Here is a 57,671-nt window from a genome sequence, read left to right as displayed (position 1 = left end):
TGGGTCGGCCCTTTTGTGGATCTTCCATCACGTTTCGCCGACCAACCAAGGGTTCGAATGGGTGGGCGCCTGGTTACGCCCGCCTTGATCGATTGCCACACCCATGTGGTTTACGGTGGCCATCGCGCCGCAGAGTTCGAAATGCGCCTGAACGGCGCGAGCTATGAAGAGGTCGCCCGCGCCGGGGGTGGGATCATCTCGACGGTAAAGGCCACGCGTGCAGCCGGAGTGGAGGAGTTGGTCGCACAGGCATTGCCGCGAGTTGATGCGATGCTGGCCGAAGGGGTATCGGTCATCGAAGTGAAGTCCGGTTACGGATTGGATGACGATACCGAATTGAACATGTTGCGCGCGGCTCGGGCGTTGTCGGATCATCGTCCCGTCCGCGTTCTGACCAGCTTTTTGGGGGCTCATGCGGTGCCTCGGCACTATGAGGGCAGGGCGTCGGACTACATTCATCAGGTCTGCGTTCCCACGCTTCGCGCCGCTCATGCCGAGGGATTGGTCGATGCGGTCGATGCCTTCTGCGAAGGCATTGCCTTTCAACCCGAAGAGCTGATCCCGCTTTTTGATGTCGCGACAGAGCTTGGCCTGCCGATCAAGATCCACGCCGAACAATTGTCGAATTTGGGCGGCGCAAAACTGGCTGCCGGATACGGCGCGCTGTCGGCAGATCATATAGAATATCTTGACGAAGTAGGTGTTCTGGGCATGGCGCAGGCCGGTACCGTCGGCGTTATTCTGCCGGGGGCGTTCTACACCTTGCGCGAGACACAGGCGCCACCGATTGACCTGTTGCGTCGGCATGCTGTGCCCATGGCGCTTGCCACGGATTGCAATCCCGGTTCGGCACCGATGACCTCGCTGTTGCTGGCGATGAACATGGGATGCACCCTGTTTCGCATGACGCCAGAAGAGGCCCTGCAAGGCGTGACGGTTCACGCGGCCCGTGCTCTCGGGGTGGCTGACTGCGGTCAGATCTCAGTCGGGCGGCGCGCTGATCTGGCGGTTTGGAATGTCGAACACCCCGCGGAATTGGCCTATCGCATCGGCTTCAACCCTCTTCATACCCGCATATTCGGAGGTATATTTTGACGACCCTCACCCTAACCCCGGGTACCGTTACCCTGTCGCAACTGGAACAGGTTTTTCGCGAAGAACGCGCTGTTCGGTTGGACCCCGCTTGCCGCCCGGCCGTCGAAGAAGCGCACAAGCGCATCGCCGATGCGGCGGCGGGAGAGGCCGCCGTATATGGCGTGAACACAGGGTTCGGGAAACTGGCAAGCGTCAAAATCGCGGCCGAGGACACAGCGACCTTGCAGCGCAACCTGATCCTCAGCCATTGCTGTGGTGTGGGCCCTGCGATCCCGCGCGCCCTTGCCAGATTGATGATGGTTCTGAAATTGCTGAGCCTGGGGCGCGGGGCCTCGGGGGTTCGGCCAGAAGTGATCACCCTGCTGGAAGGGATGTTGTCACAAGGTGTGACCCCGGTGATCCCGGCGCAGGGTTCGGTCGGGGCTTCGGGTGATCTTGCGCCCTTGTCCCACATGGCTGCCGTCATGATGGGCGCTGGTGAGGCCGAGTTTGGCGGCGATGTGATGCCCGGTGACGCTGCGCTGTCCAAAGCGGGTCTGCACCCGATCGAACTGGGCCCCAAAGAAGGGCTGGCGCTGATCAATGGCACCCAGTTTTCGACGGCCTTTGCGCTGTCCGGCCTGTTTGGTGCGTGGCAGGCGGCGCAAAGCGCGCTGGTTACCTCGGCGCTGACGACGGATGCGATCATGGGTTCGACCGCCCCGTTGCAACCGGAAATCCACACGTTGCGCGGGCATCGCGGGCAGATCGAGGCCGGCGTGACCATGCGGGCGCTGCTGGCCGGGTCGGTCATTCGTGAAAGCCATCGGGATGGCGATACCCGGGTTCAGGACCCGTACTGTATCCGCTGCCAGCCTCAGGTGGTGGGGGCCGCGATGGATGTGCTGAGGCAGGCCGCAACAACGCTGGAAATCGAGGCCAACGCGGCGACGGACAATCCTCTGGTTCTTTCGGAAACCGGCCTGATCGTTTCGGGCGGGAATTTTCACGCCGAACCCGTTGGGTTTGCCGCAGACATGATCGCGCTTGCCGTGGCCGAGATCGGGGCAATTGCACAACGCCGCATTGCGTTGATCGTTGATCCGGCGCTCAGCTTTGATCTGCCGCCTTTTCTGACTCCCAATCCGGGCCTGAATTCGGGCTATATGATCGCTGAGGTGACGACTGCCGCACTGATGAGCGAAAATAAGCATCTGGCCAATCCATGCGTGACGGACTCGACGCCCACATCGGCCAATCAGGAAGATCACGTTTCGATGGCGGCCCATGGTGCGCGGCGATTGGGGCAGATGGTTGCCAACCTGGAACGTATTCTGGGGGTCGAACTGCTGTGTGCCACACAAGGGGTCGAGTTCCGCGCGCCGCTGCCTACGAGCGAAACGTTGCAGGCCGTGATGGCACGGCTGCGTACGGTGGTGCCGGCCTTGGGTGACGATCGCTATATGGCACCCGAGATCGAAGCAGCCTCGGCCCTGATTGCCAGTGGTGAGATTGCCCGTGGCACGGGCATCGCCATGCCGGAACTTGGCGCATGAGCGGCCAGGTCGAGATTTCGCGCGGTGACGGTCCGATCGTGCTGGGTCTGCCGCATACCGGCACCCATGTTCCGGCCACGATCGAGGCCAAGTTGAATGCGCGGGGCAAGGCTCTGGCGGATACGGATTGGAATGTTCACACCTTGTATGAAGGACTTCTGCTCGGTGCGACGACGGTTCGGGCAACCTTCCACCGATATGTGATCGACGCCAACCGGGATCCGTCGGGCGTGTCGCTTTATCCCGGCCAGAACACGACCTCTCTTGTGCCGCTGACGGATTTTGACGGCCAGGGCATCTGGGACATCCCGCCTTCGGAAAAGGATATCCTCGAACGACGGGAAGCTTTTCATGCACCGTATCATGCCGCCCTGAAGGCCGAGCTGGAGCGCGTGAAGGCGGCCCATGGGGTTGCGGTGCTGTATGATTGCCACTCGATCCGCAGCCATATTCCTTTTCTGTTCGAAGGTACTCTGCCCGATATGAGCATCGGCACGAACAATGGGGCGACCTGCGCACCGGAAATCGAAGCCATAGCGCATGAATTCGCGACGTCCTCGCCCTATACGGCTGCTCTGAATGGGCGGTTCAAGGGCGGATGGACAACGCGCCATTATGGGCGCCCCTCGGAAGGGGTTCACGCGATCCAGATGGAGCTGGCCCAGTCGACCTACCTGAAAACTGAAGCGCCGCCCTGGGCTTTTGACGCCGACAAAGCCGACCGCCTGCGCCGGTGGCTCAAAGACATTCTTGACGCTATCCACGACACTGCATTGGAGCTTGCCCGATGACCGATCCTCGCAAAAATACCCGTGACATCTATCCCCCGACAGGGCCCGAACTGAACGCCAAAAGCTGGATGACCGAGGCCCCGATGCGGATGCTGATGAACAATCTGCACCCGGATGTGGCCGAGAACCCGCATGAGCTGGTTGTCTACGGCGGCATCGGCCGTGCCGCGCGGACATGGAAAGATTTTGACACCATCGTTGCCAGCCTCAAGGATCTGGAGGAAGATGAAACGCTGGTGGTGCAATCCGGCAAACCGGTCGCCATCGTTCGGACGCATGCCGATGCACCTCGGGTGCTGATCGCGAACTCGAACCTCGTGCCGCATTGGGCCAACTGGGACCACTTCAACGAGCTCGATAAGAAGGGCCTGATGATGTACGGCCAGATGACGGCCGGTTCGTGGATCTATATCGGGACGCAAGGCATCGTTCAGGGCACTTACGAAACCTTCGCCGAGGCGGGGCGTCAACATTATGACGGGGACCTGACCGGCAAGTGGATTCTGACCGGCGGTCTGGGCGGCATGGGTGGCGCGCAACCTCTGGCGGCGGTCTTTGCAGGGGCGTGTTGCCTGGCCGTCGAGTGCAATCCAGACAGCATCGATTTCCGCCTGCGCACCAAGTATCTCGACGAAAAGGCCGAGACGCTGGACGAAGCGCTGGAAATGATCGACCGCTGGACCAGGGCGGGCGAGGCGAAATCGGTCGGTTTGCTGGGCAATGCGGCCGAGATTTTCCCCGAGATCTACCGGCGGATGCAGGCGGGCGGGATGCGCCCTGACATCGTGACCGACCAGACCAGCGCCCATGATCCGGTCAACGGTTATCTGCCATTGGGCTGGAGCATGGCGCAGTGGAAAGACAAGAGGGAAAGCGACCCCAAGGCCGTGGAAAAGGCAGCGCGCGCGTCGATGAAGCAGCACGTGGCCGCCATGGTCGATTTCTGGAACGCGGGCGTGCCAACCCTGGATTATGGCAACAACATCCGGCAGGTGGCGCAGGACGAAGGTTTGGAAAACGCCTTTGCCTTCCCAGGTTTCGTGCCCGCCTATATCCGCCCGTTGTTCTGCCGTGGCATCGGCCCGTTCCGCTGGTGCGCACTGTCGGGCGATCCCGAGGATATCTACAAAACCGACGCAAAGATGAAGGAACTGTTCCCCGAAAACACCCATCTGCACAATTGGCTCGACATGGCGCAGGAGCGCATCGCCTTTCAGGGCCTTCCCGCGCGCATCTGCTGGATCGGACTGGGCGACCGCCACAAGGCCGGTCTGGCGTTCAACGAGATGGTCAAAACCGGAGAACTGAAGGCGCCGGTCGTCATCGGTCGTGACCACCTCGACAGCGGCTCGGTCGCGTCGCCGAACCGCGAAACCGAGGCGATGAAGGACGGCTCGGACGCGGTGTCGGATTGGCCGCTGCTGAACGCGCTGGTCAATACCGCCTCGGGCGCGACATGGGTCTCGCTGCACCACGGAGGCGGTGTTGGCATGGGTTTCAGCCAACATGCGGGTGTCGTGATTTGTGCCGACGGAACCGATGCAGCGGCCAGACGTCTCGAACGGGTTCTGTGGAACGATCCGGCTTCTGGTGTCTGGCGTCACGCAGATGCGGGTTACGAGGACGCCAAGGCCTGCGCACGTGAACACGGGCTGCGTCTGCCGGGGATTCTGGGCTGATTTGCCATTCATCTTTGAATTTGTCTGCATGGCTTAGCGCTAACGTCTCATTTTCCGGTTTCGAACCGGGGATGTTTCCGCTAGGGCTAAGCCGTTAAGCAGCCCGCCAGGCTAACGACAACTGACAAAGGTGGCTCGCCCGTTGCTCGATATTGCACAAGTCCGCACTGTTCTTTCGGACGTCTATGACCTCGCCCCATCGGCCACGTTGGCCAATGAGATGAAAGACACGTTTGCCCGTATGGATCGTGTGATCAGCCCGCCGGATTGGGCGATCTATGCGCCCTATGTGCGGGCGATCAACGCGCTCAAGAAAGAGCGTAACGCCGTGATCCTTGGGCACAATTACATGACACCGGAAATCTATCATGGTGTGTCCGATTTCGTGGGTGACAGCCTGCAACTGGCGATCAAGGCCAGTGAGGTGGAAGAGGATGTGATCGTTCAGGCCGGGGTTCATTTCATGGCCGAGACATCGAAAATTCTGAGCCCCGGGAAAACTGTTCTGATGCCCGACATGGATGCGGGCTGTTCTTTGGCAGAATCGATTACGGCCGAAGGAATCGACGAAATGCGGGCCAAATACCCCGGCGCGCCGGTTGTGTCTTACGTGAACACCACTGCCGAGGTCAAAGCGGCTTCGGATATCTGCTGCACCTCGTCGAACGCCTTGCAGATCGTGAATGCCATGGAGAGCGACACGGTCATCATGACGCCGGATCAATATCTGGCTCAAAACGTGGCCAATGAAAGCCACAAGAACGTGGTGTACTGGCCTGGTTCCTGCATCGTGCATGAACAATACACCGCACAGGACCTGCGCGACTTCCGGGAATGGAACCCCGGAACGCGCCTGATTGCGCACCCGGAATGCCCGCCGGATGTGGTGGCCGAGGCGGATTATTCCGGTTCGACCAGCGGGATCATCAAATATGTGCATGATGAGAAACCCGAAAAGGCGATGCTGATCACCGAATGTTCCATGGCGTCGAACATCGCCGATGAACTGCCCGAGGTCGATTTCGTAGGGCCGTGCAACATGTGCCCGTACATGAAAAAAATCACGCTTGAGAAGATCCTCTATGCCCTGCACACGATGGAAGGCCAGGTCGAGGTCGCCGAAGACGTGGCAGAGAAGGCTCGCAAATCCGTTCAGGCGATGATTGATCTGTCCCGCAAGCTCGGCATCTGATCGGCAATGACCGACATCACCACGGATCGCGTCATTATTGTCGGGGCCGGGATTGGCGCGCTTTATGCTGCGCTGAAACTGGCACCGCGACCGGTGGTGATCATCTCGCCTGACCCGCTGGGCGAAGGCGCAAGTTCGGCATGGGCGCAGGGGGGCGTGGCGGCGGCGATGGACCTGGCCGACAGCCCGGAAAGTCACGCCGTTGACACCGTCAATGCCGGGGCTGGAACCGTCGAGCCTGACGTTGCGGATTTAGTGACGCGAGAGGCACGGGACTATATTCTGGACCTGACCACTTTGGGCACACCGTTTGATCGCACCGAGGGTGGCGGATATGTCCTGTCCCGAGAAGCCGCGCACAGTTTTGCCCGCGTCGTGCGGGTAAAGGGCGATCAGGCCGGCAGTGAAATCATGGCCGCCCTGATCGAGCGAGTACGCGAAACTTCTTCGGTGCAGGTGTTGGAAGGGGTCCTTGCCGTTGCGCTGGAAGTGGCGGATGGGCGCGTAGTGGGCGTGGTTTTGCAAGACGCCTCGGAAAGCGGATCCGCGCCCGTGACGCTTCGTGCACCTGCCGTATTGTTGGCGGGTGGCGGTTCTGGCGGGCTTTATGCCCTGACGACCAATCCGGCCCGCATCCGGGGGCAGGTCATCGGAATGGCCGCACGGGCGGGGGCACTGATCGCCGACGCCGAATTCGTTCAGTTCCACCCCACCGCCATGGACGTAGGTGAAGACCCGGCCCCATTGGCGACCGAGGCCCTGCGCGGAGAAGGGGCAATTCTGATAAACAAGCGTGGCGAGCGGTTCATGCAGGCCGTTCATCCTGATGCCGAGCTTGCCCCGCGCGACGTTGTGGCCCGCGCGATATTTGCCGAGGTGCAGGCCGGCAACCGACCGATGCTGGACACCCGCAAGGCTTTGGGCCCGCAAATCAATGAACTTTTCCCGGCGGTTGCCGCATATTGCGCGCGCAACGGAATCGATCCGGTCCGGGATGCGATCCCGGTTGCTCCGGCAGCGCATTACCACATGGGCGGGATTGCCACAGGCACTGATGGCCGCGCGACGCTGGATCGGTTGTGGGTGTGCGGCGAGGCATCTTCGACCGGCCTTCACGGCGCCAACCGGCTGGCCTCGAACGGTTTGCTCGAAGCGTTGGTGTTTGCACGCATCTGTGCCCAGGACATTGCGGGTTCGATACCGGACACTTCCGCGTCGGAACCTGTGGCCCTTCGAATTGATCAAGCTGACATCCCTGATACGTCCGATGCGGTCAGTACGTTGCGCAAGACCATGTCGCGCGATGTTGGCGTTGTCCGGGACCGCGCCGGGTTATGCCGGGCATTGCGCAGGATTGCCACGCTCGAAGAGCGGTATGGCACATGCCCGTCCTTCAGAAACATGTGTGCCACAGCAACCTTGATCGCCGCGGCGGCATTGCAGCGCGAAGAAAGCCGCGGCGCGCATGAGCGATCCGACTTTCCGGAAACTGCCGATGGCCCCGGCAAACGATCCCGGATGTATCTTAGCGACGCGCTGCACATTCGCGCCGAAGCCTGCAAGGAAAAATCATGAGTTTTGCGACCCTGCCCGATCTGATCCTCGAACCCGTCATCCGCGCGGCGCTGATGGAGGATCTGGGAGCATACGGTGACGTGACCACCCGCGCGGTGATCCCGCCGAACGCTACTTATACGGCCCGGCTGAATGCGCGTGAGGATGCCGTCGTTTCGGGTATGCAGGTGGCAACGATTGCGTTCCGGCTGGTCGACCCGACGCTTGAGGTTGAGGTGCTTGTCAAGGATGGCCAGCGTTGTCGGCGCGGCGACACGCTGATGACCATCAAAGGTTCCGCGGCCTCGATCCTGTCGGGTGAGCGGGTCGCGCTGAATTTTGCCGGTCGTCTGACCGGTATCGCCACAAAAACTGCCAGCTTTGTTCAGCAGACAAAGGGCACGAATGCCCGCATGACCTGTACCCGCAAAACCACGCCCGGACTTCGCATCGTCGAAAAACAGGCCGTGCTGCATGGCGGCGGCTTCAATCATCGCTACTCATTGTCCGACGCGATCCTGATCAAGGACAACCACATTGCCGCCGCCGGGGGTGTGCGTCAGGTTCTTGAGGCCGCCAAAGCGCAAGCCAGCCATATGATGGCCGTCGAGATCGAAGTCGATCGACTGGACCAGTTGGCCGAAGTGCTCGAGGTTGGCGGCGCGTCCGTCGTATTGCTGGACAACATGGATGACGAGATGCTGCGCGAAGCGGTTGCCATGGTGGACGGGCCGATGAAGACCGAAGCCAGCGGTAATGTGACGTTGGATCGGGTTGCATCAATTGCGGCGACCGGGGTCGATTACATCTCGTCCGGGGCGCTGACGCATTCCGCCCGAACCGTTGATCTGGGGCTTGATTTCTGAAAAGCGCGGCATTTCCGCTTGATTTGGGATCGTTTGCGCCAACACGGTTGCGCCTTCAGATTTTATCGATAATAAATCCACGGCAACGCAAGCTGCAGGAAGTTTTATAGATAAAATGATCATCCCTCATTCCGGCTGGACCCGAAAGTCTGCGCAAGCTGTTCATGACCTCCCGTTGATGGACCTTCTGTTCCGGGCACAGACCGTGCACCGCGAGAACTTTGATCCGAACAAGATCCAGACCTCTAAGCTGCTGTCGATCAAAACCGGCGGGTGCGCCGAGGATTGCGCCTATTGCTCGCAATCGGCCCGCAACGGATCCACCCTGCCTGCATCGAAGCTGATCGAGGTTCAGCGTGTACTGGCCGAGGCCAAAAAGGCCCGCGACGGTGGCGCGACCCGGTTCTGCATGGGGGCCGCCTGGCGCGAGCCCAAGCCGCGCGATATGCCTGCCCTGGTTGCCATGGTGGAAGGCGTCAAGGCGATGGGCATGGAAACCTGCATGACGCTGGGCATGCTGGATGACACCCAGGTGGTTCAACTGCGCGATGCCGGGTTGGACTATTACAACCACAATATCGACACGTCCGAACGCTATTATTCCGAAGTGATCACCACCCGTACTTTCGCTGACCGGATCGACACGATGAACCGGGTGCAGGAAGCCGGAATCAAGGTCTGCTCGGGTGGTATTCTGGGGATGGGTGAACACACTGGTGACCGTATCGATATGTTGCTGACTTTGGCCAACATGACCCCGCCGCCGGATTCGGTGCCGATCAACATGCTGATGCCACAGGCGGATACTCCGCTGGCTGATGCGGAACCGGTTGATCCAATCGACTTTGTGCGGATCATCGCAACCGCTCGCATCCTGATGCCCAAAGCCTATGTTCGGTTGTCCGCCGGGCGCAGCGACATGAGCGACGAGATGCAGGCGATGTGCTTCTTCGCCGGAGCTAATTCCATCTTTGTCGGTGAAACTCTTTTGACGGCGGAAAACCCCGAAGAAGACACCGACTCGATCCTGTTTGCAAAACTTGGCCTTCAGGCCGAAACGGCTGAAGACCATAAGCGCACGGAAGCCGCCGAATGAAAGCAGTCGAACGACTGGAATCCATGCTGGGTGCGCTGGAAGCCCGGCACCGCCGCCGGGTTTTGATCCCGGCGCGCGGGCTGGATTTTGCGTCCAACGACTATTTGGGGTTGGCCGGGTCAAGCCTGTTGCAAGAGGCCGCGCAGGCGGCGCTGGCGCGCGGCGTGCCCGTCGGCTCGGGCGGCTCGCGACTGCTGCGGGGGAATCACCCGGAGCATGAGGCGCTGGAACACGAAGCGGCTGCGTTCTTTGGGGCCGAGGCCGCATTGTTCATGGGCGGGGGGTTTCAGGCCAATCAGGCAATCTTTTCCACTCTTCCGGCTGCCGGGGATCTGGTTTTGTATGACGAACTGGTCCACGCCAGCGCCCATGAGGGGATGCGCGCCAGCCGAGCGGATCTGCGCGCTTTTCGTCACAACGACGTCGCGGATGCGCGAAACGTTCTGACCGAATGGCGATCCGCTGGCGGGCACGGTCAGGTATGGGTCGCTGTTGAAAGCGTCTATTCCATGGAGGGCGATCTGGCTCCGCTGGAAGATTTGTCATGTCTGGCGTGTGAAGCCCAAGCTGTTCTGATCGTGGATGAGGCGCACGCCACCGGCGTTTTCGGGGCAAATGGTAAAGGTCTGGCGCATGATCTGAACGCTGACCTTCTGACCCTGCACACCTGCGGCAAGGGGCTTGGAGTTTCCGGCGGGCTGATCTGTGGCCCGCGGGCGATGGTCGATACCCTGATCAACCGCGCACGGCCCTTTATCTTTGCAACGGCGCCGTCCCCTCTGAATGCCGCGCTGGTACGGGCTGTCCTGCGTGAACTGGCCGGGAATGACGATTTGGTCACTGCTGCACGCAAACGTCTGCGCCATGCACATGAGGCGGCCCGTGAAACAGGGTTGCCTGACGCGGCCTTGAACAGCCAGATCATTCCCGTCGTTCTTGGGGACGAGGCCCGCACGATGGCGATGGCACAGGCTTTGCAACATCAGGGGTTCGACATTCGCGGCATTCGACCGCCTACCGTTCCAAAAGGCACATCCCGTCTGCGCGTCTCGATCACCGGGAATGTCGGTCCCGAGGACATTTCGGCCCTGTTTGCAACCATCTCCAGCCATCAGTCGGAGGCCGCATGAGCGCTCTGGTCATTGTCGGAACCGACACTGGCGTCGGAAAAACAGTTTTTTCGGCTGGCCTGACGGCGGCCCTGAACGCCACTTACTGGAAGCCGGTTCAATCGGGTCTCGAGGATGCAACGGACACGGAAACCGTCTGCACCTTGTCCGGCGTGGACGTGTTGCCCGAGGCGTATCGCCTGAACATGCCTGCCTCACCCCATCTTTCTGCCGAAGATATGGGCATAGAGATCGATCTGTCCCGGCTTGCGCTGCCGCAGGTTGACGGGCCGCTGGTTGTGGAAGGGGCTGGGGGGCTGATGGTGCCTCTGAACCGCAAATCCTACTATCTGGATCTGATTGCCCAATGGCAGGCCCCCGTCGTTCTGGTCGCACGCACGGCGTTGGGAACGATCAACCACACCACGCTGTCCCTGATGGCGCTCCGGGGCGCTGGGTGCGAGGTGGTCGGCGTTGCCTTTGTCGGAGATCCGGAGCCCGACGTGGAACAAACCATCGTCGAAATGAGCAAGGTGCGACACCTCGGACGCCTGCCTTATCTTGGCGACCTGACGCAGCAAAGCTTGTCAGAAGCTTTCTCGTCCATAGACGTGGCGACCATACGGAGGTTTCTGTGACCCCGCTTGAGTTTGACGCCCACCACCTTTGGCATCCCTATACCAACGTGGCCGATCCCGGTGCGATGCATCTTATCGACCGGGCCGAGGGCGTGTATCTTTATCGGGAGGACGGCGCAAAGATGATAGACGCCATGTCGTCATGGTGGTGCGCCATCCACGGCCACAAGCATCCCGAAATCACATCCGCCATGCAATCACAGCTGGAAAAGATGCCTCATGTGATGTTCGGAGGGCTGACACACCATCCGGCCATTGATCTGGGGCGCAGGATGGTCGACATGTTGCCCGAGGGGCTGGATCGCATTTTCTATTGCGACAGTGGGTCTGTTTCGGTCGAAGTGTCGATGAAGATGGCGGTGCAGTATCAAATGGCTCATGGCCGCACCCGCAAATTCGAATTTGCCACAATTCGGGGCGGCTATCACGGTGACACGTGGAAAGCGATGAGCGTCTGTGACCCTGTGACGGGTATGCACGGGCTGTTCCGAGGGGCTTTGTCGATCCAGCACTTCCTGCCGCGTCCCCAGGTTCGGTTGGGGGATGACTGGCCCGAAGACCCGGCGTTGAACGGATTGGAGGCGCTGGAACGACTGTTGGCCGACAAGGGCGATCACCTCGCGGCCCTGATCCTTGAGCCCGTGGTTCAAGGCGCCGGGGGCATGTATTTCTATCATCCCCAATGGCTGCGCGCGGCACGCGCCATGTGCGATGCTCATGACGTGCTGATCATTTTTGACGAGATCGCAACCGGGTTTGGCCGAACCGGCAAGCTGTTTGCCACCGATCATGCGGGCATCACCCCGGATATAATGTGTTTGGGCAAGGCATTGACCGGTGGGCATATCTCGTTTGCTGCTACCGTGACCAGCAAGCAGGTGGCGTATGGCATTGGCAACAGTGAGGCCGGAGTGTTCATGCACGGCCCGACCTATATGGCCAACCCTCTGGCCTGTGCCGCTGGTTCGGCCAGCCTCAGACTGCTTGCCGAGGGGGACTGGCAGCGCCAGGTGGCCGATATCGAAGACCAGATGCGGACCGAACTGGAGCCCGCGCGCAGTTTGCCAGGCGTTGCAGATGTCAGGGTTCTTGGCGCTATTGGCGTTATCGAAATGAAGGAAACGGTTGATCCTTCGGTCGCTCATCGGCTGGCCCCTGAAACCGGAGTGTGGCTGCGCCCCTTTGCGCGCAACATCTATTGCATGCCGCCTTACATTGTTTCACCTGATGAGCTCGGCCGGATCACCAGCGCGATGGTCGCTTTGGCCGGGGGACAGCAATGAAACACCGGTGGCTGGCGCAATCGGATGACAGCAAGCTGACACTGGTCTTCGGGGGGTGGGCGCTGGGTTCTGCCCCGTTCCGCGGGCTGACCGGAGGCGGATCAATTCTGCTGGTGGATGACTATACCCGGCTTGATGATCCCTTGCCCGATCTGGCCGGGTTTGACCGCGTCGAAATGCTTGCGTTTTCCTTCGGTGTCGCATCCGCGGCCCATTGGCTGGCCAGCACAGGGTTTCGCCCTGACCGGCTGGTTGCTGTCAGTGGTACGTTGCATCCTGCCTGCGCAGACCGGGGCATCGCGCCCGATATTGTCCGGGCCACGGCGGATCAGCTGTCATCGGCAAGTTTCGTCAAATTTTGCCGACGCGCCGGACTGTCTGCTGACATACCTGAACTGGACATCGAGCAGGCAAGAAAGGAACTTCATGCGGTCATCGAGCGTGGCTCGGCGCCTGATCCCGGCTTTGATCGGGTTTGGATATCAGAGCGGGACCGGATCATTCCGACCAATGCTCAGAGGACGGCCTGGGCCGCAACCCCTGATGTGGTCAAGGGCGTTGCCGCTCCGCACGTGCCATTTGAACCGGGCCAAAGCTGGGCGGAGTGGATGTCATGACGGCGCAATTGGCGGACAAGGTTCAGCGAAGCTTCAGCCGAAGCTTCCAGACTTACAACGATACAGCCAGCCAGCAGGCCTGGGTTGCCCGCAAGCTGGTTTCCGAGATGCAACGGGTTGGCGCGCCGAACCGGTTTGATGTGGCCTTCGAGCTGGGATGCGGCACTGGCCATCTGACCCGGTTGCTGCGGCAGAACTTTGACCTTCCCGATTTTCACGTGAACGATATAGCGCCGCAGGCTCGGGCGACGGCAGATGCGGAAAATGCGGCCTTCATTGCCGGAGACGTCCGCCTGGTCGAATGGCCCGCAAAGTTGGATTTGGTCGCGTCGGCCTCGATGATCCAATGGATGGAGGATCCGGCCGGTTTGCTGCAACAGGTTGCCGAGGCGCTTGAACCCGGAGGGTGGCTGGCGATTTCCGGGTTTGGTCCATTGCAATATCAAGAGCTTGCGCAAATCGGATCGACAGCCCGTGCACCGGGCCTATGCCTGCCTGACGCCCTTGCAACCGCCATAGATGGGCCGTTCAAGATTCTGACGGTTGGCCAAAGCGTTCGGCCATCCTATTTTGACACGCCCAGAGATGTGCTGAAACATTTGCGCAGTACAGGAGTAAATGGCCGGGCTCAGGGTGCATGGACCCGGTCCACCTTGGCCCGGTTCGAAGCTGACTACGTGCAGAAGTTCGGAACTGACGGCAGGGTTCCTCTGACTTACCACCCGGTGTGGGTCATTGCCGAAAAGCGTTAGGCGCTTTTTCGGCGACGACAAGGTCGATTTCATTCGCCGACAGCATCTGGCAGATGTCCTCGGGCGGGGTCACATCGGTAAAGAACAGATTGATCTTGTCGGCAGGTTCCAATGTGACCGGCGCGCGCTTTCCCAGCTTTTCGCCATCGGCCACGACAATGCGGACCTGTGCGTTTTGAATGGCGACGCGGGCCAAGTTTGCTTCTTGCAGGTCGTGCAGCATAAAGCCCGGGTCCGCATTGACCGCCCCGACTGAAAGAATGGCGAAACGGACGTTCAAACGTTTGATCAGGTCCTGAGCTTCAACACCAAATGCGCCCCCATCGTGCGACCGCAGCTCGCCACCAGCCATGAACACCCGGTTGTTGTTTCTTGAAGCCAATGCCTGAGCAACAAAAACCGAGTTCGTCACGACAAAGAGATCGCTGTGGTTGCCAAGCGCCTGCGCCACATAAGCGGTAGTAGAGCCGATATCGAGGAAAACGGAGTCGCCGTCACTGATGACCTCGGCAACCGCCTTCGCCAGTTTCTCTTTCGCGTCAACCTTCTTGTCCAGGCGGCTTTGCAGCGACGGTTCCAGAATGTCTTCGAGAAGATGAACCCCGCCATGGACCTTGCGCACGATGCCGCGTTCTTCCAGATTGCGGACGTTTCGCCGAATGGTTTCCAGGCTGACCCCAAGTTCATTCGCCAGAACGCTTACCCGGCACGACCCGCCCGCGCGAAAAAGGGCGCGCAGGATTTCTTCTTCTCGTTGGTTTGTGGTTGGCAGGTTCATGTTTCGCGCTCTGATGGCATCGTCATAAGGGACGTTAAGCCATACCACAATACCCACATAAAGCAACGTTATCCGCGGGTATGGCTTTAGAAACTTGCTTCATGCAGGAAATAATGTGGCTTTACGTGGTTTTTATTGACACAAAACCCCACGATGTGGTCGTCTGTACTCAATACCACCGATTCATCGAAAAAAATCACGACAGGGAGAAGGTGTTATGAATTGTAAAATGGGAATTTCTGCGCTGGCCATCATGGCCGCCGGAGCCGCAACAACTGCATGGGCTGTTGAGTCCACGGACCCAATCAAACTGACGCTGCACGACTGGTCGGGGCAGTTGATCAATACCAAGATCATGGGTTCGATCCTGGAAGAAGCCGGGTACAACGTTGAATATGTTCAGGCGGATTACATTGCTCAGTTCGCCGGTCTGAAAACGGGTGACCTGCATCTGGCAATGGAAATCTGGGAAACCACCGGACGCGAAGCGCTGGACGAGGCAACCGGCACCGGCAAGGTCGTCAATGTCGGCGAAACCGGCCTGATGGCGATCGAAGAATGGTGGTATCCCAGCTACATGAAGGAACGGTGCCCGGGATTGCCGAATTGGGAGGCGCTGAAAGACTGCGCCGAGGAATTCGCGACGGCGGAAACTGCTCCGAACGGGCGTTATGTCGGCGGCCCGGTGACCTGGGGTGGCTTCGATGACGAGCGTGTCGAAGCGCTTGAACTGGATTTCGAAGTCGTCCATGCGGGTACCGACGCGGCCCTGTTTGCAGAATTGGAATCCGCTTATCAAAGACAGGATCCAATTGTTCTGTGGGTCTACGTCCCACATTGGGCGCCGGCAAAATACGAAGGCGAGTTCGTCGAGTTCCCGCCATTTACGCCAGAGTGTTACAGCGACCCTTCTGTCGGTGTGAACCCGAATATGGCCTATGATTGCGGCAAGCCGCGTGGCCCGATCTGGAAAGCAGCCTGGTCTGGCCTGCAAGAAAAATGGCCGGGTGCTTATGACATCATCGAAGCCTACAAAATCAACAATGATGAAATGAGCGCTATGGTTGGCAAGGCCGATCTGGACGGCGTGGAAATCGACAGCGTTGTTGCAGAGTGGATGGAGACCAACAAAGACCGCTGGTCTGGCTGGATCTCGAAGTAATCCACTGGCCAGAGCGGGCCTGTCGCTCTCTCGGACCGCTCTGGCCTTTTTCGCGAATGAACCGGACCACCCTGATGCCCCCCAAGACCAAACTGTCGTGCCGAAACGTCTGGAAGCTTTATGGCCCCAACGCAGATCGGTTGCTGCGGACAACCCCCGAACCTACGGCAGAAGAAATTCGCAAGGCAGGCGTGATCGGCGCAGTGCGCAACGCAAATATCGAGATCTCGGAAGGTGAGATTTTCGTCATCATGGGCCTGTCGGGGTCCGGCAAATCCACTCTGGTTCGGTGCTTGTCCCGGTTGATCGAACCAACCGCCGGTGAAGTTCTGTTCGACGATGCTGACCTCTTGCGCGCCAGCGAGAATGAGCTGATCGAAATCCGGCGTCACAAGATGGGCATGGTGTTCCAGCATTTCGCGTTGCTGCCGCATCTGACCGTTTTGCAGAATGTGATGTTTCCGTTGACGATTCAGGCCACACCCAAACCCGAAGCCGACGCCAAGGCCCGCGAGGTGGTGGAACTGGTCGGTTTGAAGGGGCGCGAGGATTATTACCCGCGTGAGCTGTCCGGCGGCCAGCAACAGCGCGTCGGCATTGCCCGTTCCTTGGTGACCGAGCCTGATCTATGGTTTCTGGACGAGCCGTTCTCGGCCCTCGATCCGCTGATCCGGCGCGAGATGCAGGATGAATTCCTGCGGTTGCAGGAGCGGTTGCACAAGACCATCGTTTTCATCACCCATGATTTCGAAGAGGCCGTTCGCCTGGCCGACCGCATCGCCATCATGAAGGACGGAGAGGTGATCCAGATCGCCACGCCGGAAGAGCTGGTGATGCACCCGGCCACCGGTTATGTGGCTGAATTCACGAAACATATCCCCCGCTCAAAGGTCCTGACCGTCGGCGGTGTCATGACCCCCGGCGCTGTGGGCGAGGGCAATCCGATCTTTCAATCCACGCGCATCTCGGACGTGGCGGAACGGATTATCGCGGCAGATGCGCCGATCCCCGTGGTTGATGCTGATGGCCAGCCCGTCGGAGCGATTGACCGCAAGGCCGTTGCGCATGTGCTGTTCGGCGGCGGAGACACGGCATGATCCGCCTGACCCGCAGCCAGATGGCAATTCTGCTGCTTGTTCTGATCACCATCGTGCTTGGCTATTTCGGTCGTGATTTGAGCAAGGCGCTGGATGCGCGCTGGTTGACCAAGTTCCCTTCGGCCTGGGTGATCCCGTTCAAAACCTACATTTCCTCGGCGATGACATGGCTGATCGAGGATGCCGCCATCGGGCCGGTGTCCTTCACCGATGTCACCCGCGCCATCGCGTGGTTGATCGAGCAGCCCTACAATCTGGTATTGGCCCTGCTGGCCGACGGCTTTGTCAGCGGTCAGGGAAATGACGCGCAGGTCATCCTGCCTGCGATCAGCTGGATCGTGGTCATCACCGCCGTTGTCGCCTTGGGTCAATATTGCCGTGACTGGGGATTGGCCGCTCTGGTCGGGGCCTGCTTCGTCTATCTTGCAGTTTTCGGACAATGGGACAGCGCCATGGTGACGCTGGCCTCGGTCCTGATCGCGGTGCCGATTGGAGCGGGCGGCGGGTTGCTGTTGGGCATTCTCGCCTATCGCCATCCGCTTTTTGAAAAGATCATCTCACCAATCCTGGACCTGATGCAGACGATCCCGATCTTTGCCTATCTGGTGCCGATCCTGTTCATGTTTGGCTTTGGCCCGATCTCTGCCTTGGTCGCGACGATCATCTATGCGACCCCGCCGATGGTGCGGATCACAACGCTGGCGCTGAAAGGTGTGGATCCTGAGATTCTGGATTTCGGACGCATGGCGGGCACGACCCGGCGGCAGTTGATGTGGCGTGTGCTTGTGCCCTCGGCCAGCCACAGCCTGATGGTGGGCGTCAATCAGGTGATCATGCTGACCCTGAACATGGTCATCATCGCCTCGATGATCGGGGCTGGGGGGCTGGGCTTTGACGTCCTCGCCGCGCTCCGCCGTCTGGACATTGGGGCAGGGTTCGAAGCCGGCATCGCCATCGTGGTACTGGCCATCGCCGTCGACCGTCTGAGCCAGGCCTTTGCCGAACGGATGGGGCAGGTGCATCATGAGGTCCCCGGCTCGTGGATCGCGCGTCATCGCCGGACGGTTCTGGTTGTGGTCCTGATGCTGCTGACCTGGGTGCTGGGACAGTTCTCGCCTCTGTTGCTGGAATATCCTGAAAGTCAGACCATTACCACCGGCGCGTTCTGGGACAACACGGTCGAATACCTGAACGTCAACTATTTCGACACGTTCGAGGCCATCAAGGTTTTCTTCCTGACCTGGTTCATGATCCCGATCAAAACTGTTCTGCTGGGCATCCCGTGGCCATGGGTCATCGCGATGCTGGCCCTGCTGGGCTGGCACGCAGGCGGTTGGCGGCTGGCGTTGCTGTGTGGTGGGATGGCCTCGCTGGTACTTGTGTCGGGCCTGTGGTCAAAGGCGATGGTGACAGTGTATCTGTGCGGTGCATCGGTCATTCTGGCAACGCTGATCGGGGTGCCTCTGGGTGTTCTGGCGGCGCTGAACAAACGCGCTGGAACGGCCATCAACCTGCTGATCGACACGCTGCAAACCCTTCCCAGCTTTGTTTATCTGATCCCTGTCGTCATGCTGTTCAGGGTCGGCGATTTCACCGCGCTGATCGCCATCGTTCTTTATGCGCTGGCCCCGGCGGTCCGCTATGCTGCCCATGGCATACGGTCGGTTAGCGAAGAGCTGATCGAGGCCGGTCTGGTTTCGGGCTGCACCCGCAGGCAATTGCTGCGCCATATCCGCCTGCCGATGGCGTTGCCTGAAATCCTGCTGGGCGTCAATCAGACGATCATGCTGGCGCTGTCGATGCTGGTGATCACCGCCCTCGTCGGCACCCGCGATCTGGGGCAGGAGGTCTATATCGCCCTGACCAAGGCCGATACCGGCCGCGGTCTGGTGGCCGGCCTGTCGATTGCCTTCATCGCCATCATCGCTGATCGGTTGATCAATGCCAGTGCCCGCCAGGCCCGCATCCGCTTTGGACTGGAGAGTTGATATGAGCCATCCCGACCTGATGACCCGCATCCGCGCTCTGCCGATCTGGCAGGGAGAGATCGAGGCCACTCCGTTGACCGGTGGCATCACCAATGTGAACTACAAGGTCACGGACGGCAGCGGGTCTTATGTGGTGCGTGTGGGCGACGACATCCCCCTGCATCAGGTGATGCGGTTCAATGAGCTGGCCGCCAGCAAGGCAGCCAATGCGGCAGGTCTGTCGCCTGCCGTGCTGCATTCCTCGGGCGATTTGACAGTGCTGGAATTCATCGAAAGCCGCACATTGACGGAAGAAGATGTACGCCACCCGAACATGCTGCCCCGAGTTCTGGAATTGGTGAAGGCCTGTCATGTCGAAGTGCCGAAACACCTGCGCGGGCCGTCGCTGGTATTCTGGGTGTTCCATGTCATCCGGGACTATGCCGCAACGCTAACCGAGAATGACAGCGCCCATGCAAAGCTGATCCCCGATCTGATAGACGCAGGCACGCTGCTGGAACGTGAGGCAAGGCCGTATGACATCGTGTTCGGCCATAACGACCTGCTCTGCGGCAATTTTCTGGACGACGGCAACCGCCTTTGGCTGATCGATTTCGACTATGCCGGGTTCAATTCTCCGCTGTTCGATCTGGGCGGGCTGGCGTCGAACAATGGCCTGTCGTCTGAACAGGAAGACTGGGTGTTGGAGAGCTATTTCGAAGCCCCGGTCACCGACGGTCTGCGCCACCGCTATGCGGCGATGAAATGTGCCTCGCTGCTGCGGGAAACCATGTGGAGCATGGTGTCCGAGATCACCTCGGATATCGACTTTGATTACGCAGCCTACACAGCTGAAAACCTGGCGCGGTTCTGCGCAGCCCTTACCGATTTCAAAAATACCTGAGGACAGACATGACCGACCTTCCGAATACAGCCAAAGCCGTCATTATCGGTGGCGGGATCATCGGCTGCTCGACCGCCTATCACCTGGCCAAGCTGGGCTGGACGGATACGGTGCTGCTGGAGCGCAAGAAACTGACCTCGGGCACCACGTTTCACGCAGCGGGTCTGGTGGGGCAGTTGCGTTCGAACGCCAATGTCACGCAATTGCTGGGTTATTCCGTCGATCTGTACAACAAGATCGAAGAGGAAACAGGGCTTGGCACTGGCTGGAAGATGAACGGCGGCTTGCGTCTGGCCTGCAACGAAGAGCGCTGGACCGAAGTGAAACGCCAGGCCACTACGGCGCATTCCTTTGGTCTGGACATGCAGCTTCTGACCCCATCCGAGGCGCAGGAGCTGTGGCCCTTGATGGATGTCTCTGACGTGATCGGCGCGGCTTACCTGCCGACAGACGGTCAGGCCAATCCGTCAGATATCACGCAGGCATTGGCCAAGGGCGCCCGCATGGCCGGAGCGAAGATATTCGAAGATACCAAAGTCACCGATATCGAGATCGAAGATGGCAAAATTCGCGCGGTTATCACCGAACAAGGTCGGATCGAGTGTGAAAAGGTGATCTGCTGCGCCGGGCAATGGTCCCGCACCTTTGCCAGCCGCTTTGGCGTCAACGTTCCTCTGGTTCCGATGGAGCACCAGTACATGGTGACTGAACCTTTCGACGTGCCCGGCAATCTGCCCACTCTGCGCGATCCCGACCGGCTGACTTACTACAAGGAAGAAGTCGGAGGTCTGGTCATGGGCGGCTATGAGCCGAACCCGATCCCCTGGGCCACCAAGGGTATACCGCAAGGCTTCCACTATACCCTTCTTGACAGCAACTTCGATCATTTCGAACAGCTTATGGAACTTGCGCTGGGTCGCGTGCCCGCGTTGGAGAACGCTGGCGTCAAGACGCTGACCAACGGGCCGGAAAGCTTCACGCCTGACGGCAATTTCATCATCGGCGAAGCGCCCGAGTTGAGGAACTTCTTCGTCGGTGCTGGCTTCAATGCCTTTGGCATCGCGGCTGGCGGTGGTGCGGGCATGGCGCTGGCGGAATGGGTGCATAAGGGCGAGCCGCCCTTCGATTTGTGGTCTGCCGATATCCGTCGCTTTGGCCGCCCGCATTTCGACACCGACTGGGTTCGCACCCGTACCGTCGAGGCATATGGCAAACACTACACGATGGGTTGGCCGCATGAGGAACATGACTCGGGCCGCCCCTGCCGAAAATCGCCGCTTTATGACACGCTGAAAAAGCAGGGCGCGTGTTTTGGCGAGAAACTGGGCTGGGAACGCCCCAACTGGTACGCGGACGCGTCAAAGGGCGAGGTGCCCAAGGATGAATACAGCTTTGGCCGCCAGAACTGGTTCGATGCCGTCGGGCGGGAACATAAAGCGGCACGTGAAGCGGCTGTGTTGTTCGATCAGACCTCTTTCGCCAAATTCGCCCTCAAGGGTCCGGATGCTTTGGCAGCGTTGAACTGGATCTGCGCCAATGATGTGGACAAGCCGGTTGGCGCGCTTGCCTACACCCAGATGCTGAACGACAAGGGCGGGATCGAGTGTGACCTGACCGTTGGGCGCGTGGCCCATGATGAGTTCTATATCGTCACCGGCACCGGCTATGCCACCCATGACTTCGACTGGATCAACCGCAGCATTCCCGAGGGCATGAATTGCCAGCTTTTCGATATCACCTCATCGAATGCGGTTCTGTCATTGATGGGGCCAAAATCACGTGAGATTCTGGCGCCGGTGACGCGCGATGACGTCTCGAACAGCGGGTTCAAGTTTGGCACGATCCGCACCATCGGCATCGCCGGGTGCCCGGTTAAGGCGCTGCGCGTGACTTATGTGGGTGAACTGGGCTGGGAACTGCACCTGCCGGTGGAATATGCACAAACCGTGTATGACGCCTTGATGGAGGCAGGGCGCCCGCATGGATTGATCAATGCGGGCTACAGGGCGATTGAATCGCTGCGTCTTGAAAAAGGCTATCGCGCCTGGGGCTCGGATATCGGGCCGGATCATACGCCGTTCGAAAGCGGCTTGGGCTGGGCCGTGAAACTCCGGAAAAATATTGATTTCAAAGGGCGCGCCGCCTCTGAGGCGCAAAAAACCGGCGGCGTAAAGAAGATGCTGGCATGTTTCACGGTTGACCCCGAGGTTGTTCTTCTGGGGCGTGAAACGATCTATCGGAATGGCGAAAGGGTCGGATGGCTGACTTCGGGCGGCTATGGTTACACCGTCGAAAAGTCGATCGGCTACGGTTACATCCGAAACGCCAACGGTGTCGACGCACAATACGTCACATCAGGGACATATGAATTGGATGTCGCCACTCAGAGGGTTCCTTGCGAAGTGACGCTGCAACCGCTTTACGACCCGCAGATGAGCCGGGTGAAGACCTGACCCGAGGGTGCAAGAGCAGATCTACCGACACACGCACGGCGATCGGAACATATGGGGAAAGCATGCAAACAGGGCAAATCCGCCCCGAGTGTCCGAGTGTTCGTTGAATCTGACGGATTTCGATCCATAAGCCATTGATAAAGTTTCAGTATTGTCACACCTCATGCCCATCTGAAAACTGAACTGCAAGACTTCTCATTCAGCTTTCAGGGCAAACAACCTTTCATCCGTCGGAGATTGGATGACTTCAGCCGAAAGGACCGGAAATGGTAACCCCAGATGCGTTGACTGAGCATGCGATGAAGATTGCGGATATTGCCTCGGAGTCCGCGATGCGGTTTTTCCGGGGATCTTTGGGCATTGAATTCAAGCAGGATGAAAGCCCGGTGACGCAGGCCGACAAGGCAGTTGAGGCAGAAGTACGCACCTACTTGAAACAGCATTTTCCCACGCACGGCATCTTTGGCGAAGAGCACGGGCAAGAAGCAGGCGACGGGCGTCATATGTGGGTGATTGACCCGATTGACGGAACCCGTTCGTTTCTGTCCGGTCATCCTTTGTTCGGGTTTCTTTTGGCGCACCTTGTGGATGGGCGCCCTCGGTTGGGGCTGGTCGGAATGCAGGCCTTGCATGAGACCTATTTGGGTGTGGTTGGTGACGGCGCCAGCCTGAACGGGCGACCGATAAAGGTGTCGCACACCACGCGTCTGGATCAATCGGTTTTGTATGTGAACGAAGGGGACAAGATTTATCGCGATCATCCTGACCTGTTCAGCCGGCTGATGAATGCAGGGCAGACGCGCCGATTTGCCTATGATTGTTACCCCCATGCCTTGCTTGCTTCGGGCCATGTCGATGCTGTGGTGGATTACGATCTGCAACCTTATGACTATCTGGCGCTCTCACCTCTGATCACGGCTGCTGGCGGCGTGATGACCGATTGGCAGGGGCACGCTTTGACCCTCGATTCAGATGGCGCGGTCGTTTCCGCCGCAACCCCTGAACTGCACGCAGAACTGCTTGACCTCATCAATGTCGAGAAATGACAGTGTTGCGCAACCTTTGAAAACTAGTTCCCGCGATCGGATTTGAACAAATACAAAAAGACAAAAAGTGATCCTATTGACGTTGTGACGATTCCGACGGGCAACTCCTGCGGAGCCAGAAGAAGGCGTGACAAGATATCAGAGAGTGTCAGCAGAATGGCGCCCACGATGGCCGAGACGATCAGCAGGTTTCGATGCAGAGTTCCGGCGATGCCGCGTGCAATATGAGGCACCATCAGCCCGACGAAGCCGATGACACCGGCAACGGATACGAAACTGGCCGTCGCCAACGCGGCCACGAAGAACATGCTGAACCGCAGGCCCTGAACGGGAATTCCCAGTGACGAGGCTGTGAAATCCCCGGTCAGCAGCGCGTCAAGCCACCGGCTGCGGTAAAGCGAATAGCTCAGGATCAGGCCCAATCCGATCAGGACAAGCGGGAAGGTTTCCCATCTTGCCAGCCCCAGACCGCCAAGCATCCAGAATATCACCGAATGCGCAGCGCGATTGTCGCCAGAGAAAATCAGGTAATTGGTGATCGCGGAAAACAGAAAGGACACCGCCAGGCCAGCAAGGATCAGTTTTTCGGGTGCGCTCGTACGCAAGCCCTGAACCAGCGCCAGAACGATGCCGGATGCGATCAGACCGCCGCAAAACGCCGCCAGCGGCAACGTCCAGATTCCCAGGACATCCCCCGTGACGGTGATCACCAGAACGGCGCCAGCAGCAGCACCAGAGGACAGACCGAACAGAAACGGATCTGCCAGATCGTTTCGCGTCGTTGTTTGCAAAACAACACCAACGACGCCCAGTCCCGCACCAATCACGGCGGCAAACAGGGCGCGGGGCAGGCGAAGGTCGAAGACGATCCGGTGCAAAGGCGACATGTCTCCGTCCACCAGACCGGTTCCAAGGCCGATGGCCGAAAAAACTTCGCGCACGGGGATTGGGGTGGTCCCGTAGACGATGGACAACAGCAAAAGGGCGGTCAGAACAACCGCCCCCAGCAAAATCAAACGGCCCAATTGGACCATATCAGTTGATCTCCGGGTGCATCGCCTTCGCCATCTTCTCGATCGCCTCGATATTTGCCGGACCGGGCGTCAGTTCCTCGTAACGCAGGCCAATCCAGCGCTCGTTCTTTACCGCGTCCGTTTGTGACATTACCGGGTGATCCTTGAGGAACTGGAAAGCGTCCTCTGCGCCGTTGCCGGACTGATAGTCGAGCAGCACCAGAAATTCCGGGTTAGCCGCGGCGACGGCCTCCCACGACGTGCGACCCCAGCTGGTATCCAGATCATGCGTCACGTTCGCGCCACCCGCCGCTGTGATCATCGCATCGGGAATGGCGAACTTGCCGGCGGTGAATGGAGCATCGGCCGGTCCGTCCAACAGGAATACGCGGGGCTTTGCCATATCGGCTGTTTTTGCTTCGATGGCTGACAATTTGTCTTTCCAGCCGGCAACCAGCGCCTCGGCCTTGTCTTCGACATGCATGACCTTGCCCAGACGCAGAACGTCATCAAACAACAGGTTCATGCTGGCCTCGGGGCGATCCTTGTCCAGATGCACGCAGCTTTCGGTCAGGATCATGGTCTTGATACCAAAAGGTTCCAGTGTGTCGGGCGTGACGTCACCGCCGGGTTTCATGCCATAGTACCAACCGGCAAAAAACAGATCGGGTTCGACGGCCACAAGGTTTTCAATGGTCGGGTATTTGGGGGCAAGCTCTGGGATATCGCCACGCTGAGCATCAAAATCAGGGCTTGTTTTGTACCAGCCGGTAATTCCGGTAAGCCCCACGATCTTGTCCTGAAGGCCGAGCGCAAAGGCCATATCCGTCATGTTCATGTCATGCACGACCAGACGTTCCGGCGCCGAGTCAAAAGCCAGCGGTTCGCCGCAATTGTCCACGGTGACGGCTTCCGCTGCCGCGCCACCTGCCAAGCCAGCGAAAACAACCACCGGCCAAAGTTTCTGCATCATATTTAAGTTCCTGTTATTATGACAGTTTCCGTTTTCGGATATCCAGTGCGGGGATCATGCGGCCTTCGTGCTGAAAGCACAGATAATCCACGCCGAATGTCTCACGTACCCGGTCTGGGGTCAGAACTTCGACAACAGGCCCGAACCCCGTCAGACGCGTGGCTTTCATCAGCGCCACATGGGTGGCGAATTCCGGGATCATGACCAGATCATGGACGATCATGACGACCGTTACCCCCAGATCAGCAACCAGAGACAGCATGTGCCCCTTGGCATCGGGGTCCAGATGGTTGGTTGGCTCGTCTAGAAACAGCAAGGACGGGTTCTGGGCCAACGCGCGCGCGATATGTGCGCGCTGACGTTCTCCGCCGGACAGTTGACCCATCGTTTTGTTGGCAAAATGCGACAGCTCGGTCGTCGTCAGAACCCGTTCCAGATCAGCCTTGTGCTGAGCCATCGAACGTTCGCCCTGAATCGGGATTTGCCCCAGCGCAACATAATCTTGCAGGCGCATCCGCCCGTCAGGCATTTCCTGCTGCCCGACCACAGCAATGGAGCGGGCACGTTGGCGGGCGGACAGGGTCCGAAGGCTTTGGCCTTCTATCCAAACATCACCCAAGATAACCCGTTCGATCCCGCACAGCAGTTTCAGCAGAGTGGTCTTGCCGGCGCCGTTAGGCCCGGCGATTGCCAGAATTGATCCTTCTTCCAGACGAAAGGACACATCCTGCAACAGGATATCGCCATTAAGAGCATAGTACTCCAAATTCTCGGCAACCAGAAAACTCATGAAGCGCCACCGGACGGCAATGCGGGTATTCGCGACAAGGTCTTTGCGAAAAGGGCAGGGGGGCGGTCCGAGGCGCTGGTCCAGCCATCGTCACTGTCGCCGAACTGGGTCGCGAATTCGACCAGGGCGGACAGGTCGTGTGATGTCGTGATATCGCCAAACAGGTACTGCGCTTTTCCCGGGGCCTGAAATCCGACGGTCATGGCCCGTTCACAACCTGCCATGCACGCCACCATTCGGGTTTCAAAACCGTCAGGCAACCGGGCATTCAGCACGTCTTGCGCGGCCTCGGCAGACATCGCCCCCTGACATGTTGAACAGATCAGAACAAAGTGATCAGAATAGCAGGTCATAGCCATCTCCGTCGTTTGCCAGACGCAGACAGAGGGCACATACCCAGATATTACGCAAACGCGCCATCAAGCCTCCTTCCGAGACGCCCCGCCTCGGGTTGGTTCATAGTGCGATGGCAGGTCTCCTGACTTGCGGGTCGTTGCTTGGCCGACCTTCCCAACCCATGCGGGTCAGTGGTGAAGTGGCGTCGCTCACCGCTTACAGTTGCGGGGGCAGTCACGGACTTGGCACATTCCAGTGCCGCACCGTGTTCCCATTTTCATCCCTTATGGAACCATCCCGCTCAGCTAGTCCGGCAATGCCAGACTTGTCAAGCGGCAGACGAAGGCGTTGGTAGATGGAATTGCGACAGCTGACCCAGCTGTCCTGCTGCGCCAGCCCGGACCGAACGGTGTCAATAGTCTGATACAAGAAGGAAATCCGGTTCGGAATCTTTCTCGACCTTTGAAAACCGTGGAATTGGCTTTTCAAACCCAATGTCGGTGCGGTCGTTATTCACGGTCGATACCTCGCCAATAAGGCAATCGCCGCGCTCGGCCCAAAAAGCGTGCCAGATGCCGGGCATCAGAGTTACGCTTTGCCTCGGCTTCAGCCGCACGTACTCTTGGGGTTGCAAGGTTACAGGGCAGGCATCGCTGGGGACCGTCACCGGGTTGTCGCGGTCGACGCCACCGTTTGGATCCGACGCATGAATTTCCAGAACGAGATCGCCGCCGCCCCGGTTGATGATGTCTTCTGCCTTGATAATATGCCGGTGCATCGGAGAAAGCTGATTGTCTTTAAAGATCAACAGTTTTCTGCACAGAGCATCCCACGCCCGGATTTCAGATCCTTCGTCTAACCATTGCGTAGAGTGAACGGGAATAGGCAATGTTCGTCGAAATGGCCTTGTGCGTAATTGGTAATGTTCCATCCCAGCCTGCGGCTGCGGACAGTTTCGACCAAAGAGATGCGCATTTTCTCGGGCGATCAATCCGCAAAGAGCGGCTACGCGGCGCCGAAAGATTGAATGAACGTCTGGGCCTAGGGCTTGATGTGGTTGATTTCGGATCGTTTCATCATGCCATCCAGCAGATCAAAGTTCGTGCGCCCAAGGGGGTTCCGCCCCGGCTCGGGAAACGGTCACGGCCGCGACGTCAGCGCCCAGTTCCATGGCTGCTTGCAGGCTTTCAACCGTCAATCCGCGCAGACCTGACTTGGTCAGATGCCCTGCGCGGCTGAGCTCGGTCAGAACGCCGGCGTTGAACGTGTCACCTGCGCCGATCGTATCGACCACTTCAACGGGTTTCACAGGAACCGAGACTTCGGAACCATCCGCCAGGTAACCGTGCGCCCCGTCACTGCCACGCGTGACGATGACAACGGAAGGACCCGCCTGCAACAGCACAGACGCTTTTGCGGATTCGGCTTCAGCGCCCGGAATGATCCAGTCCAGGTCCTCGTCTGAAACCTTGACGATATCCGCACGCGAGATCATGCGGTTCAAACGCGTCCGAAATCGGGTTTGATCCTTGATGAAATCCGGGCGGATATTCGGGTCCAGCATCACTGCCCGGTCGGAACCGTGGCGGTCCAGAAGGGCGGCATAGGCATCTGCGCAAGGTTCACACGCAAGGCTGATTCCACCGAGATACAGGGCAGAGACGGCAGGAAGCTGATCGGGCATGTCTTCGGGCAGCAACATCCGGCCCGCGGTGTTTTCATCGACAAAGCTGTAAGTCGCGTGTCCATCCGAGAGCTGCACAAAGGCAAGCGTGGTGGGACGGTCCGAGATGATCACATGTGTCGTGTCCACATGGCTCGCTTTCAGCGCATCGATCAGTTGTTGGCCGAACATGTCCGATGACAAACCTGTCAGCATCCCAACCGGAACACCCAGACGTCCCATCGCGACGGCTGTGTTCAGAACCGCACCACCAGTATGTGGCACAAAACCAATTGCGCCCGATGCGGTCGGTTCTGAAATCATATCTATCAGCGCTTCACCACAGCACAGGATCATGTCTTGGTCCTTTTTGGTAAGAAACTTCGGTTAGTCTGGTTATTGTCTCAGCGCGTTCTTGCAGAAGTTGTTTGCGCCGATGATCCCGAACTCTGCCTGTTCGGACACGTATAGGTTCAGGGAGCGGCGTAAATCGCTGAAGCGGCCGCCGCCGTTGAACGCATCCTTGAAGTTGTCACTGAATAGCCAGCGGTTCTTCTCGGCAACGCCGCCGACAAGGAAAACGCCCCCCTCCGGCATCAAGGTGACCGCCAGATCACCCATCAAGGCACCCAGATGGGTGGTAAAAATCTGCGCGGCTTTTTCGGCGACCAGATCGGTGCCGTTGCGGGCATCGTTCAGAATGTCCTTTGCAGAGCGCGCCTGAGTTCGCGCTTGACCGGCTGCCAATTCAACCGCCTGATACAGGATCGGCAGGCCGGTTCCGCTTAGGAACATTTCTGCTTCCAGCGCCAGGCTGTCCCCAAAGAAGCAACCCGGTGCGATGCGACGTGCCGCCTCAAAGATATCAACTTCGTCGCGATGGCGCGGGTACAGGCCCACGTGCCCGCCTTCGCCGGAAACCGTGTGATACCTGCCTTCGGAATATAGCAACGCACCAACGCCAAGCCCGGTTCCGGGCCCTACAACCAGCCGTGTGCCTGCGGGCGGCGTTGCCTGACCCTGCAAGACCGCAACATCCGACCGGGTCACCTCGGCCACCGACCACGCCGCAGCGGTGAAATCATTTATGACAAAGGTGCGCTCTGCTCCTGTTGCTTTCGCCAACTCGGTTTCCGAAAGATCCAGGTTTGCATTTGTCAGCTGAATCGTTCCGTCCCTGACCGGCCCGGCTCCGGCTGCTACGACGGCCTGTGGGTTGGTTCCGATCTCGTCCCTAAGGTCATGGAACGCCTCCAGCAGGTCTTCCAATGTACCTGTCGGGTGTTTCCGAAGGTCTGCCAATTCTCCGTTCGTGACGACGCCCAGACGTGTGTTCGTACCGCCGATATCCGCGACCAGATTCCAATGCTCATGCACGGCACCGAATGGTTGCGCTAACGGCTGAGAGACGCTCTGACCCCCGGACAGGGCGGATTTCAGCGCCATGAAAGACGCTTTGGGCGTTCTCGCAAGTGTTTCGAAATCCACGTCCACCAGTCCAAACCTCTTCTCGTACCCGAAGGCCCATTCATAATTGTCCAGCAGCGACCAGACAAAATAGCCATTCACCGGAACACCTTGTGCCAAAGCGTCCAGCACGGCCGCAAGGTGCTTGTCGAGATAATCGATACGATCATCGTCCCGCACGCGCTCCTCACTCGCCATACCGTTTTCGGTGATATAGATTGGCAGCGCCCCCGTATAGTCTTTCCGTGTTCTGACAAGAAAGCGGGTGAGGGCAGAGGGATCGATTTCCCATCCCATCTGCGTTTTGGGTAACGGTCCGGGAACCTCTTGCAGGCTGGGCCAGGCGGCGTCCGCCGGGGCAATCAATTTTCGGGTATAGTAGTTCAACCCGCACCAATCGACCTGTGTGCCGATGGTTTCAAAGTCGTTCTGCCAGCTCTTGGGCAAGTGTGGCTCCAACCCCTCCAGGGCTGTTTGGGGATATTCCTTGTTGAAAACACCGCCAAGGAAGAATCGGTTGTAGATCGCATCGTAGCGATCTGCCGCAAGCCGCGCTTCCGCGCTGTCATCCGCGGGCTCGGACCATTCGAGGTTGAACACGGCACCCAGATTGCCCATCCCAAGACTGCGCATGGCCTGAATCGCCCGCCCGTGGGCCAACAAAACGTGATGCATCGCCCGGGCGGCGGCGCGGATATCGCGCAGACCGGGCGCATGGTGGCCTTCAAAATGGCTCAGCCAACTGACACACCAGGGTTCGTTGATCGGCGCGGCACTGAACATCCGGTCTCCGATCCGACCCATGATGACCTGCGTATAATCCGCGAACCAATCCGCGATATCGCGATTGCACCATCCGCCCTGATCCGCAAGCGCTGACGGCAATTCCCAATGATAAAGCGTCACACAGGGGCGGATACCGCGTTCCAGCAGGGCGTCCGCCAATCGGTCATAATAGTCCAGCCCGGCCTGATTGACCTGACCACGCCCGTCCGGCAGCACGCGTGCCCAGCTGGTCGAAAAACGATAACAGTCAAACCCGGCCTCGCGCACCAGATCGAAATCCTGCTCGAACCGGTTCAGGTGATCGCAGGCGACGTCTCCGTTTTCCCCGCGCACCACGTTGCCTGGCGACGCCGCAAAGGTATCCCAATGAGTTCGCCCCGCCCCGCCCTGCGCGTGGCCTTCAATCTGGTACGCAGAGGTGGCAACACCAAAGAGAAAATCTTTGGGAAAATCAGCGCGTGCGTGTTTCATGGTTGCACCCTGTTGGTCGCAGGGCCGGTTGACCTGCCAACGACCAGCTCGGCCTCCAGCAGCCGGGTTTTGACGGGATCATTCGGGGATTTGATGCGCTGGATCAACATGTCAGCCGCCATTTCACCCGCCTGACGGACGGATGAGCGCGTTGCCGTGAAAATCGGAACATCCTGCCCGTTCTTCAAATAGGACAGGTCGTCGTCATGGGCGATCACTGACACATCCGTACCCATCTCAAGCCCGTTTTCGGACAGCGCACGCCGCACACCGATGGCGGATATCATCGACGAACACAGAATCGCAGTCGGAGGGGTGTCCAGGCGCAACATGTTCTGCGTCTCGTGATGGCCGTAAACCTCTGTCATTTCAGCGCTGCGCATCAGATCGGCATCGGGCGCAAGCCCGGCCTGACCAAGCGCCTCAAGATATCCGTCGCGGCGGCGTTGGGCAAAATCCATATCTTCCAGACCGTTGATCAGAGCGATACGGCGATGGCCAAGGTCAATCAGAAAGCGTGTGGCGCGCATGAACGAACTTTTGTTGTTGACGTCGATCCAGTCATATTGCGCGTCGACGCCGGTCGACCGTCCGTGCACGATGAATGGGACGCCCATGCGGGTCAGGACTTCGATCCGTGGTTCGTTCACTTTGGGGCCTTGCAGCACGACTCCGTCCACCGCGCCGCGCTGAAAAAGACTCCGATACGCTTCTTCAATCGAAGTGTCGTCGGCATTGGTGAACATCATGTCATAGCCATGTTCAGCGTATTTCTTTGCGGCACCGGCGACGAAGTCTCCGAAGATCGGGTTGACCATTTCATGCCGGGACGAGCTGGGAATGACGTGGCCGATCACCATCGATCGTCCGGTCGCAAGCCCCTTGGCGCGACTGTTCGGCCGGTACCCGTGTTTGCGCGCCGCGGCTTGAACGCGCGCACGTGTGTCCTCGCTCACTTCGGGGTACCCGTTCAGCGCCCGGCTGACCGTAGTTTGCGAAAGGCCCAGAACTTCCGAGAGCTGCTTCAGGTTCATATTACGATTCAAAGCGCCTTCAATTGAGTGGCTCTTTTTTGTTTTGTGAGCAAATACGGCATCCGTCAACTTGTTTTGCGTTGAAAGCAGAAAATATAATTTATTTTGGCGCTGGGAAGCAAAATATTGACAGGGCGCCAATGTTAGCGGATAACACACATCATCCAAAGCGCTTTGAAAGCGAGTCTTTGAATACATGAAAGCTTGGGAGGAGGATTTGATGAAACACGGGCTTTACGCAGGTGCGGCGGCACTCGCCCTGATGGCCGGATCAGTTCAGGCAGAGGGTGAGATGATCCATGCCGTCGGCGAGGGCAGTTTTGACTGGGATGGGTTTCAGGCCTTTGCCGAAGCGAATGATCTGTCCGGCGAAAGCCTGACCATTTTCGGCCCCTGGCTGGCTGGCGAGGGCAAGTCCTTCGAAAACCTCGTGGCCTATTTCGATGAGGCAACAGGCGCGAATTCCAGCTATGTGGGTTCGGATTCTCTGGAACAGCAGATCCTGATTGATGCGGCCGCAGGCTCGGCGCCGAATCTGACTGTTTTCCCGCAGCCTGGTCTGGCGGCAAACCTCGCAAAACAGGGCTATCTGACGCCATTGGCCGAAGGCACTGCGGACTGGATCAAGGAAAACTTCGCTGCGGGTCAATCCTGGGTCGATCTGGGTACGTTTGAAAACGCAGAAGGGTCTGACGATTTTTACGGGTTCTTCTTCAATGTGAACGTCAAATCGCTGGTTTGGTACGTGCCCGAAAATTTCGAAGACTTTGGGTATGAAGTGCCCGAAACCATGGAAGAGTTCAAAGCTCTGATGGATCAGATGGTCGAGGACGGCGAAACGCCCTTGTGCGTCGGTCTGGCCTCGGGCGGCGCAACGGGTTGGCCTGCGACGGACTGGGTCGAGGATCTTATGCTGCGTACGCAACCACCTGAAGTCTATGACCAATGGGTGTCGAACGAAATGAAGTTCAATGATCCCCGCGTCATAGCCGCGATTGAGGAATATGGCAGCTTTACCCGCAATGACGACTATGTGGTGGGTGACGCAGACGACACAGCGGCAATCGATTTCCGTGACAGCCCCAAAGGTCTTTTCGATAGCCCGCCCGCTTGCATGATGCATCGTCAGGCTTCGTTTATTCCCGCCTATTTTCCGGAAGGCACCGAATTGGGGGTGGATGCTGATTTCTTCTACTTCCCGGCTTATGCCGAAAAAGATTTGGGGACACCGGTACTTGGGGCCGGGACATTGTTCACAATCACCAACCCAAACCCCGCAGCCGAAGCCTTTCTGGAGTTCCTCAAGACACCTTTCGCCCATGAGATCATGATGTCGCAGGATGGTTTCCTGACGCCCCATCTGGGTGCAGACCCGGCGAACTATTCGAATGATGCACAGCGGGGGCAGGGCGAAATTCTGACCAACGCAACGACCTTCCGCTTTGACGGGTCCGACCTGATGCCCGGTGCGGTCGGGGCGGGTACGTTTTGGACCGGGATGGTCGATTACTCGTCGGGTGCAAAAGATGCAGCCACCGTGGCACGTGAAATCCAGGCGTCCTGGGACGCAATCAAGTGACCAACTCATGGGGCGGTCCTGAGGCCGCCCCGTTTGCCAAACGGATGGGCGTATCATGACACCCGCACTACAAGGCCTGCTGACGATCGCCATCGGCGTGTCGGGTTGCGTGGGCTACTTCTATCTTTCCAACCAGTTTCTGGACAAAGTCCTGTTTCCGCCGCGCGGGCCAAATGCGGGCCGAAACATCAATCGGGCGAACTTGATCCGCCCGTGGTTGTTCCTGTTCCCGGCGCTTGCTGCATTGGGGCTGTATCTGGCGTATCCGGTGGTTGAAACCTTGCGCCTTTCGCTTACGGAACGCGTGCCCGGTGGCGGATACCGCTGGGTTGGCCTGGACAACTATTCCCAAATGGCGGCCGAGCCGAAGTTTTGGGAAGCCATGCGCAACAACATGTTCTGGCTGATCGTCGTGCCGGCCATGTCAACGGCTTTTGGTCTTCTCGTGGCGCAACTGACCGACCGCATCCTCTGGGGGAACTTTGCCAAATCCTTGATTTTCATGCCGATGGCCATTTCATTTGTTGGTGCATCGGTGATCTGGAAACTGGTTTATGATGCGCGACCAGCGGAACAGGACCAGATAGGCATCCTGAACGCGCTGTACATCTTCTTCGGCGGAACCGAACCCAACACGTGGTTAACAATCCCTTTCTGGAACAGTTTCTTTCTGATGGTTGTCCTGATCTGGATACAGACGGGTTTCGCGATGGTCATCCTGTCGGCGGCCTTGCGCGGTATTCCCGAAGAAACCATCGAGGCGGCCATTTTGGATGGGGCCAATCCCTTTCAGATCTTCTTCAAGATCAAGGTACCGCAGATCAAAACCACGATCCTTGTTGTTTGGACGACGATTACGATCACCGTTCTCAAAGTGTTCGACATCGTCTTTGCCATGACCAACGGCCAGTGGGAGACGCAGGTGCTGGCAAACTACATGTACGACAAGCTTTTCCGGGCCAATGACTGGGGCGTCGGATCCGCCTCGGCCATGGTGATCATGTTGCTTGTTACGCCGATCCTCGTCTGGAACGTGCGTAACGCGCGCAAGGAGATGGAGTAAGCCATGAGCGATATCGCCGGAACCAAACCCGCGCTCAGATGGGTGGTGCATCTGTCAGTCGTCTTTCTTGTGACCCTTTGGGTCATCCCTACGCTTGGCTTGTTGATTTCGTCTTTTCGGACGGCAGATCAGATATCGTCCAGCGGCTGGTGGCGGTCGCTGTTTCCCTCTGAACAAAACCTGACGCTTCGCAGTGCCGCGCCCGAGACGCAGGTGCTGGAAAACGGAGTGTATGTCATTCAGGGGGCGTTGTTCGGCGAAGATGAGCAAGCAACGATTTCCAGATGGGGTATCAGTTCGCGCGAGGTTGATGCATTTGAACCGGGCCAAACAGCCGAGCTGCGCCGAGGTGGTACGATCACGGTGGATGCGGCGGGCAACTATCGGATGGAAAACGCTGAGGAATTCACCGGGAAACGTGGCGCGCGCATCTTCGTAACAGCGGAACTGCCACCCGAGTTCACTTTGGAAAACTACCGAAAGGTTCTTCTGGATCAAAGCAGTACGGACAGCATGGCCAAGGCGTTCTTCAACACGCTGACGGTGACCATCCCTGCAACAATCATCCCGATTCTGGTTGCTGCCTTTGCGGCTTATGCGCTGGCATGGATGGAGTTTCCCGGGCGCGCCCTGCTGATCGCGGCCGTTGTTGGCCTTTTGGTCGTTCCGCTTCAATTGGCCTTGATCCCGTTGCTGAAATTTCACCTCAATATCGGGATCGGCAAAGGCTATCTGGGAGTCTGGCTTGCGCATACAGGCTTTGGGATGCCCTTGGCGATTTACCTGCTGCGCAACTACATGGCCGGATTGCCGCGTGATCTGATCGAAAACGCCCGCGTCGATGGCGCCACCGAGTTTCAGATCTTTACCAAACTGATCCTGCCACTCAGCTTCCCGGCGCTGGCGTCTTTCGCGATTTTCCAGTTCCTGTGGACATGGAATGACCTGCTTGTTGCCAAGGTTTTCCTGATCGACGCGACCGGCCAGACAACCGTGATGACGAACCGCATCGTCGAGCTGCTGGGCACACGTGGCGGCAATTGGGAAATCCTTGCGACCGCTGCCTTTGTCTCGATCTTCGTGCCGCTGGTCGTCTTCTTCGCAATGCAAAAATACCTGGTCCGGGGCCTGTTGGCCGGATCTGTCAAATAGAGGCGTCTGATGAACGTGCAGAACAACTTTGTACACAGCAATGCAACGAAACTGTCTTCGGATTGGTGGCGCGGTGGTGTGATCTATCAGATCTACCCACGCAGTTTTCAGGACAGCAACGGGGATGGAATCGGTGATCTGAAGGGCATCACTGCGCGGCTGGATTACATCGCCTCGCTGGGCGTTGATGCAATTTGGATCTCGCCGTTTTTCAAATCGCCGATGAAGGATTTTGGTTACGACGTCAGCGATTACCGCGATGTCGACCCCATGTTCGGGTCGCTGGCGGATTTCAAAGAGCTTTTGGATCAGGCCCATGCCAAGGGTCTGAGGATCATGATTGATCTGGTTCTGTCGCATACATCCGATCAGCACCCTTGGTTCATCGAAAGCCGCAGCAGTCGTGAAAACCCGAAATCCGATTGGTATGTTTGGGCGGATCCCAAACCGGATGGCACGCCACCGAACAACTGGCTTTCTATCTTCGGCGGCTCGGCCTGGCAATGGGATGCCCGACGGCTGCAATATTATCTGCACAACTTCCTGACATCGCAGCCGGATCTGAATTTCCACTGCCCGGATGTTCAGGATGCGTTGCTGGACGTGGCGCGGTTCTGGCTTGATTTGGGGGTGGATGGCTTTCGGCTGGATACCATCAATTTCTATTTCCACGACAAGGCGCTTCGCGACAATCCTGCGCTGCCGATGGATCAACGCAACGCCACGATCGCACCGGCCGTGAACCCCTACAACCATCAGGACCACCTGTTTTCAAAAAGCCAGCCCGAGAACATCGCCTTCCTTGAAAGACTGCGGGCCTTGACGGACGAATATGAAGGCCGGGCTTGTCTGGGCGAGGTCGGAGATGCGCAGCGTGGGCTAGAGATCATGGGCGAATACACATCCGGGGATAAGCGGATGCACATGTGTTATGCCTTCGAGTTCCTGGAAAAACGTGCATTGACCGCCACTTACACAAAGCACGTTTTTGACCAGCTGGAAGCGAAGGCAGGTGACGCATGGCCATGTTGGGCATTTTCCAACCACGACGTGCAACGTCACGTCTCGCGCTGGAATTTGGATGTCGCGGCAGCCCGCCAGCACGCGGTTCTCATGATGTGCCTGCGCGGCTCTGCCTGCCTGTATCAGGGCGAGGAGTTGGGCCTGCACGAAGCGGATGTGCCGTTCGAGAAACTGCAAGACCCCTATGGCATCGAGTTCTGGCCCGAATACAAGGGCCGCGACGGCTGCCGCACACCGATGGTTTGGGCAGCACAAGATGAACAATCGGGTTTCAGCACCGCAGAGCCCTGGCTGCCGGTAAGCGCACAGCAGGCCGGGCAGGCGGTGGACCGATTGGAGGCGGATCCAAGCTCGATGTTGAACCACTACCGTCGCGCCATCGCCTTGCGGCATGCGCATCCTGCTTTGGCAAAGGGGGCGCAGACCGGCATGACGGAAACGGGTTCGATTCTGTCTTTTGTGCGTGAGGATTCGCATGAGCAGATATTCTGCGCCTTCAATCTGGGCACGGATTCTGCCGCGTTCAAGCTGCCCGAAGGCAGTTGGCAAGTGATGGGTCAGGACCTAGGCGGTGTCGAAGGAAGCGGCAACGTTGTCCTGAACGCGGCGCAGTTCATCCTGATGTACAGGAAAAAGGGATAAAGCATGTCTGAACTCAACCTCACGGACGTCGCCAAGTCCTATGGCCCTGTCGATGTTTTGAAGAACATCAACCTCGACATCGAACAAGGCGAACTGATCGTTTTTGTCGGTCCTTCCGGATGCGGCAAGTCCACCCTGCTGCGGATGATTGCCGGGTTGGAGAAGATTACAGGCGGCACGCTGGAAATCGAAGGGCAGGTCATGAACGATGTTCCGCCTGCACAGCGGGGCATCGCGATGGTGTTTCAAAGCTATGCCTTGTATCCCCACATGACCGTTCGCGAGAATATGGCTTTTGCCCTGAAAATCGCGAAGATGCCCACGGCCGAGATTGATGCTGCCGTGGACCGTGCCGCTCAAATCCTTCAGCTGGAACCATTCCTGGACCGCCTGCCAAAAGCTCTTTCCGGGGGGCAGCGTCAACGGGTTGCCATCGGGCGCGCGATCGTACGTGACCCAAAGGTGTATCTGTTCGACGAACCCCTCTCGAACCTCGACGCGGCACTTCGGGTGGCCACGCGGATCGAGATCGCGCGTCTGAAAGAGGCCATGCCTGACAGCACCATGATCTACGTGACCCACGATCAGGTCGAGGCGATGACTCTGGCCAGTCGGATCGTGGTATTGGCCGACAAGGGCATCGCGCAGGTCGGGACACCGCTTGAACTGTATGAGGCGCCTGACAACGAGTTTGTTGCGCAGTTCATCGGTTCGCCGTCCATGAACCTGCTGTCCGGCACAATCACCGGAACCGGCGAAATGACCACCGTTGACCTGTCATCAGGCGGGATTGCAAGATCCGCGGTTCCAACCGAAGACAGTGACCTGGGTAAAAAGGTCAATATCGGGGTGCGCCCCGAAGACTTGGCCATGACGGAAGAATCCGCGATTCTGTCCGGCAAGGTGGATTTCACCGAAGCCCTGGGCGAAGTCACGCTGCTGTATTTTGAGAAAACCGATGGTGCGGATGCAGTCATTGCAAAGCTGCCGGGCGTTCAGCGAAACCTGCGTGGCCAGACGGTCTCGGTCACGGCCGCACCGGACAAAGTGCATCTGTTCCACAATGGATTGTCCATGCGCAAATAGCAGCGAAACGCAGTTCTTGACAGAATTGCGTTTTGTGTTTCACCATAATTGAAACGTTTCAATGGTGAAAAATGCGGGTATCGGCGCAGCTTTACACGGTTCGGCAATGCGGTGACCTCTCGGACCAACTGAAGTTGGTTTCCGCTTGCGGGTTTTCGGATATCGAAACCACCGGCCTGCATGACATGACACCGCAAGAGATGGCGCGCATCGTCCATCAATCAGGTCTTAACCTTCGTTCTGCACATTTCGATTGGGAGGAGTTCCACGAGCGTTTCGACGACATCGTTGAAGTACTGCACCTTTTGGAATGCCAGGTGGCGGTCATGCCTTGGCTGGCGCCACAGGCGCGGCCCGGCACTGCCCGGGGATGGAAGGCAGTGTCGGGCCAGTTGTCCGATTGGGCGGATCGACTGAGGGATCACGGCGTCAGCCTGGCCTATCACAACCACGATTTTGATCTGTTCGGGGCGCCGGGAAAAACACCTCTTGAACAGATTCTGGCGCAAGAAAACATCTATTGGCAGCCTGATATCGGTTGGATCGTCGCGGCTGGTCAGAACGCGGCTGACCTGCTGGCGCGCCATGCGGATCGCATCCTGTCTGTTCATGCAAAGGACGTGGATCCGCAGGGCGGATCAGGCGACAGGCGCTGGCGCAATCCGGGTGACGGTGTTGTCGATTGGGACGCCACGATACGAGCCCTTTCAGCCACCAAGTGCACCGACCTTTTCGTCGAGCATGATGAAACCGCCGATCACAGACGCACCTTGCAAACGGGGCGGTCGTTTTTGACTGAACGGCTTGGGGGCATCGGCTGATGGCGCGGGCAACGATCAAATCGATCGCCCGTATGACCGGCTATTCGGTTGGCACGGTTTCAAACGCCCTGCGCGGCGCTTCTTCGGTTAAACGGGAAACGCGGGAAGAGATCCAAAAGGCGGCGTCCGAGCTTGGGTATCGGGTCAATCTGGACGGCTTGAAACTGCGCACCAATAAATCCTACAGGATTGCAGTATTGGTCAGCGTTTCGGGCAGTGCCGCTGAAGAATGGGAGGGTGTGGAGTTTACCCGGATCCTGGCCGGAATATCCGACGCGGTTCAAGGGTCACGCTATGAGTTGAGTGTCTTCAGTGTACGAGATCTTGAAGCCGCATTGCAGACCCTACATTCCATCGTGCAGGAAGGGTTGGCAGACGGCGTGATCTTTTCCGGAACTCGGGTGAATGACCCGCGTATCGCCTATCTGCAAGATGAGAGTTTTCCGTTTGTCACATACGGGATGAGTGACAGTGCCCAACCACATCCTTACGTGGATCTCGACAGTCAGGCTGCTGCTTTTGATGCAACGGCTCGGCTGCTGGCATTGGGGCATAAGCGGATTGCGCTTATCAACCCGCCGGATGACCTGATCTATGCCCGTCAACGTCGCCAGGGATATTCAGATGCTCTGACAGCAGGTAGCATGGAGTTTGACCCGGCCCTTGTTTATCCCGGCCCGACCACGGCGAAGACCGGGCAAAGGGCCTTTGCGGCGCTCATGCGAATGCACAACCGGCCAAGCGCCATCATTTGCGCGAACGAGGCGATGACCCTTGGCGCCTTGTCCGCTGCGGCCGACATGGGCGTTCAGGTCGGCAGGGATGTCGTTGTCATTTCAAACGACGATCTGAAACTTAGCCAGTATTTCATACCCCCGCCCAGCACCTACTATTTGCCGATAGGCGAGACCAGCCGCATGCTTGGGGAATTCATGCTTAAAGCACTGGACGGCGTTGATCCGTCGGAAACGCAAAAAAAGATCAGGGCCACATTGATCGAGCGGCAACCTGACACCCCGGCGCCGGGTATGGCGCAGACCAACTGAGCCAACAGAGGAGAAACCGAACATGTTCAAAAATCTATTTGCCGTTGCAACGCTTGCAATGCTGACAGCGCCGGCGGCCTTTGCCGCCGATCTGGAAGGTCGCGTTCTCAAGATCGGAACGGATGCGACCTATCCCCCGATGGAAACCGTCGACGAAACAACTGGTGAAATCGTAGGCTTTGATGTCGATGTGATGAATGCAATCTGTGAAAAGATCAATTGTGTTCCGAGTTTCGTAAACACCGCTTGGGACGGCATCTTTGCCGCGCTTCAACAGGGTGAGTTCGACCTGGTCATCTCGGGCGTATCGATCACGCCCGAACGTGAAGAAACTATGGACTTTTCCGAACCGTACATCGTTGTCAGCCAGGCCATTTTGCTGCAAGTCGACAACGCGGATATGACGCTTGAGGATTTCAAAGCGGGTGGCCAGAAACTGGCGGCACAAACAGCGACGACCAACGCCCAACTGGCGGAAGAGCTTGTAGGGCGCGAGAATGTCAGCCTCTACGACAACTTCTCGGCGGCTATTCTGGCGCTTCAAAACGCAGACGTGCAAGGGGTGATCATCGATGGCACCTCTGCCGCGGCCTACGAGCAGGAGTTTGCCGGAGAACTGACGGTGGGCATCACAGGCCTGCAATCGGATCCATTGGGAATCGTGTTTCAGGAAGGTGACCCGACGGTGGATGCAATCAATGCCGGTCTCGCCGTCATTCAGGAAGACGGCACGCTGGACGCGCTGAAGGCCAAATACTGGGGCACAAACTGATCCTTCAAGCCCTTCCGGGCCCGGCGGCAGTCGTTGCCGGGCCATGTTTCAGCGGAGAAGTTCCATGTCGCGTCTCAGCACGATCCGCCCGAGCAATCTTGTATTGCTCGCAGCCGCTCCCTTCATCATATATCTGTTTGCCACGTCCTCGAAGTACCTGCGATCTCTGATTGCAATTCTGGGGGTCGGCAACAATGCAGGGCCGATTTTCGTCGGCTTTCTGCTGATCGTCTCGGTTGCAATCCTTGGATATCTCTGCGCCCGGTATGCACGTTTTACCAATCACGCCCCCGGTTGGTTACGGGTTTCGGCCCTTGTGGCGCTGCCCGCGTCAATTGCGCTTTTGGTCATAAGCATTGCTTCTCCACAGCTTTTGATGCCCTTCGCGGAATCCGTTTTCTTTCATGCGCTCAGCGAGAACACATCAACCCTGATCGACCGGTCCAGTCAGACGTGGGTGTTGTATCCCGAAGTCGTGACCCAGGTTCAAACAGGACTGCAAGTTCTTCTGGCCGCATACACAGCTGTTGTCGCCTTGAGCCTGCTGTCGGCGCGGTTGCAACCCCCTTGGCGCAGGTGCGTTCTTTTGGGGCTGGAATGCCTTACAGGTGCGGTTTTGTTCTATCTGATGTTCATGGCCCACTGGCAGTTCGCGACGGGCGTTGCCATTACGTTCCGCGCAGCCATCTTCGCCTATATCTTCTCGGCCATTCTGGGCTTGATCTGGGTGGGGCTGCAATCGTTCAAACCACGGGCGCGCACCACGATTCTGTATGGTTCCATCAGCCTGGCATTGCTTGCGATATCAGCCTTTTTCTTCATGCAGCCGCAGGTCAGTTACGTTCTGGTCGGAAGCACCGAAGGGCGCATCGCCATTGTGCGCGGCACACCACAGGCGCAGGCTGACATCATCCGGTTTGGAGAGTTCGACGGTGCCGGCGAACGACAATACCGCATACGCAGCGCCACTGATGCAGCGGCCGCCCTGGAGCAGATTGAAACCGTCGACAGCGTTTCCGGAGCGTTTGTTCCCGTGGATGCTCATTCACAAGGCTATCCGGTTCTGTGGCAGACCAGTTTCTTGCCTGACAAATACCGGAATCCCGCTCTGGCTTTTGCTGTTTTCGGCTTTCTACTGCTGACGCTGACCATTGGCGGCGCACAGCACAAGCTGCATCCCTTGGCGGTCGGGGCCGAATTTTTCGTGGACACGATACGCGGCATTCCGATGTTGGTGATCATTCTTTACATCGGCCTGCCCTTGGCGGGCGCGGTCAAGGATGCCACGGGCGGCGGCATTGACATGACCAACATGACACGCGGGATCATCGCGATTTCGGTCGGGTATTCGGCCTATATGGCTGAAATTTTCCGATCTGGGATCGAGGCCATCCCGAAAGGGCAGCTGGAAGCAGGCAGTTCGCTGGGCTTGTCGCGCTGGCAGACGGCGCGGCTGATCGTTCTGCCGCAAGCCCTGCGGATCGTCACTCCGCCATTGGGCAACGAATTTATCGCGATGATCAAGGATACCTCGTTGCTGTCCATCCTGTCCGTCCGCGACATGACCCAAAGGATGCGAGAGTTTCAGGCAGCAAGCTTTCTGCCCTTTGCGCCGTTCAATACGGCAGCAATTCTGTACGTGGTCCTCACCCTCTGTTGCGCAAGCTTCCTGAAATGGATCGAACGGCGCACGGCAAAGGACAACCAATGAGCAAACTGGAGCTTGGGGTTTGCTACTACCCCGAACAATGGGATCCGTCCCAGTGGCGCAGTGACGCCGCGCGGATGGCCGGGATGGGTTTGGATTGGGTTCGGATCGCCGAGTTCACCTGGGGTCTGATTGAACCGGAACGCGGGCGGTTTCACTGGGACTGGTTGGATGACGTCATCGAGATTCTGGGGCGGGCCGGTCTGCGGATCATGATGTCGACTCCAACGGCTGCGCCACCCAAGTGGCTGATTGATGAGCACCCCGAAATTCTGCCGGTTGGCCCGGACGGCCGGGTCAGGGGTTATGGTTCCCGCAGACATTATTGTTTTTCCAGTGACGTGTACCTGGCCGAGGCGCAAAGGATCGCCACGGAATATGCCGCCAGGTATGGCCAGAACCCGCATGTCCATGCCTGGCAGATCGACAATGAGTACAATGACCACGACACCGTTCTCAGCTATTCCGATGCCGCACGGGCGGGATTTCGGCGCTGGCTGGCAAAACGATACGGTACAATTGACGCATTGAACGAGGCCTGGGGGACCGTGTTCTGGGGGAGCCTCTATTCCGGCTTTGACCAGATTGAACTGCCCAATGGTTTGGTTGCTACACCCAACCCCACCCATGCCCTTGATTTCAGGCGCTATTCTTCGGGCCGGGTGCGGTTGTTCAACAAGACACAGGTGGACGTGCTGCGCGAACATGCGCCGGGTCGAGATATCACGCACAACTTCATGGCCGGTAGTTTCGAATTCGATCACCACGCAGTGGCCGCCGATCTGGATATCGTCGGCTTTGACAGCTACCCGTTGGGTAATCTGATGGGCTCAACCCTGTCAGAGAAGGAAAAGCGCCGTTATCTGCGAACCGGCGCGCCTGATTATCAGGGGTTTCATTGCGACTTGTATCGCAGTCAGGGGCGGGGGCGGGTATGGGTGTTGGAACAGCAGCCGGGGCCGGTGGACTGGGCGGCACAAAACCCTTCCCCAGCCGAAGGGATGGTTCGGCTTTGGACCTGGGCCGCATATGCACACGGCGCGCAAGCTGTGATGTTTTTTCGATGGCGCCAGGCAAAGTTCGCGCAGGAACAATACCATACAGCCTTGCTGCGCTCGGATGACAGTCTGGATCAAGCCGCGCTCGAACTGGCTCAGATTGCGAAGGATCGCGAAAACCTGCCGTCAACGACGCGGGGAAAAGCCTCGGTGGCGATTATGCTGGATTACGCTTCGATCTGGGCGGCCGATATTCTGCCGCATGATGATGACTTCCCCAATTCCCATATCTTCCGCGAATGGTACACTGCCTTGCGCAGTCTGGGTGTGGACATTGATTTTGTGGGTCCCGAGGATGGTTTGCAAGGCTACGCCCTGATCGTGTTGCCGCAAAGCATGATCGTGACCCCGGATCTGGCCGCGAGACTTGATGCTTCAGGCGCAAAGCTTTTGATTGGTGCCCGGTCCGGCAGCAAGACAGCTCAAATGCAGACCCCTTCGAATCTGGCGCCGGGTGCGTTGGCGGATCTGACCGGCGTCCGTGTCGCCCGTGTCGAATCGCTGCCGGATATTGCAAGGGAGTCCGTGCAGTTGCAGAACGGTCAGCTATTTGACTTTGCTGGTTGGCGCGAAATCGTCGAGACAGAGGCAAATGTCCTGGCGCGCTTCAAAAGTGCCTATTGCGACGCCAGCCCAGCGGTCGTCCGGTCGGATCGTGCGACATATCTGGCAATGGTACCCGGCGGTGCGCTCGTGCACGAGATTATGCGCGATGTCTTGGAATGGGCAGGGCTGAAGCCTCTGGACTGCGATCCAGACCTACGCGTAACCCGACTCGGTACGTTGCATTTTGCTTTCAATTTTGGTGACATGTCCAAACCCCTGCCTGGTGGTGGATCACGACGAATTTTGATCGGCTCGGATCCGGTTGGCGCGCGCGATTTTACCGTATGGCAGGTAAACTAACGCTCTGAAATTCAACCGAAACGTGTCAAGAACAAAAACTGGACATAAGAATTCCGTAAACTGTCACTTTTGGACTGACGAACGGGCACAGAAAGTCCTATGAATAAAAATACAAAAACAAACTCATCCAACAATGGGAGATCACCTATGGCTAAACATTCTTCATTTTCGAGACGCTCTGTGTTGAAAGGCGCAGGTGCCGCGGCACTTGCGGCACCCCTTTACAGCAAGAGCGCTCTGGCTTCGTCGGGCGAAATCAACATTCTGATGTGGTCGGACTACCTGCCGCCCAGCTTCATCGAAGAGTTTGAGACGCTTACTGGAATCAAGGTGAACTATACCGGTATCGGCTCGAACGAAGAGATCATCAACAAGATGAAGGCCACCAAGGGCCAGGGTTTTGATATCGTTTCACCGACCAACAACCGGTCGTTGCAGTGGGAACCGCTGGAGCTGCTCCAGCCTTTCGACATGAACAAGGTTCCGATCGATCTGGTGAACCCTGCCATGGCCAAGATTGGTACTGATGCGTGGAACTTTGGCGATTCAGGTGCGCACTGGCTGCCGCATATCTGGGGTACGGAAGGTATCGCTTACCGTACTGACCTGTGGCTGCCGGATGGTGATGCGCCGTCCTATGGCGACGTGTGGTCGGAAGCGAACGCCGGGAAAACCATGGGCCGCGCGCATTCCATGATGCTGGGTGCCGGCCTTTACATGGAACGCGCTGGCGAGATGGAGCCGGGTTCGGTCTGGGCGGCATATGGCGATGAAGACACCATGCGTAAGGTTTGGGGCCAGATCACCGATTGGTGCGTTGCACGCAAGGACCGCATCAAACTGATCTGGAACGACGCCGACACACAGAAGAACGGTCTTCTTAACGAAGGCGTTATTGTTGGCCAAACTTGGGACGGCCCACCCCTTGCACTGAAATCCGCAGGCGAGCCGGTGCACTATCAGGCGCCTGTCGAAGGTGCGATGGCTTGGGTGGATGGTATGTCCATGCCGACTGGTGCCGCGAATATCGATCAGGTTTACGCTTTCATCGACTTTGCCTATCAGGCCAAGCCGGCCGGTGTTGCGATTGACAGCCACGGCTACAACTCGCCGGTATTGGGAGCCGACCAGTATTCCGGCGACACCTACAAGAAGAACTTTGCCGAGGCCTATCCGGGCGACTCGCTGGCCAATCTCAATCCGTGGCCTGCAGAAGCGCCGTGGTATGCTGAAACCCGGACTGAGTTCGTCAACAAGTTCAAGAGCGCTTAAGCGTTCCGAACCTTCGCCCTCCGCATCCTGCGGGGGGCACCCATCTGCGCGCCGTCCCGGCGTGGCGGACACTAATACTGTGTGGTGACAACACGCACCTCAGGGAGAAACCAAAAATGAGTGCAGGGGTCGGAGTCGATCTGGAAAACCTGTGGATCCGTTTCGGCGACTTTGTCGCCGTGCGCGATGCAAACGTCAACATCAACGGGGGCGATTTCTTTTCTTTCCTCGGGCCATCGGGCTGCGGAAAAACAACCATTCTGAGGGCAGTGTCCGGCTTTCTTGAACCAAGCGAAGGCAACGTCCTCATTGGTGGCAACAATATGCGTGGCATCGGGCCCAACAAGCGTCCGACGGCGCTGATCTTTCAGAACCTCGCATTGTTCCCGCTGATGAAGGTCTGGGAAAACATCACGTTTTCCATGGAAATCAAAGGGGCCAGTGCTGCCGAACGCCGCAGGCGCGCCGATGAGCTTCTGGACATGATTGCGTTACCGGGGCAGGGGGACAAGCTGCCAAGCGAATTGTCAGGCGGTCAACGTCAGCGTGTTGCGATTGCCCGGGCACTCTGCGCCGAACCGGACGTGCTGTTGCTGGACGAGCCCCTTTCGGCACTTGACCTGAAACTGCGCCAGCACATGCGGACCGAGTTGCGTGAAATTCAGCAGCGCGTGGGCATTACCTTCATCTACATCACGCACGACCAGGGCGAAGCGCTGACCATGTCGGACAATATCGCCGTCATGCGTGCCGGTGTGATTGATCAAATCGCCGACGGGAAGACGATTTACAACGATCCCAACACGGCTTTCGCGGCTTCATTCGTCGGCGAAAACAATGTGTTCCGCGGTAAAATCAAGCAAGTGATGGGCAAGGAAGCTTTGATCGCGACCAACCGTTCGGGTGATCTGGTGGCAAGGATTTCGACGGCCAATCAGGGCAAGATGAAAGAAGGTGATGACGCGATGATGTTCATCCGTCCCGAGGCCTTTGCAATTGCCCCCGATGGCGCAACGGGCGATCACTTCGTCACCGCCCGGGTCAATCATGAAGAGTTCGAGGGCAACGTCTTTAACATCTTCACAGAAGGTGAAGGCGGAAAAGAAATCAAGGTCTCGATCCCCAACCATGGGCAATCTTTTGAGGACCACACCGGACAGAACATCACGCTGGAATACGAGACGCACAACGCGGTCATCGTTCCTGCCGGTGAACTGGCAGCGGAATAGGGGGACGATCTCATGCCCCGATTTCTGAAAGAATTCTTCAATCGCAACGGCACCGGTATGGGCTTGGCGATCCTGGGTCTGGTTCTGTTCTGGACCATCGGCCTTATCATCCTGCCGCAGCTGTCGATGCTGGATTTCTCGTTCCGTCCAAACCTCCCGCCTCCAGAGATTGGCGGGCCGAAGGACGTCTATACGCTGGAGAACTACAAGTACCTGATATACGGCCCTGAAGGCGGCAGTCAGGATTACAACACGGTTGACCTGCGGGTGTTCTTCCGCACCCTCGTGGCGGCCGTTTGCGTGACGATTTTCAACCTGATAATCTGCTATCCGATCGCCTACTATCTGGGGCAGTCCGTAGGCAGCCATATCCGCATCTTCGCGATCATGCTGATCATCCCTTACTGGATCAACGAAATCCTGCGCGCCTTTGCTTTGCGCATTATCTTCGGTGAAACCGGTGTTCTGAACACGTTGTTCGTGGGACTGGGGGTTTGGGATACGCCGTTCGACTTCATCCGGAACGATATCGCGCTCTATGCCGGGCTGGGTTATGCCTATATTCTGCTGATGATCTTCCCAATGTATAACGTCATAGAAAGCCTGGATAAAAATCAGATCGAAGCCGCGCGCGACCTTGGTGCGCCGTGGTGGCGGATACATTGGCGTGTGGTCATTCCTTATGCCAAGCCAGGGATCAGTTCGGGCTGTACGATGGTGTTCATGCTGTCTGCGGGCGCGCTGGCGGCACCGCAGATCCTGGGCGGGCCTTCGTCGCTGTGGTTCACACAGCTGATCTATCAGCAGTTCAACGATAACAACGACTGGCCGCAAGGGGCTGCTTACGCGATCGTCCTGCTGGTGACCTGTATCCTGTTCGTGCTGGCCATGATGCGCCTGTTCAAAGTGAACATGGGGGATATCGGGAAATGAACAATTCCTTTCTCCGCATAAGCATCTGGGTCTATCTGGCGATCTTCTTCCTTTATCTGCTGGGACCGCTTGTGATCATGTCGATCACCGCGTTCAACTCGTCCGGCTTCCCACGGATGAGCCCGTGGGAATGTCTGACCTTCCAGTGGTTTGGCGAGCTGTTTCAGGATCAGCGCATCCTGAACGGTATCAAGAACTCACTGATCATCGGGATCGGCACGGTCATCCTGTCAGTGGCCATGGGTCTGGCGGGTGCACTGATGCTGACCCAGATCTGGCCAAAACTTCGGGCGACTTACTATACGATCATTATCGCTCCGATCCTGATCCCGGGTGTTGTTCTGGGTATCTCGACGCTGGTGTTCTGGGATCGTATCAACCGGATGCTGGGACTGGGGGCGGACAGCTTCCTGTCAAATGGCATTTTTCTGACGGTGATCGGCCAATCAACCTTTATCGCCAGCTACTGCATGCTGGTGTTGGTGGCACGCTTGCAGCGATACGACGTGGCCTTGACCGAGGCTGCGCTGGACCTTGGTGCCAGCCACGCACAGGCCTTCCGCAAGATCCTGTTGCCGTTCATGCGCCCGGCGATTGCATCGGCAGCGGTGTTGGCGTTCCTCGCATCGTTCGAAAACTACAACACCACCACCTTTACCTTCGGTGAATACCCGACGTTGACGATCGAACTGGCCCAAAAGGTCCGTTATGGCATCACACCCGCGATCTCGGCGCTGGCCTTCATCATCGTGGCGCTGACAGTGTTCTTCGCTCTGCTGAACGAAGCCAAGCTGAAACGTCAGGAACTGGTGGCAGCGGCGCGCAAGAACGCGACGGTTGAAGAGCTGGCCGGCAAGATCAAACTGCCCAGCTTCTTTTCCGGCAACATGGCAGCGGTTCTGCTGGTTGTATTTGCCGTCGCAACGATCACAGTTGTCGGCACTGCGGCCACCTACAATCCGGCGCAGTGTATCGCCGACGTCCGCGAGCAGAAGAAGCTGGAAGCGGAACAGCGTATTCAGGAGTTGCGCAAACAGCGTGAAGAACGCCTCAAGCAACGCGAAGCTGAAGAAGCGGAACAGGGCGGTGTTCAAACCACCCCGAAACCGTCGAACAACAGCGGCTTTGGCAATGTTTTTGCACCGAACTCTTTAGGGGGTGACGAAAACGAAGGCGCAGATGGTGGGTCTGACTCCGAAAGCGCTCCGTCCAACAACAGTGGTTTCGGCGGGGTGTTTGACCCCAATAGCCTGCAAAGCGACGAATAGCAGCGCAGCTTCGTAATCTCGGCACCCGCCCGGACTGACCTCAGGTCGGTTCGGGCGGATTGCGTTTCAGGATTTTGACGTCACAACCTTCGACGGTGAGCCCGTTCCAATCCACCGGCCCTGCGTTGTAGTTGATCAGGAAGTCATGATTGGCCGTCTCGCGCAGTCGCAGGCCTTGCGGCATCCTGCGCAATGTCAAATCGGCTTCTTCCGCCGCCATGGCTATCACGCGGTCCCAAAGGTCTGCATCCGGGAAGCCGGCCAAGTACCAGATTCCGTCCCCTGCCTTGAGAGCAGGTGTTCCGTCTTCCAAACTCAGCAGGTCTTTGGCCGTTCCTGACAATCGGTCGATCCAATGCCGCGCCGTTCCGCCACCCTTGACCGCGCGTTCAACCGTGGGCGGCAGAGTTTCGACCAGATCAACATCGCAATCGATCCTGCTCAGACCGGGTCTGCCCTTTTCAGGGATTTGAAAATCGCGGGTGATCGCGCCGCTGCGCGGTCCCAGAATGGCAAGATCGCATCTCTCAGCCAGACGTTGTTCCACATCAGGATCCATTGTGGCCAAACCGGGGGCAAAGATCACCGAGTAATTGCCTGGAATGTCCTTCGCCGAAACAAAGTCTACCGACAGACCGGCCCGTCGCAGCGCGCGATATGCCGAAAAAACCAATCGGAAATAGTCAAATCCCGCGCCTTGTGGTTGTGTGGACCACGCCCAGTCCGAGGCGTAATCGAACAGAATGGCCACTTTGGCCTGTATCTGTTGCACCGCACCCAACGAGTTCAGGTCATCCGCGGTCTGGCGGGCCTCTGCCAGTGCAGCAGCAGGGTGATTGTTCGATGTCATCAAGCCGGCATGCATTTGCTCTTGCGCAAACGGGGCTTGCCGCCATCGGAAATAACTCACCACCTCGGCGCCATGAGCAACCGCCTCCAATGACCAAAGCCGCACCATTCCGGGCAGCGGCGCCGGATTATACGGTGCCCAATTCACCGGGCCGGGTTGTTGTTCCATCACCCACCAACGGCCGCGCCCGACCGCCCGGTAGAGATCATGATGAAACGCCTGCATGTCCGGATCGCCCTGTTGCAAAAAGGCGGTCTTGTGTGCGTCGTCGGCGTCCAGGCGGTCCGACAGAAAACCGATCGGATAACTGTCCCAGGTAGCGATATCCAGATCCGCGCCAACTTTGAAATGGTCGAAGTCCAGAATACGGCCCATGTAATTGTGCAAGAGCGGCGCATCGGTCAACGGCCGCAGCGCATCCACCTGTGCTTTGTTGAAACCCGCGACCTGATCCGAACTGAAGCGCCGGAATGCCAGTACATGAGCCGGGTTCGGCTCGGTCACGGTTTGATTGGGCAGGTCGACTTCGCTGAAGTTGCGATATTCCATCGACCAGAACACATTGCCCCACGCTTGGTTCAGCGTTTCAATTGTTCCATACCGTTCGGCCAGCCAATAGCGAAACGCCTGTTGGGCAGCAGCGCTGTAGCTGAGAGTGGTGTCGTGACACCCGTATTCATTGTCAATCTGCCACGCGACCACATGCGGGTTCTTACCGTACCGTTCACCCAATATCCGCACGATGCGGGTAGATTCGTCGATATAGCTTTGATGGCTAAAACAGTAATGCCGCCGTGATCCGAACTTGCGCAGGTTGCCGTTTTCATCGGCGGCCAGCATGTCCGGGTGTTTGTCCAACATCCAGCGCGGCGGCGTTGCGGTTGGCGTGCCCAGCACGACCTTCAATCCGGCTCCACCGAGTGTCTCAATCGCGCGATCCAGCCATTCGAATTTAAAAACGCCGGATTGCGGCTCGATGCGGCTCCACGCGAACTCGCCAATACGCACCCATGTCAGGCCTGTTTCGACCATTTGCGCGGCATCGTCGGCCCACATCGTCTCTGGCCAATGTTCAGGATAATAACAAACGCCCAGTTCCGGCTTCATAAGATGACCTTGTGTTCTGCCTGACCCTGACCTGCGTTTCGCGCGGCAAAGGTCATGCCGTTGGTCGGTTGGCTGTCTATTGCTTCTGCGCTCAATCCCTGACGGGCCGTTGTGCAGAAAAGCGTATTCAGTTCATCGCCCCCGAAAGCGGGACATGACGTATGGGATGCGTCAAATGCAACGGCCTTCAGAAACATGCCGTCGGCCGTGTATGCCGCAATCCGGCTGGCACCCCATTGTGCAATCCAGATATTCCCCTGGGCATCGATGACCGCGCCATCCGGGTTCAGACCTTCTTTGCGCAAATCCAGAAAAACTGCGCTTTCGCCTTCCGGCCACCCGGTTTCGGCGTTCAGACGCCAGCGCCTGACCTGTTTCGTTGCGGTGTCACAGAAATAGGCCACCGAACGATCGGTGGCAAAACAGATCGCGTTTGAGATTGTTACATCCGGAACCAACCGTCTCAACTCACCTTTCCAGAAGCGATAGATTGATCCGGCCCCGGGTTCCGCCTGCTTGCCCATTGTGCCGATCCAAAACCCGCCCCACGGATCGGCGCGGCCATCGTTTGAACGGGTGACGGGGTTGTCGGCTTCCAGAGGCGTGATCAAGTTCCGCTTTCCGGATTGCAAATCGAGACGCCACAGCCCCGTTTCCGACGCCATAAGAAGCGTATCGCGATCCACCCAACCCGCGGCCGAAACCTGTTCATCGAAGCTCCAGCTTTTTGGCGCGTCCCGCTCGCGGGTCATCAAGCGCTTGCCGATGATATCGAACCAGAAAAGCTGACGTCTTTCAGGATGCCACAACGGGCCTTCACCCAACTCGCAGGGGCGGTCGTCAAAGGTGGTGCTCATCCGGCGGCCTCGTCATAGGCCGAAACGATATGCCGGGTGCGCTCGGCGATTTCGGCGACATCCATTCCGGGTTTGTAAAGTGCAGAGCCTATCCCAAAGCCATCTGCGCCCGCTTTGATCCACTGTCCGAAATTGTCGGGTCCGGCACCGCCAACAGCAAAAACAAGCGCGCCTATGGGCAAAACTGGTCGTAAGGCGGCCAAACCCGCCGGACCAGCCATCACCCCGGGGAACAGCTTCAAACCGGTGGCACCGGCCTTGAGGGCCGCAAAAGCTTCGGTTGGGGTGTAAACCCCCGGCCAGCTTTGCAGGCCCAACGCGACGGAACGCTTGATGACCTCGGCGTCATAGTTGGGCGATACGATCAACTTGCCTCCGGCGGCCGACACAGCGTCCACCTGATCGACTGTCAAAACAGTGCCCGCGCCGATCAGGGCCTGATTTCCAAACGCATCAACCAAAGTGCTGATACTGTCGAGCGGATCCGGAGAATTGAGCGGCACTTCGATCCGGTCGATGCCGGCATCGATAATGGCGCGGCCAACGGCTTTGGCTTCGTGTGGTTGCAAGCCACGCAATATGGCGATGATGGGACGGCTCATGCGGTTTGCCTTGTCATGTTTCGGGCCAGCGCAAGCCCGGCCAGAGTTGCCTTGGTGGCGTTTGCCGTTTCCACGAATGCGCCTTGCCGTTGCAGGGCTTTTGCATATGTCTGCGACACGCCTTCCGCCCCGATAATGGCCAGTTGCTGCCCCAGCCAATACGGCCGTGTCGCTGCCAGTTCGGCCCCGATCAACAATCCAGAAAGGCGCGCGCGTGCGGTGGCTTTGGCCTGACCTTGCAGCAAGTCCGCCGCTCGCAAGTTAAAGAGACGCGCAGCCAATTGTTCGGGCTTTGACAACGTATCCGCAACCGCCTCGGCGAAGGCGTCTTCGTCCCAGCCCGGGCCTACAGAGTGCCGCAGCACGGACTGACCACACAGCAGGTCGAACAACTCACCCGTCATGAAGGTACGAAAGCTTACAACCTCGCCAGCGCTTACCTGAACCCATTTCGTGTGGGTTCCGGGCAGGCAGATGACGCCGTCCCAATTCTGGCGCGCACCCAGAAATCCGGCAATCTGAGTTTCCTCACCCCGCATCACATCCGGCGGAGTTGTCTGTTTCAGACCGGGTATGACAAAGGCCCGAATGCGCGGGTCTGATCCGGGTACGCGGATCGGGACATCCGGCAAGGGGTCCGAAGGCACTGTCGAATAAGGGGCTTCCACCCAGCCCTGGCGTGCGCCGACCATTCCGCAAGCGACCACATCCACCGGCGCGCCGGGCAACCAGTTTTCGATCAAATCCAGCAGGGCGGCTTGAAACCCGTCAGGCCCGACATGCGCCATGCCCTTGTCTGATTGCGCATGGTCCAGCGCAGTCGAACCCTGCATGGCCCAGGCCCGCAAATGAGATGTTCCCCAGTCGACGGCGATCCATTCAGTATTCATAACATCACCCCGAAACCACAACGCCGCCATCAACAGCTATACATTGCCCGGTCATCGCATGGCTGGCCCTGGACGCCAGAAAAAGTGTTGGTGCTATCATATCCTCGGGCTTCAGGTGCTCTTTCAGACATTGCCGGTCCAAATGGGCCGCCAGATCCTCGGGCGTGGCCCATTTTTCCAACTGTTTTTGCGTCAGAACCCAGCCGGGGGCCAGAGCGTTTACGCGGATTTTCCTCGGCCCAAGTTCTCGTGCCAATGACCGTGTCATCCCCGTGATCCCGGCATTCGAGGTCGTATAGATCGGATAGCCAGCATTGCCCATCATGTAACTGATCGAGCTGAAATTGATGATTGCCCCGCCATCTTTCATTTGCCGGGCGGCTTCTTGACACGCGAAATAATAGGCTTTCAGGTTCACCTCGATCATCCAGTCCCAGAATTCCGTCGTGGATTCCTCAAGCGTATGACGTTGGTCGTTGGCCGCATTGTTTACCAAAACGTTCAAAGGGCCATGAGCCTCGGCAGCTTTGACCATCGTCGCGTGCAGCAGTTCGGTATCCGTCATGTCGCCTTGCAGGAACAGCGGCGCGCGGCCGTGCTTGTCGCGCATCTCTTCGACAAACCCGCTGGCATCCGACCGACCAATGAAGGCCACATTGGCCCCCTGTGCCATGAATCCATCTGTCAGCGCCGCACCAACACCCGAGCCACCGCCGGTGATATAGACGGAGGCCCCGTTGAGATCGTGGAATGTAGCTGGTTGGGTCATCAGTGGCTCTCTCTGGTCACGAGGCGGGTGTCTTTGCCAACAAGGAAATCCAGATCCGCCCCCTGATCCGCTTGCAGTACGTGGTCGATGTAAAGTTTTGCATATCCGCGTGTGTAGTGCGGATCATCCGGTTGCCACGCGGCGCGGCGGGCGTTCAGTTCGTTTTCGTCCACAAGCAGTTCCAACTCGCCGCTGCTGGCTGAAACACGGATGCGGTCTCCGGTTTTGACCAGCGCCAGCGTGCCACCCGCCTGTGCTTCGGGGCTAACATGCAAAATGACGGTGCCATAGGCTGTTCCCGACATGCGGGCATCCGAGATCCGGATCATGTCTCGTACACCCTCTTTCACCAATTTCGCCGGAATTGGCATGTTGCCGACCTCGGGCATGCCCGGATACCCTTTGGGGCCACACCCTTTGAGCACTAGGATGCTCTTGGCCGTGACCGGCAGGTCTTCACGGTCTATATTGGCCTTCAGGTCTTCGATGTTGTCGAACACGAAAGCCTCGCCCTCGGTTTCAAGAAGCGCGTCAGTGGCCGCCGAAGGCTTGACGATTGCCCCATTCGGCGCAAGGTTGCCGCGCAGAACACGCAGGCCCGCAGCGGGCTTTACAGGATCATTGAAGGGACGGATGACGTCGGTATTGAAACACTCGGCTCCTTCGAAGTGAGCCGAGATATCCTTGTTCAGAACCGTCTTTGCCGGGCGCAGGAACGATTTGAGTTCATTCAGTACAACCGGCATGCCGCCTGCGTAGCAGAAGTCTTCCATCAGGTATTTGCCCGACGGCATGCAGTTGACCAGCAGTGGTATTTCGGATCCGATTTCAAAGTCTTTCAGGGTCAAGTCAACCCCGACACGCCCCGCCAGCGCCAGAAGGTGAACCACCGCATTGGTCGAGCCTCCTACGGCCGCGTTGGCGAGGATGGCGTTCTCAAACGCCTCTTTGGTCAGGATGTCCGAGGGCTTGAGGTCTTCGTCGACCATCTCGACGATGCGCCGGCCGGTCATGTGTGCCAGCGCCATACGGCGAGCGTCGACCGCCGGAAGCGCGGCATTGGTGGGCAGGCTCATGCCCATCGCCTCGACCAGCGACGCCATGGTGGACGCGGTGCCCATGGTCATGCAGACGCCAGCGCTGCGCGACATGCCGGATTCGGCGTTCATGAAGTCCTGCAAGGTCATTTCGCCGGCCCGAACCGCTTCGGAAAACTTCCAGACGTCGGTGCCGGACCCGATATCCTGTCCGCGGTATTTACCGTTCAGCATCGGGCCGGAACTGACGACGATCGAAGGCAGATCGACTGACGCGGCCCCCATCAACTGACCCGGCGTGGTCTTGTCGCAGCCGCCCAACAGAACGACCCCGTCAATACCATAGGCGCGGATCGATTCCTCGACATCCATGGCCAGCAGGTTGCGGAACAGCATCGCGGTGGGTTTCATCTGGGTTTCACCCAGCGACATGACGGGGAATTCTACCGGAAAGCCGCCCGCCTCCCACACGCCGCGTTTTACGCCCTCGGCCAGATCGCGCAGGCCCGAGTTGCAGGGGGTCAGTTCCGACCAGGTGTTGCAGATGCCAATTATGGGTCGTCCGTCAAAAGCGTGGTCGGGAAAGCCCTGGTTTTTCATCCACGACCGGTGGATGAAGCCATCCTTGTCGAGTTTTCCATACCAATGTTGTGAGCGGCGTTTTGTCATTTCTGGCTTTGTTTTTCTTGGCGGAAGTTGGATCTGAGTATTTGTGAAAAGATGAAGATCAGGCGGCGCGGGCCGGGCGGCACCAGTCGGGCAGCCAATCGTTGTGGGCCGTCAGCAGATCCGTGACAAGGTTGCGGATCTGGCGCAGGTCCAGTTCGGCGGCGGTGTGCGGATCCATCATCGCGGCGTGATAGATATATTCGGGGTTCTGTTCTGTCAGGGCCCGAACAGTCAGTTCCTGTACGTTGATCTGGGTGCGCATCAGGGCAATCAACTGCGGCGGGATGTCGGTCACGACAGAAGGCTGTACGCCGTTGCTGTCGACCAGGCAGGGGGTTTCGACCGCCGCGCCCATGGGCAGTTGCGGGATCTGGCCGGTGTTGGGCAGGTTGCCATAGGCCATGTAGGGCGTGTTCGTAACGATCGCGTTCATCAGGTCGGCCGCGAATTCGTGGCTGCGCGTGACATCGATATTGCGCCCGTCGGTCAGGGTCTTGGCCTGTTCCTTCCACATCTCGACCTGCTCGATGCAGCGGGTGGGGTATTCGTCCAGCGGGATGGAGAATTCCTCGATCAGGTCCTGTCGCCCTTCCTTTATGAACCACGGCACGTATTCGGCCAGGTGTTCCGAGCTTTCTGTGCAGAAATAGCCCAGGTGATCCATCACCTCGTACCGCACCTTGTTGGGGCAGCGCGGCATCAGCAGCGGCGCCTTCGGGAATTTCCCCGTGTGATAGCCCTGGCGCAGTGCCGGATACAGGTCGCGGCCTTGATGTTCCAGTTTCAGAAAGAATGCGACGTGATTGACGCCCGCGACTTTGTAGCGGAACTCATCCTTTGGCAGATCCAGATCGTGGGCCAGTTCCTCGACTGTATTTTGAACCGAGTGACAAAGACCCACATGTTTCAGGGAAGGGAAGCGTTCGGCCAGTGCCCAGGTGTTGATGGCCATCGGATTTACGTATTGCAGCAATGTCGCGTTCGGACAGAGTTGCATCATGTCCCCTGCGACATCCCAAAGCACCGGAACCGTGCGCAGGCCTCGCATGATCCCTCCGACGCCCAGCGTATCAGCGATGGTTTGACGCAAGCCATACTGCTTGGGGATCTCGAAATCGGTGATCGTGCAGGGCTTGTATCCCCCCACCTGAAACGCGGTGATGACGAAATCGGCCCCGTCCAGCG

Annotated in this window: 50 protein-coding genes, 1 pseudogene and 1 riboswitch (2 of these 52 only partly in view); of the genes and pseudogenes, 33 read left to right on the top strand and 18 right to left on the bottom strand. The window is 58.2% G+C overall.

The annotated features are described in order from the left end of the window. The 13 genes from hutI to GOW04_RS08700 all read left to right on the top strand — a co-directional run. Positions 1–1,095 carry the 3' portion of an imidazolonepropionase gene (hutI, locus tag GOW04_RS08760; protein WP_171232262.1) on the top strand. It extends 117 nt beyond the left edge of the window, so 1,095 of the gene's 1,212 nt are visible here — the last part of the coding sequence; its start codon lies beyond the left edge, outside the window; the stop codon is at positions 1,093–1,095. Further along, on the top strand, positions 1,092–2,630 hold the full coding sequence (gene hutH / locus GOW04_RS08755; RefSeq protein ID WP_171232261.1) for a histidine ammonia-lyase: 1,539 nt from the start codon (positions 1,092–1,094) through the stop codon (positions 2,628–2,630). Before hutI ends, hutH begins: the two co-directional genes overlap by 4 nt. Next, on the top strand, positions 2,627–3,421 hold the full coding sequence (gene hutG, locus GOW04_RS08750) for an N-formylglutamate deformylase (RefSeq protein WP_171232260.1): 795 nt from the start codon (positions 2,627–2,629) through the stop codon (positions 3,419–3,421). Before hutH ends, hutG begins: the two co-directional genes overlap by 4 nt. Then, a complete protein-coding gene (gene hutU, locus GOW04_RS08745; RefSeq protein WP_171230398.1) occupies positions 3,418–5,100 on the top strand; it encodes a urocanate hydratase in 1,683 nt (560 codons plus the stop codon). The genes hutG and hutU overlap by 4 nt, the downstream gene beginning before the upstream one ends. Before the next feature lie 142 nt (positions 5,101–5,242). Next, positions 5,243–6,292, top strand: a complete 1,050-nt coding sequence (gene nadA, locus GOW04_RS08740; protein ID WP_171230399.1) for a quinolinate synthase NadA — start codon at positions 5,243–5,245, stop codon at positions 6,290–6,292. Positions 6,293–6,298: 6 nt separating this feature from the next. Then, a complete protein-coding gene (locus GOW04_RS08735; RefSeq protein ID WP_171232259.1) occupies positions 6,299–7,867 on the top strand; it encodes an L-aspartate oxidase in 1,569 nt (522 codons plus the stop codon). Next, positions 7,864–8,712: a carboxylating nicotinate-nucleotide diphosphorylase gene (gene nadC / locus GOW04_RS08730; protein ID WP_171232258.1), complete on the top strand. Its 849-nt coding sequence runs from the start codon at positions 7,864–7,866 to the stop codon at positions 8,710–8,712. The genes GOW04_RS08735 and nadC overlap by 4 nt, the downstream gene beginning before the upstream one ends. Positions 8,713–8,827: 115 nt before the next feature. Further along, the gene (gene bioB, locus GOW04_RS08725; protein WP_171232257.1) at positions 8,828–9,808 is read left to right on the top strand and encodes a biotin synthase BioB; all 981 of its coding nucleotides are present in this window, start codon (positions 8,828–8,830) and stop codon (positions 9,806–9,808) included. Then, positions 9,805–10,938, top strand: a complete 1,134-nt coding sequence (locus GOW04_RS08720; RefSeq protein ID WP_171232256.1) for an 8-amino-7-oxononanoate synthase — start codon at positions 9,805–9,807, stop codon at positions 10,936–10,938. The genes bioB and GOW04_RS08720 overlap by 4 nt, the downstream gene beginning before the upstream one ends. After that, a complete protein-coding gene (gene bioD / locus GOW04_RS08715; RefSeq protein WP_171232255.1) occupies positions 10,935–11,555 on the top strand; it encodes a dethiobiotin synthase in 621 nt (206 codons plus the stop codon). Before GOW04_RS08720 ends, bioD begins: the two co-directional genes overlap by 4 nt. Beyond that, entirely contained in the window at positions 11,552–12,838 is a 1,287-nt protein-coding gene (gene bioA, locus GOW04_RS08710; protein WP_171232254.1) for an adenosylmethionine--8-amino-7-oxononanoate transaminase, read from the top strand. Before bioD ends, bioA begins: the two co-directional genes overlap by 4 nt. After that, a complete protein-coding gene (locus GOW04_RS08705; RefSeq protein ID WP_171232253.1) occupies positions 12,835–13,455 on the top strand; it encodes a DUF452 family protein in 621 nt (206 codons plus the stop codon). Before bioA ends, GOW04_RS08705 begins: the two co-directional genes overlap by 4 nt. Continuing rightward, positions 13,452–14,207, top strand: a complete 756-nt coding sequence (locus tag GOW04_RS08700; protein WP_171232252.1) for a methyltransferase — start codon at positions 13,452–13,454, stop codon at positions 14,205–14,207. Before GOW04_RS08705 ends, GOW04_RS08700 begins: the two co-directional genes overlap by 4 nt. On the opposite strand, the gene GOW04_RS08695 is transcribed toward GOW04_RS08700, so the two are convergent. Further along, positions 14,188–14,985, bottom strand: a complete 798-nt coding sequence (locus GOW04_RS08695) for a DeoR/GlpR family DNA-binding transcription regulator (RefSeq protein WP_171232251.1) — start codon at positions 14,983–14,985, stop codon at positions 14,188–14,190. The two genes, GOW04_RS08700 and GOW04_RS08695, sit on opposite strands and share 20 nt — an antisense overlap. A gap of 217 nt (positions 14,986–15,202) precedes the next feature. Between GOW04_RS08695 and GOW04_RS08690 the strand changes: the two genes are divergently transcribed. The 6 genes from GOW04_RS08690 to GOW04_RS08665 all read left to right on the top strand — a co-directional run bounded on the left by GOW04_RS08690 (position 15,203) and on the right by GOW04_RS08665 (position 23,614). Then, positions 15,203–16,147, top strand: a complete 945-nt coding sequence (locus GOW04_RS08690; RefSeq protein WP_171169534.1) for an ABC transporter substrate-binding protein — start codon at positions 15,203–15,205, stop codon at positions 16,145–16,147. Positions 16,148–16,221: 74 nt separating this feature from the next. Next, entirely contained in the window at positions 16,222–17,244 is a 1,023-nt protein-coding gene (locus tag GOW04_RS08685; RefSeq protein WP_171232469.1) for a glycine betaine/L-proline ABC transporter ATP-binding protein, read from the top strand. Continuing rightward, positions 17,241–19,232 carry a proline/glycine betaine ABC transporter permease gene (locus GOW04_RS08680; protein ID WP_171232250.1) on the top strand — a complete coding sequence of 664 codons (1,992 nt, stop codon included), beginning with the start codon at positions 17,241–17,243 and terminating at the stop codon, positions 19,230–19,232. The genes GOW04_RS08685 and GOW04_RS08680 overlap by 4 nt, the downstream gene beginning before the upstream one ends. A 1-nt stretch (position 19,233) precedes the next feature. Beyond that, positions 19,234–20,115, top strand: coding sequence for a phosphotransferase (locus GOW04_RS08675; RefSeq protein ID WP_217356908.1), 882 nt, complete (start codon positions 19,234–19,236; stop codon positions 20,113–20,115). 8 nt (positions 20,116–20,123) lie between these two features. Continuing rightward, entirely contained in the window at positions 20,124–22,568 is a 2,445-nt protein-coding gene (locus GOW04_RS08670; protein WP_171232249.1) for an FAD-dependent oxidoreductase, read from the top strand. 266 nt (positions 22,569–22,834) lie between these two features. Further along, positions 22,835–23,614, top strand: coding sequence for an inositol monophosphatase family protein (locus GOW04_RS08665; RefSeq protein ID WP_171232248.1), 780 nt, complete (start codon positions 22,835–22,837; stop codon positions 23,612–23,614). 23 nt (positions 23,615–23,637) lie between these two features. Here GOW04_RS08665 and GOW04_RS08660 read toward each other — a convergent pair whose 3' ends face one another. From GOW04_RS08660 to GOW04_RS08625, 10 genes and pseudogenes are all read right to left on the bottom strand, one after another. Beyond that, entirely contained in the window at positions 23,638–24,648 is a 1,011-nt protein-coding gene (locus GOW04_RS08660; RefSeq protein WP_170345323.1) for an iron ABC transporter permease, read from the bottom strand. 1 nt (position 24,649) lies between these two features. Continuing rightward, positions 24,650–25,600, bottom strand: coding sequence for an ABC transporter substrate-binding protein (locus GOW04_RS08655; protein ID WP_254430100.1), 951 nt, complete (start codon positions 25,598–25,600; stop codon positions 24,650–24,652). Between the two features lie 16 nt (positions 25,601–25,616). Beyond that, a complete protein-coding gene (locus GOW04_RS08650; protein ID WP_171119227.1) occupies positions 25,617–26,390 on the bottom strand; it encodes an ABC transporter ATP-binding protein in 774 nt (257 codons plus the stop codon). After that, complete coding sequence (locus tag GOW04_RS08645; RefSeq protein ID WP_171232247.1) at positions 26,387–26,743, bottom strand: DUF1636 domain-containing protein; 357 nt, start codon at positions 26,741–26,743, stop codon at positions 26,387–26,389. The genes GOW04_RS08650 and GOW04_RS08645 overlap by 4 nt, the downstream gene beginning before the upstream one ends. A 97-nt stretch (positions 26,744–26,840) precedes the next feature. Next, positions 26,841–27,038: riboswitch (cobalamin riboswitch) on the bottom strand. A 100-nt stretch (positions 27,039–27,138) separates the two neighbouring features. Continuing rightward, positions 27,139–27,504, bottom strand: a complete 366-nt coding sequence (locus tag GOW04_RS22220) for a D-lyxose/D-mannose family sugar isomerase (protein WP_371814372.1) — start codon at positions 27,502–27,504, stop codon at positions 27,139–27,141. Positions 27,505–27,581: 77 nt separating this feature from the next. Beyond that, a complete protein-coding gene (locus tag GOW04_RS22215) occupies positions 27,582–27,701 on the bottom strand; it encodes a D-lyxose/D-mannose family sugar isomerase (RefSeq protein ID WP_371814371.1) in 120 nt (39 codons plus the stop codon). A 118-nt stretch (positions 27,702–27,819) separates the two neighbouring features. Beyond that, positions 27,820–28,746 carry a carbohydrate kinase gene (locus GOW04_RS08635; RefSeq protein WP_171232246.1) on the bottom strand — a complete coding sequence of 309 codons (927 nt, stop codon included), beginning with the start codon at positions 28,744–28,746 and terminating at the stop codon, positions 27,820–27,822. A 39-nt stretch (positions 28,747–28,785) separates the two neighbouring features. After that, complete coding sequence (locus GOW04_RS21910) at positions 28,786–29,835, bottom strand: ROK family protein (RefSeq protein ID WP_254430116.1); 1,050 nt, start codon at positions 29,833–29,835, stop codon at positions 28,786–28,788. Then, positions 29,812–31,113: pseudogene (locus GOW04_RS21905) on the bottom strand (GH1 family beta-glucosidase); the annotation flags it as partial. The gene GOW04_RS21910 and the pseudogene GOW04_RS21905, both read right to left, overlap by 24 nt. Beyond that, a complete protein-coding gene (locus tag GOW04_RS08625; RefSeq protein WP_171232244.1) occupies positions 31,110–32,147 on the bottom strand; it encodes a LacI family DNA-binding transcriptional regulator in 1,038 nt (345 codons plus the stop codon). The gene GOW04_RS08625 and the pseudogene GOW04_RS21905, both read right to left, overlap by 4 nt. Before the next feature lie 220 nt (positions 32,148–32,367). On the opposite strand from GOW04_RS08625, the gene GOW04_RS08620 reads away from it, so the two are divergent. The 14 genes from GOW04_RS08620 to GOW04_RS08555 all read left to right on the top strand — a co-directional run bounded on the left by GOW04_RS08620 (position 32,368) and on the right by GOW04_RS08555 (position 49,705). Beyond that, positions 32,368–33,726, top strand: a complete 1,359-nt coding sequence (locus GOW04_RS08620) for an ABC transporter substrate-binding protein (protein ID WP_171232243.1) — start codon at positions 32,368–32,370, stop codon at positions 33,724–33,726. A gap of 55 nt (positions 33,727–33,781) precedes the next feature. Further along, positions 33,782–34,789, top strand: coding sequence for a carbohydrate ABC transporter permease (locus GOW04_RS08615; protein ID WP_171232242.1), 1,008 nt, complete (start codon positions 33,782–33,784; stop codon positions 34,787–34,789). A gap of 3 nt (positions 34,790–34,792) precedes the next feature. Continuing rightward, positions 34,793–35,941 (top strand): carbohydrate ABC transporter permease, encoded by a 1,149-nt coding sequence (locus GOW04_RS08610; RefSeq protein WP_171232241.1) that lies wholly within the window; start codon positions 34,793–34,795, stop codon positions 35,939–35,941. A 9-nt stretch (positions 35,942–35,950) separates the two neighbouring features. Further along, positions 35,951–37,606 carry an alpha-glucosidase gene (locus tag GOW04_RS08605; protein ID WP_171232240.1) on the top strand — a complete coding sequence of 552 codons (1,656 nt, stop codon included), beginning with the start codon at positions 35,951–35,953 and terminating at the stop codon, positions 37,604–37,606. 3 nt (positions 37,607–37,609) lie between these two features. Beyond that, positions 37,610–38,692 carry an ABC transporter ATP-binding protein gene (locus tag GOW04_RS08600; RefSeq protein ID WP_171232239.1) on the top strand — a complete coding sequence of 361 codons (1,083 nt, stop codon included), beginning with the start codon at positions 37,610–37,612 and terminating at the stop codon, positions 38,690–38,692. A 71-nt stretch (positions 38,693–38,763) separates the two neighbouring features. Then, positions 38,764–39,513, top strand: coding sequence for a sugar phosphate isomerase/epimerase (locus GOW04_RS08595; RefSeq protein ID WP_171232238.1), 750 nt, complete (start codon positions 38,764–38,766; stop codon positions 39,511–39,513). Continuing rightward, entirely contained in the window at positions 39,513–40,559 is a 1,047-nt protein-coding gene (locus GOW04_RS08590; RefSeq protein ID WP_171232237.1) for a LacI family DNA-binding transcriptional regulator, read from the top strand. Before GOW04_RS08595 ends, GOW04_RS08590 begins: the two co-directional genes overlap by 1 nt. Positions 40,560–40,581: 22 nt before the next feature. After that, positions 40,582–41,331, top strand: coding sequence for a basic amino acid ABC transporter substrate-binding protein (locus GOW04_RS08585; protein WP_171232236.1), 750 nt, complete (start codon positions 40,582–40,584; stop codon positions 41,329–41,331). 64 nt (positions 41,332–41,395) lie between these two features. Continuing rightward, entirely contained in the window at positions 41,396–43,042 is a 1,647-nt protein-coding gene (locus tag GOW04_RS08580; RefSeq protein WP_171232235.1) for an amino acid ABC transporter permease, read from the top strand. Continuing rightward, positions 43,039–45,003 carry a beta-galactosidase gene (locus tag GOW04_RS08575; RefSeq protein ID WP_171232234.1) on the top strand — a complete coding sequence of 655 codons (1,965 nt, stop codon included), beginning with the start codon at positions 43,039–43,041 and terminating at the stop codon, positions 45,001–45,003. The genes GOW04_RS08580 and GOW04_RS08575 overlap by 4 nt, the downstream gene beginning before the upstream one ends. 147 nt (positions 45,004–45,150) lie before the next feature. Further along, the gene (locus GOW04_RS08570) at positions 45,151–46,275 is read left to right on the top strand and encodes an extracellular solute-binding protein (protein WP_152460253.1); all 1,125 of its coding nucleotides are present in this window, start codon (positions 45,151–45,153) and stop codon (positions 46,273–46,275) included. Positions 46,276–46,391: 116 nt separating this feature from the next. Then, entirely contained in the window at positions 46,392–47,504 is a 1,113-nt protein-coding gene (locus GOW04_RS08565) for an ABC transporter ATP-binding protein (protein ID WP_152460254.1), read from the top strand. Between the two features lie 12 nt (positions 47,505–47,516). Continuing rightward, positions 47,517–48,437 carry an ABC transporter permease gene (locus tag GOW04_RS08560; RefSeq protein WP_171232233.1) on the top strand — a complete coding sequence of 307 codons (921 nt, stop codon included), beginning with the start codon at positions 47,517–47,519 and terminating at the stop codon, positions 48,435–48,437. After that, positions 48,434–49,705, top strand: coding sequence for an ABC transporter permease (locus GOW04_RS08555; protein ID WP_171119261.1), 1,272 nt, complete (start codon positions 48,434–48,436; stop codon positions 49,703–49,705). The genes GOW04_RS08560 and GOW04_RS08555 overlap by 4 nt, the downstream gene beginning before the upstream one ends. 40 nt (positions 49,706–49,745) lie before the next feature. On the opposite strand, the gene GOW04_RS08550 is transcribed toward GOW04_RS08555, so the two are convergent. The 7 genes in view from GOW04_RS08550 to GOW04_RS08520 are tightly spaced (at most 58 nt apart) and all read right to left on the bottom strand, a layout consistent with a single transcriptional unit that may run on beyond the window. Further along, positions 49,746–51,662 carry a beta-galactosidase gene (locus GOW04_RS08550; protein WP_171232232.1) on the bottom strand — a complete coding sequence of 639 codons (1,917 nt, stop codon included), beginning with the start codon at positions 51,660–51,662 and terminating at the stop codon, positions 49,746–49,748. Further along, positions 51,659–52,519, bottom strand: a complete 861-nt coding sequence (locus GOW04_RS08545) for an SMP-30/gluconolactonase/LRE family protein (RefSeq protein ID WP_171232231.1) — start codon at positions 52,517–52,519, stop codon at positions 51,659–51,661. Before GOW04_RS08545 ends, GOW04_RS08550 begins: the two co-directional genes overlap by 4 nt. Next, positions 52,516–53,121, bottom strand: a complete 606-nt coding sequence (locus GOW04_RS08540; protein WP_171232230.1) for a 2-dehydro-3-deoxy-6-phosphogalactonate aldolase — start codon at positions 53,119–53,121, stop codon at positions 52,516–52,518. Before GOW04_RS08540 ends, GOW04_RS08545 begins: the two co-directional genes overlap by 4 nt. After that, positions 53,118–54,011 (bottom strand): 2-dehydro-3-deoxygalactonokinase, encoded by an 894-nt coding sequence (locus GOW04_RS08535; protein WP_171232229.1) that lies wholly within the window; start codon positions 54,009–54,011, stop codon positions 53,118–53,120. The genes GOW04_RS08540 and GOW04_RS08535 overlap by 4 nt, the downstream gene beginning before the upstream one ends. Before the next feature lie 4 nt (positions 54,012–54,015). Continuing rightward, the gene (locus GOW04_RS08530) at positions 54,016–54,780 is read right to left on the bottom strand and encodes an SDR family NAD(P)-dependent oxidoreductase (RefSeq protein WP_171232228.1); all 765 of its coding nucleotides are present in this window, start codon (positions 54,778–54,780) and stop codon (positions 54,016–54,018) included. Beyond that, on the bottom strand, positions 54,780–56,486 hold the full coding sequence (locus GOW04_RS08525) for an IlvD/Edd family dehydratase (RefSeq protein WP_171232227.1): 1,707 nt from the start codon (positions 56,484–56,486) through the stop codon (positions 54,780–54,782). The genes GOW04_RS08530 and GOW04_RS08525 overlap by 1 nt, the downstream gene beginning before the upstream one ends. A 58-nt stretch (positions 56,487–56,544) precedes the next feature. Then, positions 56,545–57,671, bottom strand: partial view of an alpha-glucosidase/alpha-galactosidase gene (locus GOW04_RS08520; RefSeq protein WP_171232226.1) — the 3' portion only. Its footprint extends 214 nt past the window's final position; only the last 1,127 of its 1,341 coding nucleotides appear in the window; its start codon lies off the right edge, out of view; it ends in the stop codon at positions 56,545–56,547.

This window comes from Ruegeria sp. HKCCA4812 (genome assembly GCF_013034245.1).
Lineage (GTDB): Bacteria > Pseudomonadota > Alphaproteobacteria > Rhodobacterales > Rhodobacteraceae > Ruegeria.
Note: the sequence above shows the minus strand (reverse complement) of the source record. Positions and strands in the feature narration are given on the sequence as shown.

Bases quoted from the DNA above. Each gene is read 5' to 3' on its own strand.
- hutG (WP_171232260.1), top strand. From the start codon at position 2,627: ATGAGCGGCCAGGTCGAGATTTCGCGCGGTGACGGTCCGATCGTGCTG.
- hutU (WP_171230398.1), top strand. From the start codon at position 3,418: ATGACCGATCCTCGCAAAAATACCCGTGACATCTATCCCCCGACAGGG.
- GOW04_RS08735 (WP_171232259.1), top strand. From the start codon at position 6,299: ATGACCGACATCACCACGGATCGCGTCATTATTGTCGGGGCCGGGATT.
- nadC (WP_171232258.1), top strand. From the start codon at position 7,864: ATGAGTTTTGCGACCCTGCCCGATCTGATCCTCGAACCCGTCATCCGC.
- bioB (WP_171232257.1), top strand. From the start codon at position 8,828: ATGATCATCCCTCATTCCGGCTGGACCCGAAAGTCTGCGCAAGCTGTT.
- GOW04_RS08720 (WP_171232256.1), top strand. From the start codon at position 9,805: ATGAAAGCAGTCGAACGACTGGAATCCATGCTGGGTGCGCTGGAAGCC.
- bioD (WP_171232255.1), top strand. From the start codon at position 10,935: ATGAGCGCTCTGGTCATTGTCGGAACCGACACTGGCGTCGGAAAAACA.
- GOW04_RS08705 (WP_171232253.1), top strand. From the start codon at position 12,835: ATGAAACACCGGTGGCTGGCGCAATCGGATGACAGCAAGCTGACACTG.
- GOW04_RS08700 (WP_171232252.1), top strand. From the start codon at position 13,452: ATGACGGCGCAATTGGCGGACAAGGTTCAGCGAAGCTTCAGCCGAAGC.
- GOW04_RS08695 (WP_171232251.1), bottom strand. From the start codon at position 14,985: ATGAACCTGCCAACCACAAACCAACGAGAAGAAGAAATCCTGCGCGCC.
- GOW04_RS08690 (WP_171169534.1), top strand. From the start codon at position 15,203: ATGAATTGTAAAATGGGAATTTCTGCGCTGGCCATCATGGCCGCCGGA.
- GOW04_RS08685 (WP_171232469.1), top strand. From the start codon at position 16,222: ATGCCCCCCAAGACCAAACTGTCGTGCCGAAACGTCTGGAAGCTTTAT.
- GOW04_RS08680 (WP_171232250.1), top strand. From the start codon at position 17,241: ATGATCCGCCTGACCCGCAGCCAGATGGCAATTCTGCTGCTTGTTCTG.
- GOW04_RS08675 (WP_217356908.1), top strand. From the start codon at position 19,234: ATGAGCCATCCCGACCTGATGACCCGCATCCGCGCTCTGCCGATCTGG.
- GOW04_RS08670 (WP_171232249.1), top strand. From the start codon at position 20,124: ATGACCGACCTTCCGAATACAGCCAAAGCCGTCATTATCGGTGGCGGG.
- GOW04_RS08665 (WP_171232248.1), top strand. From the start codon at position 22,835: ATGGTAACCCCAGATGCGTTGACTGAGCATGCGATGAAGATTGCGGAT.
- GOW04_RS08660 (WP_170345323.1), bottom strand. From the start codon at position 24,648: ATGGTCCAATTGGGCCGTTTGATTTTGCTGGGGGCGGTTGTTCTGACC.
- GOW04_RS08655 (WP_254430100.1), bottom strand. From the start codon at position 25,600: ATGATGCAGAAACTTTGGCCGGTGGTTGTTTTCGCTGGCTTGGCAGGT.
- GOW04_RS08650 (WP_171119227.1), bottom strand. From the start codon at position 26,390: ATGAGTTTTCTGGTTGCCGAGAATTTGGAGTACTATGCTCTTAATGGC.
- GOW04_RS08645 (WP_171232247.1), bottom strand. From the start codon at position 26,743: ATGACCTGCTATTCTGATCACTTTGTTCTGATCTGTTCAACATGTCAG.
- GOW04_RS22220 (WP_371814372.1), bottom strand. From the start codon at position 27,504: ATGCACCGGCATATTATCAAGGCAGAAGACATCATCAACCGGGGCGGC.
- GOW04_RS22215 (WP_371814371.1), bottom strand. From the start codon at position 27,701: ATGCGCATCTCTTTGGTCGAAACTGTCCGCAGCCGCAGGCTGGGATGG.
- GOW04_RS08635 (WP_171232246.1), bottom strand. From the start codon at position 28,746: ATGATCCTGTGCTGTGGTGAAGCGCTGATAGATATGATTTCAGAACCG.
- GOW04_RS21910 (WP_254430116.1), bottom strand. From the start codon at position 29,835: ATGGCGCTGAAATCCGCCCTGTCCGGGGGTCAGAGCGTCTCTCAGCCG.
- GOW04_RS08625 (WP_171232244.1), bottom strand. From the start codon at position 32,147: ATGAACCTGAAGCAGCTCTCGGAAGTTCTGGGCCTTTCGCAAACTACG.
- GOW04_RS08620 (WP_171232243.1), top strand. From the start codon at position 32,368: ATGAAACACGGGCTTTACGCAGGTGCGGCGGCACTCGCCCTGATGGCC.
- GOW04_RS08615 (WP_171232242.1), top strand. From the start codon at position 33,782: ATGACACCCGCACTACAAGGCCTGCTGACGATCGCCATCGGCGTGTCG.
- GOW04_RS08610 (WP_171232241.1), top strand. From the start codon at position 34,793: ATGAGCGATATCGCCGGAACCAAACCCGCGCTCAGATGGGTGGTGCAT.
- GOW04_RS08605 (WP_171232240.1), top strand. From the start codon at position 35,951: ATGAACGTGCAGAACAACTTTGTACACAGCAATGCAACGAAACTGTCT.
- GOW04_RS08600 (WP_171232239.1), top strand. From the start codon at position 37,610: ATGTCTGAACTCAACCTCACGGACGTCGCCAAGTCCTATGGCCCTGTC.
- GOW04_RS08595 (WP_171232238.1), top strand. From the start codon at position 38,764: ATGCGGGTATCGGCGCAGCTTTACACGGTTCGGCAATGCGGTGACCTC.
- GOW04_RS08590 (WP_171232237.1), top strand. From the start codon at position 39,513: ATGGCGCGGGCAACGATCAAATCGATCGCCCGTATGACCGGCTATTCG.
- GOW04_RS08585 (WP_171232236.1), top strand. From the start codon at position 40,582: ATGTTCAAAAATCTATTTGCCGTTGCAACGCTTGCAATGCTGACAGCG.
- GOW04_RS08580 (WP_171232235.1), top strand. From the start codon at position 41,396: ATGTCGCGTCTCAGCACGATCCGCCCGAGCAATCTTGTATTGCTCGCA.
- GOW04_RS08575 (WP_171232234.1), top strand. From the start codon at position 43,039: ATGAGCAAACTGGAGCTTGGGGTTTGCTACTACCCCGAACAATGGGAT.
- GOW04_RS08570 (WP_152460253.1), top strand. From the start codon at position 45,151: ATGGCTAAACATTCTTCATTTTCGAGACGCTCTGTGTTGAAAGGCGCA.
- GOW04_RS08565 (WP_152460254.1), top strand. From the start codon at position 46,392: ATGAGTGCAGGGGTCGGAGTCGATCTGGAAAACCTGTGGATCCGTTTC.
- GOW04_RS08560 (WP_171232233.1), top strand. From the start codon at position 47,517: ATGCCCCGATTTCTGAAAGAATTCTTCAATCGCAACGGCACCGGTATG.
- GOW04_RS08555 (WP_171119261.1), top strand. From the start codon at position 48,434: ATGAACAATTCCTTTCTCCGCATAAGCATCTGGGTCTATCTGGCGATC.
- GOW04_RS08550 (WP_171232232.1), bottom strand. From the start codon at position 51,662: ATGAAGCCGGAACTGGGCGTTTGTTATTATCCTGAACATTGGCCAGAG.
- GOW04_RS08545 (WP_171232231.1), bottom strand. From the start codon at position 52,519: ATGAGCACCACCTTTGACGACCGCCCCTGCGAGTTGGGTGAAGGCCCG.
- GOW04_RS08540 (WP_171232230.1), bottom strand. From the start codon at position 53,121: ATGAGCCGTCCCATCATCGCCATATTGCGTGGCTTGCAACCACACGAA.
- GOW04_RS08535 (WP_171232229.1), bottom strand. From the start codon at position 54,011: ATGAATACTGAATGGATCGCCGTCGACTGGGGAACATCTCATTTGCGG.
- GOW04_RS08530 (WP_171232228.1), bottom strand. From the start codon at position 54,780: ATGACCCAACCAGCTACATTCCACGATCTCAACGGGGCCTCCGTCTAT.
- GOW04_RS08525 (WP_171232227.1), bottom strand. From the start codon at position 56,486: ATGACAAAACGCCGCTCACAACATTGGTATGGAAAACTCGACAAGGAT.